The following is a 42,325-nucleotide window of genomic DNA, read 5'->3' as shown; positions in this document are numbered from 1 at the left end:
ATTCGCGGGCCCCGCCGCCGATCGCCCGTCCCGAACGCCCGACCGGCGGCGTCAGCGGATAGTCCGGATCGGGGTTCTTGCGCACCAGGTAGAATTCGATCTCGGGCGCCACCACGGGCTTCAGCCCACGCTTGTCATAGGCATCCAGCACGCGCTTCAGCACGTTGCGCGGCGTGAACTCGACCGAGCGGCCGTCCTGGTGGACGAGATCGCAGATGACGGCGGCCGTCGGGTCTTCTTCCCACGGCACCACGGTCAGGGTCGACAGATCCGGCATCAGCTTCAGATCGCCATCGTCTTCCGGATAGTGGAAACCGTTGCCATCCTCGGGATAGCCGCCCGAAATCGTCGTCATGAACACCGCCGAAGGCAGCGCCAGCGAGGTGTTGGAGGTGAATTTCTTGGACGGCATCATCTTGCCGCGGGCGACGCCGGCCTGGTCTGGTGTGATGCATTCTATGTCTTCGATGCCGCGCCATTCCAGCCAGTCGCTGACTTCCTTCCAGTTCTTCACGCCGCGTTGGTTTTTCACGAAGGCAGGCGTGCGGACGCGTCCTCCGCGGCTCGACGGACGGACTTCCTTTTTTGCAGGCGGCATCATTCACCAGATTGGGTTGCGGATTTCGGAGTATAGCCGGGGCGGGTGATGGAAGGGAAGGGGAGGCCACCTGATAGGTTGTGCCAGCAACCGGACGGACTTCGGCTAGAAGGATTTGCCGGGCAGCGCGTTCGTATCCAGCCATCGATTCAAAGCGCCGGCATAGAGCCTGCGCCATCCGGTCTGCGGTGCGGTCAGAAACCAGGATTGACGCAAATCCCAACTGTCGCTGCACAAATCTCTGAGCCGGGTGTTGATGATGCCTTTGCCGGACAGCGGATAGACGGAGAATTCCGAAAAGAAGATGACGCCGTTGAGGTCGTAGAAATCGCAACGCATGTGATCGAACGGCGCTGTCAGTTTCTCCGCGATTTCAAGCATGCGCGGGAAGGATGCAGGCAGGTCAATCTTCACCCATTGGGGGCCGCTTCCTGGCGGCGGCGGCGCATAGTTACCGTCACGGTCGAAATGACATTTTTGTTCGTTGCCTTGCTCGTCCCGTCGTGCGGCATAGACATAGGCGGTCGTCCCGCTAGAAACGTGGAACTTGTATTCCAGGCGGATCGGCTCACCGTTCTCGATCAGCATCTCTTCCACAAGGATGCGCCTGGTGGCGTCCCTGTAGCCCCATTCGCCGAATTTCCTGCCATAGCGGCGGCGCATCCAGCGAGCGGTACGCCGTCGCAGCCTGGCTCTGTCCACAAGGCCATTGCGGATCATCATGTTCCAGCGGCAGCCGTGGTTGGCTTTCACCACGACATTGCCGGCAAACAGCTCTGCCGGAATCTTTGTGGCGTCGCCCCCAGACCACAGGACCTCGGCTGTCCTGAGTTCTGGACAAGTGGACAAAGCGTAGGTTTTCGAAGCGAGCTTGTCGCAAGCCGTCGTGAAAAACGGATTGTGGTCGAAAAGCTTTCGCCACAAGAACTTGTCCGCATAGGAAGCGGGTCTCGCCGGATCCGGCAACACGCCGCTATGGTCGAATGTGCGTTTGCAAATCATGGGATGGCGCACCAGGCACCATGCCCGCACCAGGGCGAGGATCACTCGATCGCTCGTTCCCAGAGCCGGCACGATCAGCCCAACTGCCGGGTGGAAGATGAACCGCCTCGTCGGGCGACGAACACATCTCTCGTCATGTTTCGCGAAATGCTCGTGCGGCCAATGACCTCAAGCCGGGGGTCAAGTGTGCGTTCCGCATTTTCAGCCCAAAGCCTGCCTAGCGAAACTGGCTCCCACAAAACGATCTGCACAGTGTCGGGCGCGGTATCGGCGATACGAGACACGACGGCTGCCTTGGGCGAAACCATGCTCGCGACATAGACAACCTGAGCGTCGCCGTAATCATAATCGTACCCGTCGCAAAGCTCGGCCCGCATGCGCATATAGCCGAGCTTGGCCGCGAGCCTGTTTGCCGTTTCGACGGCTTGGGGAACGATGTCGAGGCCGATGATCTCAGGGACCTCTGTCTGGTCGTGAATACGGAACATGGTGAACGGTCGCCCGCCGCAGCCGACCATGACGGCGCGGCGGCAATTATCGAAATCGACATGATCGAAGACTTCGTCGAGGCGGTTATAGGCATCCTTTGATGACAGCACGCCTATGCTTGTTTTCCCTGCCGCGATCCGTCCGAACGATGCCGGACCATCCAGATCCTGATCCAGCATCTGCCTGATCTCGGCCGTGTCCTGCGCCTGCACCATCTTTCCGAATGCGGCGGTAAGCGCCGGTCGGTACGAGAAGAGTTCCGGGTGGGCGTCAAGCAATCCTTCGCCGGCATCGTGTCCCATGGCGATGCCGAGATCTCGGATGGCATTGATGAGCTCGGTCGGATTATGACCTTGCAAGGACCCCAGAATCCGCTCCAGCCTATCCTTCCAGACGCTCGGTTCCGTCATATTGCCCAACCCATAACCCTTGCCTTAGCTAGCAGCGCCCGGCGACAACGTCTACATCACGACATTCACGCAAACGGGCAGTCGACCATGCAGCCTCGCAAACATCTGACAACCATCGGCTTCGATGCCGACGATACGCTGTGGCAGAACGAGCAGTTCTTCCGCCTGACCGAGAAGCGCTTTGCGGCATTGCTCGCCGATCATGGCGAGGTCGAGCACATCTCGGCGCGGCTGCTCGAAGCCGAAAAGCGCAACCTTGCCGTTTACGGCTTCGGTATCAAGGGGTTCACCCTCTCAATGATCGAGACGGCGATCGAGGTGACCGAGGGCCATGTGCCGGCCGCGACCATCGCCGAAATCCTTGCTGCCGGCCGCGACATGCTCGGCCACCCTGTCGAGGCGCTGCCGCATGCGCGCGAGACCGTGGAAAGGCTCGCCGGCGCCTATCATCTGGTGCTGATCACTAAGGGCGATCTGTTCGACCAGGAGCGCAAGCTGGCGGCCTCCGGCCTTGGCGACCTGTTCGACGCCGTCGAGATCGTCAGCGACAAGAGCGCCGCCACCTATGCCCGGATATTCAGTCGCCATGGCGGTAGCCCGCTCAACAGCATGATGGTCGGCAATTCGCTGAAGTCCGACGTTGTGCCGGCCATCGAGGCCGGCAGCTGGGGCGTCCACGTGCCGCACGAACTGACCTGGGTGCTGGAGCACGTCGAGCCGCCGGTCGAAGCACCGCGCTTTCGGCAGGTTGTTGATCTGGGCGAACTGCCGGCTTTGATCGAAAGCATCGACAGGAAAGGTTGACCGCCTTACCTCGTTTCAGACAGTGAGCCGCGGAGTGCGATCAGCCGCGCCCGAGACCGATCAGCCGGTCGATCACCGGCTGCAGCCTTTCGGTGGTGATCGGCTTGGTCACCACCACATCGACCACGCTGGACAGGCCGAGGCTTTCAGGTGTGCCGGTCTTGGTTGAAAGCAGGATCACCGAGGGAAGCGACCGGCCCGACGCTCGCCGCAAGGCATCGATGGCCGACATCAGCGCGTCGCAATCCTTGTTGTCGGCGCCGCCATCGAGAACGACGGCGCCCGGAATGAGGGTGCGCAGTGTCTTGGTCGCCATTTCGAGTGACTCGGAGATCGGCTTCAGTCCGGACTTCTCGACGATCTTCGACACCACCACCCGGTTGATCGGCGATTTTCCGACGACCAGCACGTGGGAGAAATCCGTTGATATCTCGGAGTTCGCATCCCTGCTTGTCGACTTCAGATGTTTGGCGGTGTCGGTCTCGCGATTTACAGGGCACATGGGCGGGGCGGGCACTCGGCGCTGCTTCAATGCAGGGTTGAAATACGAGAGCCAATTGGCGCGAGATCGCGCGCCATGTCAAGCTGAAATGGCGGAGCCGGGAAATATAGCCAGAAATATTAAACCGCGAAACCAAGGTCTGGTTACAAACTGTAGTTAAGTTAGCGCTCAAAAGCGAAAGTCACCCGCGCTGAAAACGCGCGAGTGACGTTGAAATCAGCCAGTGCATGACCGTGTCAGAAGATTCCATAAGCACAAAGCTTCCGTAAGGGAAGATCATCCGTGGCTTTGCTGGGTGACGATCACCGGGATCAGCAGGTCACCCCAATTGCCGTCGCCGCCATGGTGCCGGGCCGAGCGCACCAGTTCCACCGAGACGCCCGCCTCGACCGCCTTCATCACCGATTGATTGAGCCTGTGCAGGTCGTTGGCCAGCATGCGGATGGTCGCCTGCTGGTCGACGCTCATGGTGGTGGACTGCTCTTCTGCACGTTCCTTGACGCGGCTTATCGATGCCATTTTTCTTCTCCTGTGTCCCTTGCCCTGTTGGGCGTTTCCTCTGGTTGTTTGCTGTTATTCCGCTGCCGGCTTGAACTGGGCATGCTCGGTCGATTCATGCATGGCGGTTGTCGATGACTGGCCGCCGCTGATTGCCATCGAGACGGCGTCGAAATAGCCGGTGCCGACCTCGCGCTGGTGCTTGGTCGCGGTGTAGCCATGCACTTCGGCCGCGAACTCGGCTTCCTGCAGCTCGGAATAGGCCGCCATCTGCCGCGCCTTGTAGCCGCGGGCCAGTTCGAACATGCCGAAATTGAGCTGGTGAAAACCAGCCAGCGTGATGAACTGGAACTTGTAGCCCATGGCGCCGAGCTCGCGCTGGAACTTGGCGATCGTCGCGTCGTCGAGGTTCTTCTTCCAGTTGAACGACGGCGAGCAATTATAGGCGAGCAGCTTGCCAGGGTGATGCCTGCGCACGCCCTCGGCGAACTTCTTGGCCTGCCCCAGATCGGGCTTGGAGGTCTCGCACCAGATCAGGTCGGCATGCGGCGCATAGGCAATGGCGCGCGCGATGCACGGTTCGATGCCGTTCCTGACCTGGTAGAAGCCTTCGACCGTGCGGCCGGCATCGTAGTCGACGAACGGCTGGTCGCGCTCGTCAATGTCGGAGGTCAAAAGCTTTGCCGCTTCCGCGTCGGTGCGCGCCACGACCAGCGTCGGCGTGCCCATCACGTCGGCCGCAAGGCGCGCCGCATTGAGGTTGCGGATATGCGCCGCGGTCGGGATCAGCACCTTGCCGCCGAGATGGCCGCACTTCTTTTCCGAGGCCAGCTGATCCTCATAGTGGACGCCGGCAGCGCCCGCCTCGATGAACGCCTTCATGATCTCGAAGGCGTTGAGCGGTCCGCCGAAGCCGGCTTCGGCATCGGCGACGATCGGCGCGAACCAGGTATCGACCGACAGGCCGTTGCCTTCCGAGGTCTCGATCTGGTCGGCGCGCTGCAGCGTGCGGTTGATGCGCTTGACCAGTTCCGGCGCCGCATTGGCGGGGTAAAGCGACTGGTCCGGATACATGGCCGACGCGGTGTTGGCGTCGGCGGCGACCTGCCAGCCTGAGAGATAGATTGCTTTCAGCCCGGCGCGCACCTGCTGCATCGCCTGGTTGCCCGACATGGCGCCGAGCGCGTTGACGAAGTCCTCCTCGTGGATGAGCTTCCACAGCCGGTTGGCGCCCATTTCGGCAAGGCTCTGGCGGATCTGGACCGAGCCGCGCAGCCGTTTCACATCGTCCGGCGAGTAAGGCCGTTCGATGCCGTCGAAGCGGCCTTCGGGTGCGGATGGGACAAGGTTGTAAAAATCAGTCATTAGTCACTCCAGATCAATAGGTGCCAGTGTCTTCAACGCCGCGCCATCGGAGACTGTGCGCTGTCGGTGTGTGACATCATTTACATTGCGGCGCGAAGAGAGCCCAGAGAAACCGCCATATCTCGCAGAAAATAAGAGAAAACCTGTGTTGTGTTTGACTGACAAGCGCTGTAAATTTGTCACGATTGTAAAAACAGATGTGCCTACATCTCGCGCAAGCGGTGTAAAATTCCTGTCAAGGACAGCCGATGGTCGACCAGAAGATTTTCGCCGGGCCGCGCATCCGCCGCATCCGTCTCGCCAAGGGTCTGACCCAGACGGCGATGGCCGAAGGCCTCGGCATCTCGCCCTCCTATCTCAACCTTATCGAGCGCAACCAGCGGCCACTGACGGTGCAGCTGATCCTGAAGCTGGCCTCGGTCTACAAGGTCGACCCGCATGAGCTACAGGGTGAGGCGAGGGGGTCGATCTCGGCCTTGAAGGAAGTGTTCGGCGACCCGCTGCTTTCAGGCGAATTGCCGGGCGACCAGGAACTGATCGAGCTCGCCGAAGCCGCCCCCAACGCGTCGGCGGCGATGATAAAGCTGTTTCGCGCCTATCGCGAGCAGGCCGAGCGGCTGTCCGACCTCAACGAGCTGCTGGCGCGCGAGGGCCGGGCCACCGCACTCTCCGGCGCACGGCTGCCGATCGACGAGGTGCACGAGATTTTCGAACGCCGGCCGAATCATTTTGCAGCACTCGAGGAAGAGGCCGAGGCCTTCACCTCGGTGCTCGACCCGGGCGATGATCTGTTCGGCGCGCTGAAAGCTTGGCTGAAACGCGAATACGGTATCGTCGTCAAGGTGTTGCCGGTCGCCACCATGCCGAATTGGCGCCGCCGCTATGACCGCCATTCGCAGCGCCTGTTCCTGTCCGAACGGTTGTCGCCTTTCGACCAGTTGCGCGAGGTCGCCATGGAGGCCTGCCTTATCCGCATGACCGTCGCAGTCGCCGGCGAAATTCAGGCGCTGAAGCTCGGCACCGATGAAGCCCGCCGGCTCGCCCGCTTCGAACTCGGCCGCTACGCCGCCCATGCCTTGATGATGCCTTACCAGGGCTTTCATGCCGCCGCCGTTCGGGCCCGTTATGACATCGATGTGCTGCGCTCGCGCTTCGGCGTTTCCTTCGAGCAGGCGGCCAACCGTCTGATCACGCTGCAGCGTTCGGGTGCCTCCGGCGTGCCGTTCTTCATGCTCGAGGTCGACAATGCGGGAAACCGCTTCCGTAAGGCGGGCGGCCAGGGCTTTCCACAGAGCCGCTTTGGCGGCGGCTGCCCGAAATTGCCTGTCCATGCCGCCTTCGCACTGCCCGGCCAGATTCTGGTCGAGGCGGTAGAAATGCCTGACGGCGCCGAGTTCCTTTGCATCGCCCGCACGCTCGAGGGGCCGCAAGGCTCGTTCTCGGAGCGCCCGCGCCGCACGGCGCTGCTTCTGGGCTGCGATATCGGCTTTCGCGACGAGATCGTCTATGGTGCGGGGCTGCCAGGGTCGGCAAAGACCGGACAGGGCGCCGCCACGGCGATCGGCCCGGCTTGCCGGCTGTGCGAACGCATCGGCTGTCTCGCCCGCGCCGAGCCGCCGGTGACCCGCCCGCTCGGCCTCGACGAGATGGTGACGGGCTTGAGCGCCTTCGACTTTCAGTGATGCTTGTCGAGGTTTGTTGGTCCTCGAAGAGGCGCCTGCACATTAGCGACGAGAAATACAGATCCTGTCCAGCCGAGGCGATCGAAATATTGATTAAGCATCGGCGCTGCGGTATCGAAAGGTGAGGCAGCCAAGGGGGATGGCTTATGGACAGGAAAGCTTTGTGGCTTGGCGTGGCGCTTGCCTTTTCGGCAGGGCCTGCTCTGGCAGAAAAATCCTCTGAATTCTTCAAGGATTATCAACAGTATAGTGATGACGGCAAGGCCTTCCTGGACAAGATCGATCCGAAGACCGGCGCGGTCGACCTTCCCGAAGGCATTCATCTCGATCTCAAGGACAAGTTCTACTTCCTGGACAAGAAGGATGCGACATCCGTTCTGACCGAGGCCTGGGGCAACCCGCCTGATACCGCCTCTGAAGCGATCGGCATGATTTTCCCGGCCAAGTATGAGCCGATCGCCGGCAACGGTTGGGGCATCGAGCTGCGCTATGAAAAGATTGGCCATGTCGATGACGGCGACGCCGCCTCCATCGACTACGCCGAATTGCTGAGCAGCATGCAGGCGGACACTTTGTCGGCCAACGATCAGCGGGTGAAGGACGGTTATCAGCCGATCAAGCTGATTGGCTGGGCTTCGCCCCCTGTCTATGATTTCGTCCACAAGCGGCTGCACTGGGCAAAGGAGTTGCAGTTCGGCGACGATGCCGTCCATACGCTCAACTACGATGTCCGTTTTCTCGGCCGGGAAGGCGTCTTCGTGATGAGCTACATCGCCACGGTGGAGCAATTGCCGGAGATCAAGCAGAGCCTGGATGAAGTGCTCGGCGTTGCCGACTTCAACACCGGCAAGAAATACACCGACTTCCTGCCCGGCACCGACACCGTGGCTGCGGTCGGCATTGGCGGCCTCATCGCCGGCAAACTGGCGGCCAAGGCAGGGCTCATTGCGGTCGCGCTGGTCGCGCTGAAGAAGTTCGGCATTCTCCTGTTGGTTCCGCTGGCCGGTCTCTGGCGCTTTATCCGGGGTAACAAGAGCACGTCGTAGGCGCCATCGACTTTTTCGACTGAATGCCGCCGGCTGGCAGGCTGTGCGCCAAAGGGAATGCCGGGCTGGATCACGTCCGGCCGTAGCCTTTGCGCTAGGCGAATGCGGCACGTCTGTCGTCCATTGTTCATCATGCCATTCCGAGATAGCCGACAGTCGCAGCCCATGACCGACACCGCATCAATGCCGATAACTGTTTCGCCGACCGTGTCGCCGCGCGAGGAGCGCATCGGCTTCCTGCTGGTGTTCCTGTCGGCGCTGATGTGGAGCTTTGGCGGCACCATTGCCCGCTTTATCGACACCGCCGACAGCTGGACGGTGGTGTTCTGGCGCTCGCTGTGGGCGGCTGCGTTCCTGATTTGCTTCATGGCCTGGCGCGACGGCTGGCGCGGCGTGCCGCGGCTGTTTCGCGACATGGGTCTGCCCGGCCTTGCCGTGGCCGTGTGCTTCGCCACCGCCTCGACGTGCTTCGTTGTCGCCCTCGCCTACACCACCGTCGCCAATATCCTGTTGATGCAGGCCGGTGTGCCGCTGCTGGCGGCTTTGCTTGCCTGGGTGCTGTTTCGCGAGCGCGTCGCCGTCGCGACCTGGGTGGCGATCGCCGCCGTCATCGCCGGCGTCGCTATCATGGTGTCGGAATCGCTCGACGGCGCCGTATCGCCGATCGGCGACGGGCTGGCGCTGTTGATTGCGGTCATGTTCTCCATCGCCACCGTCATCACCCGTCGCTTCGCCCATGTCCGCATGACACCGGCGACCTGCCTCGGCACGATGCTGGCAGCGGCGTTTGCCGCGTCGCAAGCCACGCAGTTCGCGGTTTCCGGCCACGACATGGCTTTCCTGTTTGCCTTCGGCGTCATCAATCTCGGCCTTGGCCTTGCTTTCTTCGCCACCGGCGCCCGGTTGGTCCCGGCGACGATCGCGGCACTGCTCGGCACTTTCGAGCCGATCCTTGGCCCGATATGGGTCTGGCTCGTCCATGCCGAGGTGCCCTCGGTGCGCACCATCATCGGCGGCGCAGTGGTGGTTGCCGCGCTGCTTGTCCATATCGGGCTCGAATTCAAGCGACAGGCACGGCCGGCGCGGCCCGGCGTCACCGGTCTGCCGTCCCCCAATTGACCTGCCTTTGCGCAATTGACGACGCCGCGCGCCCAAAGCGCGAGATGGGCCATTGACAATGTTGCTACCGCACGGGCAGGCTGGAGACACGGCAACAACAAGACAGGCTTATCTTGCCAAGTGTCCCCGCCGGTCGGACCAAGACCGGATCACAGCGTCGTATCCCTGCCCGCGCCACGGCGACAGCCTCTGACGGTGTCGGCGCGCCCGCCAGGCGGGTACACAGAGCCATCATCCGCCGTTCGTCGAACCGCCCGCAGGGCGCCGGCGGCTGGCGCTTGTGGCTGCCCGGAAAGCTCAATACTCTGAAGCAAATGCCCAATCGCGCTGGAACAGCGACGAATTGGCGAAGGAACACTCATCAAAGGAGAACAGCATGATCCGCAAAGCGCTCTGGCTTTCGGCAACCTCGGCATTTCTGACGCTTTTCACCGTCGGTGGCCATGCCGAGGACCGCGTCGTCAATGTCTTCAACTGGTCGGACTATATCGACAGCTCGATCATCGACGACTTCACCAAGGAAACCGGCATCAAGGTGGTCTATGACACCTTCGATTCCAACGAGATCCTCGAGACCAAGCTGCTTGCCGGCGGCAGCGGCTATGACGTCGTCGTGCCCAGTGGCAATTTCCTGGCGCGTCAGATTCAGGCCGGTGTGTTCCAGAAGCTCGACAAGTCGAAGCTGCCGAACATCTCCAATATGTGGGACACCGTTCTGGAACGGACCGCCAAATACGATCCCGGCAACGAATACTCGATCAACTACATGTGGGGCACCGTCGGCATCGGCTACAACATCAAGAAGGTGCAGGCCGCACTCGGCACCGACAAGATCGACAGCTGGGATGTGTTCTTCAATCCCGACAGCCTGGCCAAGCTGAAGGACTGCGGCGTCTATGTGCTGGACTCGCCGGCCGACATCATCCCGGCGGCACTGAAATATCTCGGCCTCGACCCCAACAGCACCTCGCCCGACGACATCGCCAAGGCCGAGGAAACCTTGCTGAAGGTGCGGCCCTACATCCGCAAATTCCACTCGTCGGAATACATCAACGCGCTCGCCAATGGCGATATCTGCCTGGCGGTCGGCTGGTCGGGTGACGTCTTCCAGGCGCGCAACCGGGCCGTGGAGGCCAAGCAGGGCGTCGAGATCGGCTATTCCGTGCCCAAGGAAGGCGCGCAGATGTGGTTCGACCAGATGGCGATCCCTGCCGATGCGCCGCATGTCGCCGAGGCGCTCGAATTCCTCAACTACCTGATGAAGCCGGAAGTGATCGCCAAGTCGTCCAACTATGTGCTGTACGCCAACGGCAACAAGGCTTCGCAGCAGTTCGTCGACAAGGCGCTGCTGGATGATCCGGCGGTCTATCCGGACGCCGAGACCTTGAAAAAACTCTATACGGTCCAGCCCTACGATCCCAAGACGCAGCGTCTGATCACGCGCAGCTGGACCAAGATCGTCACCGGCCAGTAAGCAATGCGACATGGCCCCGGCAGTCACCTGCCGGGGCCATTCTTCTGGGGCGAGAAGCAAAAAAACAGGACGGAGTGGGACATGAAATCGCTTGGCAGCATCCGCAGGGATTTCGCGCCATGGAACGACCCGAACGCCAAGCCATACATTCAATTTGAGAACGTCACCAAGAAGTTCGGTGACTTCACCGCCGTCAACAATCTGTCGCTGACCATTTTCGAGCGCGAGTTCTTCGCCCTGCTCGGCGCGTCCGGCTGCGGAAAGTCGACGCTGCTGCGGATGCTCGCTGGCTTCGAAGAGCCGACCGCCGGCCGCATCCTTCTCGACGGTCAGGATTTACGCGGCATCCCGCCCTATCGCCGTCCGGTCAACATGATGTTCCAGTCCTATGCGCTGTTCCCGCATATGACGGTGGAAAAGAACATCGCCTTCGGCCTCAAGCAGGAAGGCATGCCGGCGCCGGACATCGAAAAACGCGTTGCCGAGATGTTGAAGCTGGTCAAGCTCGAGCAGTTCGCCAAGCGTAAGCCGCACCAGCTCTCCGGCGGCCAGCGCCAGCGCGTCGCCCTCGCCCGCTCGGTTGCCAAGCGGCCGAAAGTGCTGCTGCTCGATGAACCGCTTGGTGCGCTCGACAAGAAGCTGCGCGAGGAAACGCAGTTCGAGCTGATGGACCTGCAGCAAAATCTTGGCCTGACCTTCGTCGTCGTCACCCACGACCAGGAAGAAGCAATGACAATGGCCGACCGCATCGCCATCATCGACAAGGGCGAGGTCATGCAAGTGGCGACGCCGGCGGAAGTGTACGAGGCCCCGACGTCACGCTTCGTCGCCCACTTCGTCGGCAATGTGAACATGTTTGAAGGCAAGGTCGCCGAGCGGGCGGCAAACACCACGCGCATCACCGGCGCGACAGGCGCCCAGATCGTCGTCGAAAACAGCACCGATTCAAAGGCCGGTTCCGACATCGTCTTCGCCATCAGGCCGGAGAAGATCAAGGTAACGTCGAAGAAGCCGGCGGACGCCGTCAATGCGCTGGAGGGCGAAGTCTACGACGTCGCCTATCTCGGCGACATGACCGTCTACCACATCAGGCTGGATGACGGGCAGATGATCAGGGCAAGCGCGCTCAACGCGGCGCGCGTCACCGAGGATCCGCTGACCTGGAACGACCGCGCCTGGGTTTCCTTCCGGCCGGACGCCGGCGTCGTGCTGACACGGTAGGGGCGGCCATGTCCAACATCGCCATCACCGACTCCGGTCCGTCGACCGCGGCCAAACCATTGCTGACACGGCTCGGTGCCGGCTTTGTCAGCCGGCTCGTCATCATCGTCCCCTATCTCTGGCTGCTGTTCTTCTTCTTCATCCCGTTCATCATCGTCTTCAAGATTTCGCTGTCGCAGTCGGCAATCGCCATGCCGCCCTACACGCCGGTGCTCGACTTCACGGACGGCATTTCCGGTTTCTTCGCCGGCTTCCGCGATCTCAACTTCGACAATTATGTCTGGCTGACGCAGGACGCGCTTTACTTCAAAGCCTATGTCACCAGCGTCATTATCGCTGCAGTCTCGACGATCCTGACCTTGCTCGTCGGCTTCCCCATTGCCTACGGTATGGCGCGCGCGCCGGCGACGATCCGCCCGACCTTGCTGATGCTGGTGATCCTGCCGTTCTGGACCTCGTTCCTGATCCGCGTCTACGCCTGGATCGGCATCCTCAAGCCCGAAGGGTTGCTCAACCAGCTGCTGCTGTCGCTGCACGTCATCAATCAGCCGCTGATCATCCTCAACACCTACACGGCGATCTTCATCGGCATCGTCTATTCCTACCTGCCATTCATGGTGCTGCCGCTCTATTCGTCGCTGGAAAAGATGGATTATTCGCTGATCGAGGCGGCTAAGGACCTCGGCTGTCCGCCGACCGCCGCCTTCTGGAAGATCACCTTCCCGCTGTCGCTGCCCGGCGTCATCGCCGGCTGCCTGTTGGTGTTCATCCCGGCTGTCGGCGAGTTCGTTATTCCAGACCTGCTCGGCGGCTCGCAGACGCTGATGATCGGCAAGACCTTGTGGAACGAGTTTTTCGCCAACCGTGACTGGCCGGTGTCGTCGGCCGTCGCCGTCATCCTGCTGCTGCTCTTGATCGTACCGATCATGCTCTTCCAGCAGGCTCAGGCACGCGCCCAGGAGCAGGACAAATGAACCCCACCTGGAGCCGCTTCAACGTCACCTCGGTCGTGCTGGGCTTTGCCTTCCTCTATCTGCCGATCGTGCTGCTCGTCGTCTTCTCCTTCAACGAATCGAAACTGGTCACCGTCTGGGGCGGCTTCTCGACCAAATGGTATGTCTCGCTGTTCCACAATCAGGGGCTGATGGACGCCACTTGGGTCACCGCGCGCGTCGGTGTCATCTCCGCCACGGTGGCGACCGTGCTCGGCACGCTGGCGGCCCTGACCTTGACCCGCTACACCCGCTTCCGGGGCCGCATCCTGTTTTCCGGCATGGTGTTCGCGCCGCTGGTCATGCCGGAAGTCATCACCGGTCTGTCGTTGCTGTTGTTGTTCGTTGCCGTCGGTCTCGACCGTGGTTTCTTCACCGTCACGCTTGCCCACATCACTTTGACCATGTGCTTCGTCGCCGTTGTCGTGCAGTCGCGCCTGGTCTCGTTCGACCGGTCGCTGGAGGAGGCCGCGATGGATCTCGGCGCAACACCTGTGAAGACCTTCTTCCAGATCACGCTGCCGGTCATCATGCCGGCCATCGTCTCCGGCTGGATGCTGGCCTTTACGCTGTCGCTCGACGATCTGGTCATCGCCAGTTTCACCTCTGGCCCCGGCGCCACCACGCTGCCGATGAAGATCTACAGCCAGGTGCGTCTCGGCGTAACGCCGGAGATCAATGCCGCCTGCACCATCCTGATCGCGGTTGTGGCGGTCGGTGTCATCATCGCCTCGGTCGCCAACAAGCGGCGTGAGGTGCAGCGTCAGCTCGACGAACAGGCCGCGCAGCGCGGCTGAGTGGACGAAAGCAGCTGGGATAGGCCGGCTCTCTTTCAAGGACGGCTAATCGCGTGGGGCGGTGCCAGACCCCCACTCCGTCTCGGCTTCGCCGAGCCACCTCTACACGTCCGTGGGGGAGAGGAAATGCCAATCGTTGAGGTCGCTGCCTTGAAAAGCTTGGCCTTTCCTCATCCCCTATGAACATGGGGGAGAGGTGGCTCGGCGAAGCCGAGACGGAGCGGGGGCTGGCGATGCCATATGCGATCAGCCCGCTCTCGAGGGCTCGTCTATTCGCCCGAAACGCAGACCGGCCTCACCTGAATATCGACACCGCTTAGCCTATTCGCCTGAGATGCCGCGGCTGATCGGCGAAATGAACGGTGTGCTCCAGGTGCCGCCGACGAAAAAGGACGACTGGTTGGGCCCCTGCTGGCCATTGGCGGGCGCTGCCGCCGGATCGGCCTGGGTGATACCGCCCGACAGCGCCAGCCCGCGTCCGCCATAGGACGCGATGCCGGATAGCCAGATCTTGTATTTCGCCGAATTGGCCTCGGCCTTGTCCAGCCGCGCCACGCCCTTCGAGATGGTGGCCTTGAGCTCGGCGCCGTCGATCGGCAGCGTCCCGTCCGAGACATCGTCGAGCGCGAAGAAGCCGCCCTGTTCGGTGTGCTTCAGAAACGCCGGCAAATTGAGCCCGCTCAGTGCGCCTGGCCCGAACGTCGCCGAGACCGAGCCGTCAGCGTTCTCGAAGATCGAGTCCCAGGATTTGCCCGGCCCTTTGAGAATGACCGAGACCGTACCGGTGCTGGCCGGCACCAATCGCGTCATGCCGGCAGCCGTGCCGAAAGCGGCGCCGTCAATGTCGGAGGCGAGCAGCCGGATCTCGACCTGCGAACCCTCGGGCTTGCGGTCGAAGCGCAGGCTGCTCTGAACGTTGCCGCCAAAGGCCGACGCATCGGAGATATCGAAGACGGCAAGCCCGTTCTTGACCTGCGCGGTGGCGGCGACGTCAGCAAGCTGGATCGCGCCGGCCGAGGCATGCGCCGCCGATAGCCTCAGATCGAGATTGACGCGGTCGGCAAAGCTGGTGTCGATTTCCCCGGGGCCGGTTTCGCCGGTGGGCGCCAGCGGCGTGAAGGCGGAGAACAGCGACCTGAGGTCGAGCGTATCGAAGGCGAGCGTGCCGGAAATCACCGGCAAGGCGTCGCCGAACGAGAAGTCCAGAGCCCCCATTCCCGGGTTGTTGTCGAGCGCGACCGCCGTGTTTTCGAACTTGATGCGGCCGGCCGTCGCCGTGATCTTGCTCGAAATCGACACCGAGCCGATTGCGGCGCCCGGTGCAAATCCGGCCTGCGACCATTCCAGCACGCGCCGCAGCGACGGTGCGGCGAATTTCACCTGGCCGTCGAAATAGGCGTTTTGCGACATGCCGGCCGTGCCGTCGAATGAGAAGCTGGCAGGGGCCGCCTTGAACGAAAAGGTGATTGGCGCAGCACCGCCGGCAAACAACACCAGCGGCTTGGGCGAGGACGCATCGACGGTGACGCTTTCGCCGCGCCAGATGCCGGTCGCCGACAAGGTCGCATTGCTGTTCATCGCCGCCCAGTTCGCCTGGCCGCTGACGCTGGTCAGCAATTCGACGTCCTTGCCGCCGATGGAGGCGACCATGCGGCCATCCCTGAACTCCACGGTGCCGAACGGATCGGTCGGCAGCTTGCTCAGATCAGGCTTCGCCGGATCGGCGCCGACCACGCCGCGCGCGGTGTCGATGGAGCGCGTGATGCGCCCTCCGGTCGGCATGGCGGGCAGAAACATGCCGTTTGCGGTGCGCTGAACCCGGATCGTCGGCCGCACCAGCCGCGCCGTCGAAAACACCACATCGCCCTGCAGCGCCGCCATGGCTGAAAGGTCGACCTCGACCCGCTCGGCTTCGATCACCGGCGGCGCGTCGGTCTCGGTCCACTGCGACAGCGTGACGTCGCTCAATATGGCGCGGAAGTTCGGCCACACCTCGATGCGCGGCGAACCGTCAATGGTGACCCTGAAACCGCTCCATGCGCTCATCTCCCAGGCGATGCGGTCGCGCACGATCCGGGTCGAGGCAATCAGCGGCAGAGCGGCGACGACCAGCGCGATGACGAGCACGGCAACACCGATCGCCCATATTCCGCGCCGGATCAAAGGTGATGGCATATCGCCCCGTATGCTTTCATTCCGCCAAAAATCGCCACGACGGGTGTAACCCAGCGCTGACGCATTTCAAGTCTTTATGGCCCGGCGATGGCAATTGCGCACATGTGGCCGAGTTTAGCTGAACAAAATCTTGCTCTGCCGCATGGCGATAGGCATAAGCGATGCAGCTTCAGCCTGCTACGAGGCGCGGCGTTTTTGGGACAGCGGCGCCTGTAAAGCTGGGGCTAATGCATGCCGCCCGGAAGTGTGCAGCGGTTCCGGGACAACGACATGCATTACAAAAGCATATCAGTCTTGCGACGCGACCGGCTTCAAGGAGGATCGATCATGGCTGCCGAAGCACCGCTCTGGACCCCGACGCAAGACCGGATCGATGCAGCGCCGCTGACCGCCTTCATGAAGGCGGCGGCAGCCAAAACCGGCACATCCTTCGCCTCCTACGCCGAGCTGCACCGCTGGTCGGTCGAGGATCGCCAAGGCTTCTGGAGCCTGCTGTGGGACTTTTGCGGCATTGTCGGCGACAAGGGCGAGACCGTGCTCGTCGATGGCGACAAGATGCCCGGCGCATCGTTCTTCCCCGATGCGACGCTCAACTTCGCCGAGAACCTGCTGAAAAAGACCGGATCGAGTGACGCGATCGTCTTTCGCGGTGAGGACAAGATCGAGCGGCGACTGTCGTGGAACGAACTGCACCAGCTGACCTCGCGCTTTCAGCAGCTTTTCCTGTCGCTCAAGGTGAAAAAGGGCGACCGCATCGCGGCGATGATGCCCAACATGCCGGAAACCGTCGCCGCCATGCTGGCGGCCGCCTCGATTGGCGCGGTCTGGTCGTCCTGTTCCCCCGATTTCGGCGAACAGGGCGCGCTCGACCGTTTCGGCCAGATCGAGCCTGTCGTCTTCATCGCGCCGGACGGCTACTGGTACAATGGCAAGGCGATCGAAGTCGCCGACAAGATCGCTGCCGTTGCCACGAAGCTCGAAACCGTCGGCAAGGTGCTGATCGTCGACTATCTCGGTACGTCGCGCGATATCGCAGGGATTATCGATAAGGCCGTGGCGCTGGAAGAGGCGCTGTCGCCTTTTGCGGCAAAGTCCGTCACGTTCGAGCGCCTGCCGTTTGCGCATCCGCTCTACATCCTGTTTTCGTCGGGAACGACCGGCATTCCCAAATGCATCGTCCATTCGGCCGGTGGCACGCTGATCCAGCATGTCAAGGAACACCGGCTGCATGCCGGCCTCGTCGAAGGCGACCGCTTCTTCTACTTCACCACCTGCGGCTGGATGATGTGGAACTGGCTGGTGTCGGGCCTGGCGTCAGGCGCGACGCTGCTGCTCTATGACGGCTCGCCCTTCTACCCCGACGGCAATGTCCTGTTCAGCTTCGCCGATGCCGAGAAGATGACCTTCTTCGGCACCTCGGCCAAATTCATCGATTCCGTGCGCAAGGCCGGCCTCAAGCCGATCCGCAGCCATGATCTGTCGACCGTGCGGGCGATCTCCTCCACAGGCTCGCCGCTGTCGCCAGAGGACTTTCGCTTTGTCTATGACGGGATCAAGGAGGACGTGCACCTTGCCTCGGTCTCCGGCGGCACCGACATCGTCTCCTGTTTCGTTCTCGGCATCCCGACGCAAGCTGTCTGGACCGGCGAGATCCAGGGCCCCGGCCTCGGCCTTGCCGTCGATGTCTGGGATGATGACGGCCAACCGGTTCGCGAGGAGAAAGGCGAACTGGTCTGCACAAAAGCGTTTCCGTCGATGCCGATCGGGTTCTGGAACGACCCTGACGGCAAGAAATACCAGGCGGCCTATTTCGAGCGCTTCGACAATGTCTGGTGCCATGGCGACTTCGCCGAATGGACGGCGCATGGCGGAATGATCATCCATGGCCGCTCCGACGCGACGCTCAATCCGGGCGGGGTGCGCATCGGCACGGCGGAGATCTACAACCAGGTCGAGCAGATGCCGGAAATCCTCGAAGCGCTGTGCATCGGCCAGGATTTCGACAATGACGTACGCGTCGTGCTGTTCGTGCGGCTGGCCGCCGGCGTGACGCTGGACGAGGCTCTGGAAAAGCGCATCCGGGCGAAGATCCGCACCGGCGCCAGCCCGCGCCACGTGCCGGCAAAAATCGTTGCCGTCTCAGACATTCCGCGCACCAAATCCGGCAAGATCACCGAGCTTGCGGTGCGCGACGTGGTCCACGGCCGCGCCATCAAGAACAAGGAGGCGCTGGCCAATCCGGAGGCGCTGGAGCTGTTCAGGAACTTGCCGCAGCTGGCGGAGTGACCGCCGTCGGCATGGTTAACGAGATATGTCGGTCGAATTTACCTAGATTTCACGAGTGGTACACATTCGTAAATTTTTTGGGCGGCCGGTAAGGAGTTGTTAAGGCCCGGCGTCGATAGTCGCACGTAACTTGAGGGAGAAATCCCGTTCCTCGTCCCCTGAGGATCAGATTCGCTCAAGCCCCGTTGTGACAGCAAATCCATTTAAGGCGTCCTGTTGGACGCCTTTTCTTTATGCCTGTTCCGGGTTGGGCGGCTCTATTCCGCCAGCACACGCGTTGAAGGGAAGGCGACCTCGACCAGCGTTCCTTCGCCGGGTGTCGAGGTGATGGTGAAGCGGGCGCGGTTGGCCTCCACCATCGCCTTGGTCAGCGGCAGGCCGAGGCCTGTGCCGTCACCGCGTCCGCGCTTCAGCGCGTTGATCTGCTTGAACGGCTTCAGCGCCTGCTCGATTTCGGCATGGCTCATGCCGATGCCGGTGTCACGCACCCGCATGACGACGTCGCCGGAGGTTTCATAGGCTGTCGACACGATCACCTGGCCGCCGGCCTGCGTATAGCGGATGGCGTTGGACAGGATATTGAGCGCGATCTGGCGCACGCTTCTGAGGTCGGCGACCACTTCCGGCAGCCGCGAAGCAAAGCTGGAGCGGATGATGACGCGCTCGCGATTGGCCTGCGGCTGCATCATCGCCACCGTCTCGCCCAGTGTATCGTTGAGCGACACCGCCTCGTAGTCCATCTCCTGCTGGCCGGCCTCGATCTTCGAGATGTCCAGCAGGTCGTTGACGAGGTCGAGCACATGATTGCCCGAGCGGTTGATGTCGCGCAGATAGTCGCGGTAGCGGTCATTGGCGACCGGGCCGAACTTCTCATCCACCATCAGCTCGGAGAAGCCGATAATGGCGTTGAGCGGCGTGCGGATTTCGTGGCTGATGCGCGCGAGAAAATCGGTCTTCTGCGAGGAGGCGCGCTCAGCCACCGCGCGCGCCTGGGTCAGGTCCTCCTCGGCGCGCTTCCACTGCGTGATGTCGCGCACCACGGCGCAGAAGCCGCTGTCGTTGGGCAGCCTGCCTATGGTCATGAACAGCGGGATGAAGCGCCCTTGCGCCTCCCGCCCGATCACCTCGCGGCCATCATTCATGACGCTCGCCACGCCGGGCTCGGACAGGCCGTTGAGATAGTCGCGCGCCGCGCGCTGGCTTTCGATGGCAAACAGCGAAGCGAACGGCTTGCCGATCACCTCGTCGCTGTCGAAGCCGAACAGCGCCTCGGCCGGCCGGCTGATCGAGCGGATATCGCCGTCGCGGCCGATCAGCACGACGCCATCGGTCGCGGTGTCGATGATGGTTCGCATTTCGGCAATGCGCGATTTGAGCTCGGAAACGTCGGGCTGCGTCTGTTCTTCAGCTGCGACATGCGCAGCCACCGGCGCTTCATCGTCGCCGGTGCGCCGCACCACCAGCATCAGCGCCTTGCCGGCGCGCCACGGCACCGAACGCAGGATGGCTTCAATCGGAAATTCTTGGCCCTCGCGCGTCTTCAGCCTGAGAGCGTGGTCGCTTTCATCTGCCGCTTCAGAATAGGGATCGGCAAACAAGGCGTCGAGGCCGCCAGCATCGCTCAAATCCTCGAGCGTGTGATAGCCGGTGAGGCCGAGGAATTCCTCATTGGCGTAGTGAAGCTCGTCACCGGAATGGATGAGCAGCGGCACCGGCAATTTACCGAGCAGCGAGGTGTCCGGCGCCTTGTGTTCATCTCCGGCCGAAAATGCCGAGGGCACGAACCCTTCAAGCTTGAGCGGCGGCACTTTCAGGCGCGGCGGTTCTGCCGGCGCTGTGTCCGCATCGCCGGCCCTGTCCCCGCCTTGCACGGCCGAACCGGTCGCCTCGTCGGCCGGGGCCCAATCCTCATTGTCCTCGGCATCGCGGAAATCGGCGGCAGTCATGCTGTCGTCTTCGCCGGCATCGGCCGGCTGTGGCGCGGCGGTCTCGACGATCTCTTGTGCGCTGGTTTCATTCGGCTCGGAAGCCGGCGCCGATTTGCTGTTGGAAGACGTCGCTTCGGTGCTTTCTCCGCTGACGGAGCCTGGTTCGGGATCGGCATAGTCGAGCAGCGAGCGCGAGACTATTGGCGCCTTCACGCCTGCTTCGCTGTCCGCAATGACGTCGCCCGGCTGCGCGCCGTCGAGCCGCGCCAGATCCTTTTCGTCCTCGGCATCGCTTTCCGGCGGTTCGGTCTCGGCCGTTGGGCTTTCGGGTGCGGTTGCCGAGGGCTCAACTGTCGCAGCCGGGACGATCTCGTCCGGGCTCAAGGCCTCCGGTTGCTGGGCTGGCGCGGCCGTTTCAGCCTGGTCCACCTCGACATGATCCGGCTTGGGCTGATCTGCCTTGGCGTGGTCCGGCCCGGCCTGGGCCGGCGCCACCTGATCTGGCTTGGCAGGTTCGGCCGGCGTGCTGGTCTCCGGCTGCTCCGGCGGGGGATTGTCCTTCTTCAGCCGCTCGCCGATCTCTCGGAAAGCGCTGCGTTCCAGCGTCGACAGGCCCTTATCATTGGCGGGCTGCCGATGCTCGGCCAGCCGGATGACCTTGTCGGCGAAACGCCGTTCCTGCTTCGGCACGATGGTCAGCGCCGGCACTTCGCCCTCGAACGGATCGGCCGCCTTGGGAGCTTCCGCCACAGTCTCTTCCGTCGCTGGCTCAACTGCTGCCGGTGGCACGCCATTGGGAACCAGCGCCATGCCGATCGCTTCCGGATCGACCACCGCGTCGCTGGCGCGGGCGACGCCGAACCCGCGGAACCCCTCGAAGGCGCGGCTGCGGCCATAGACGGGGAGTGCCGCCAGATCGACCGGTATCTTGAGGTCGGAGCCGGCAACCGGCCACAGCACCGAGCGGCCCGACCAGGTATCGCGCCGTTCGAGCAGGCCGGCGATCTCGCCAGAGGCATCGAGGCCGAAAATTGTCGCAACATCCTTGAAGCGGCGGCCGATCACGTCGGCGGCGGGCTTGCCGACGATGTCGGCGAACTCTGGCGACAGCGCGCTGAACTTGCCGTCGGCGTCGGTGCGCCAGACGAAACGCAGCGGCGGCGCCGAGCGGTCGATCTCGCGGGCGGAGGGTGGCGCAGCCGGTGAGGTTACATTGGGGGGCAGGGTGGGCGAGGTGGCAGCGCTGTCCGGCAGCGCATTCTCGGCCGACACAGCCGATTCCGGCTCGGCTTGTGCCGGGCTGTCCGGCTCGCTCGCCTGCGGCTCTTCACCGGCATGGAAGTACCAATGATCATGTTGCACAGGCGCGCTGTCGTTCGCCGCCTGCGAGCGGCCGGTCTGCCCGCGATCGTCTGCCTTTGTATCGGTTGACGCCGAAGTGTCATGCTCAGTCGCTCTCGGAGCGGCCTCGGCGACGTCTGGCACGACCGCGAGCGGTGCGCCCTGACTCCCGCTTGCTGCGGGTTGGTCGGCTACTGCATCCGCCGTTACTGCGTCCTCTGGGGCGGCTTGCGTCGGGCCCGCATCGTGCCGCGCGGCAGCGGGTTCGGCATCCAGCTCACCGACGGGATTTTCCTCCCGGAGGTGATCCTCGTCGATGACCACCAGCAGATGCCTGGACTCGGTCAGACGGGCAAATCCCGCCGGATAGGACGTCGCGCCGCCGGGAACCAGCCGCTTGACGATGCGGTCGTCCTGGCTCGCCACGTCGGCGACGAGCGCCGCCAGCGTCTCAGGCCGGATGGCGAGCGCGGCAAAGCCATCCGAAGCCGCCTCGACGGTGCCGGCGGCGTCGACAAAGGCGATGAAATGGCCGTCTTCGTTAAAGCCGCTGATGGCGCGGGCCGCAATGTCGGCAGCACTGCGCGAGCCGGTCTGCGCTGCCGGCAGCGCCAGTATGATAGCGCTTTCGCCGTCCGGCATGGTCACCGCACTGGCCAGGAAGCCGACGGCGCGGCTGGTCATGCCGGTCGCCAGACGCACCGTGATGGCGCGGTCGCTGCCGATCTTCGGGAAGCCGGCGGTCGCCATGATCTGCCGCCTGGCGATCAGCGGCAGCTGTGCCGAGGCGCCGATGATGGCTTCGATATCGGGGTAGCCGAACACCGCCGCGCCCGGCCCGTTGGCCCAGATCACCTGTTCGAGATCAGCCGATAGAATCGCGATCGCGTCGCCGGCGGCAAAGCGCCGGCGGACCGCGTCGAGCACGGCGACATCGAGGAAAGAGTAGTTCTCGGAAGGCATGCGCTTGGCGGACCCTTTCGGTGAAACCTCTTGGCGAACCTACAAGGCGGGCAATTTGCAGTTAACGCTTTGTTAATAAAAGCCCGCGCGGCGAAGGTCCACAAGCCGTGGCGGAAAGCAGATGGAATCTCTGGCCTCTTGGTTAACGGCCCTTGGGTATTGCCCGGGGTAACGTCACGGAAGAAATTTATGGTGCACTGCAACAAAGATATTGCATCGCACAAAAAAACCGCTATATTGCCATCATACATGAACGAGACGGCTTTTTGTCAAAGCCGCTACCCCCGAAAGGACGGAAAATGACCAAGGCCAAAACCGCTGAGACCATCGAAAACGTTGAATTCCCGAGCTTCGACGCCTCCAAGGCGACCGACCAGATCCGCGCTTTCGCCGAAAAGGGCGTTGAGCAGTCGAAGGAAGCCTATTCCAAGCTGAAGACCGGCGCCGAAGAGACCCAGAAAGTTCTGGAGTCGACCTTCGAGACCGCCAAGACCGTTTCCAGCGACCTGTCGCTCAAGACCATCGCTGCTCTGCGCGCCAATGCCGAAGCTGGCTTCTCGCATCTCGAAGCCCTGATCGGCGCCAAGTCGCTGTCGGAAGTCGTCGAGCTGCAGACCGCCTTCCTGCGCAAGCGCGTCGAGTCGACCGTCGAGCAGGCCAAGGAATTCCAGGCCGTTGCTTCAAAGGCCGCCGAAGAGGTCTCCAAGCCGGTCAAGACCGCTTTCGAGAAGGCCCTGAAGGACATCAAGGCCGCCTAATAATTACGCACAACTCTACCATGCATCAAAACGTCGCATTTTGTCAGACAAATAGATGTGCGATAGAGTTGTTCAGTGAATACCCGGCGAGTGGAACCTCCTCCCTCTGCTCCCCGGGGTGACCAGCCAGCACCTCCTCCCGCTGGCTCGTAACAGGAAAAGGCCGGCACCTCCTCCCGCCGGCCTTTTCTTTTGCCTGCTGAAAAGCGGTGCCCGCTCGAGGAACCGGGCTTTGCCTTATCAAAGGCCTTGAATTAGACTCTGATAGACCGTATTGGACGCATCGCCGAACGACAGAGCGGATCTCGGAGAATGAATTTTTCACCACGATCTGGCTCAGGCGAACGTGCCGTTGTAGCTCAGATGGTTAGAGCGCCGGATTGTGGATCCGGAGGTCGCTGGTTCGATCCCAGCCAACGGTACCACCGGCTTTCTCACTAAGTAATTGAATTTATTATAGAATTTTCCGCCGACAGTGATAGGCCTTGCGACGATTTTCCATTTCGTGTTACCTATTGTGTTACCTATTGTGATACAAATGGTGTTTTAGAAACGTGGGAAGACGACGCGAAGAGCATGATCCTGACCGCTTCCTACAACTGAGGGGCGATCATTTCCATTACTACCGCCGGGTGCCCAGAGAGGCCAGGGATCTCGACGAGCGTGGCGTATTCGTGCGCCATGCCCTCGACACCACCGACCGCATAAAGGCGCGTACCGCCAGAGATCTCCACGAGGCTGCCGACAATGCGTTGTGGGCTTCGTTGATGTTGGGTGAAAATCCACAGGCGGCGCGTGTCCGATACCGCCAAGCCATCAAGCGAGCCGAGTCGCTGGGGTTCATCTATCGGCCACTCGCCGAGATCTTGGTTGCCGACCCGCTCGATACGATCCTGCAGCGGGTCGAGAGCACAATAGGGGAGCCTGCCAAATCGCCATCAATCGACGCGGTCGGCGGCGCGGTCGCCCGCCCTGACGATAAGATATCGGAAGCGCTGAAGCTGTATTTCAACGAGATTGCTCGCGACGAAATCCGCACCAAAAGCCCTGACCAAAGGAAGCGCTGGAAGGCAAAGCGCGAAATGAGCGTCGATGTCTTCATTGGTCTGATCGCGGATAAGCCAATGAGCGGGATCACACGCGACGACGCGCGAGTAGTGCACAAATATTGGCTGGACCGAATTGCACCCGAAAAAGGGAGAGCGGACCGTTCGGCATCGACAGGCAACCGAAACATGGGCAACCTTCGAACCCTCTACGCCGACTACTTTCGTCATCTCGGATTCCCCGAACAGAAGAATCCGTTCGCCGATCTGTCATTCACCGACAGGTCGAAGCGCAGTCGGCCGCCGTTCCCGACCGACTGGATTCGCGACAAGATATTTGCGCCTGGCGCGCTTGCAGCACTCAATGAGGAGGCGCGAGGAATCGTGCTTGCCTTCGCTGAGACAGGAGCCCGGCCGAGCGAACTCGCGAACCTGCATGCCGGTGTCATTCATGTTGATCATGAGGTGCCGCATATTTCTGTCGAGCCGCGCGACGATCCCGACGATCCACGAGAGATCAAGACCGCCTCGTCGGTACGCAAGGTGCCGCTGGTCGGCGTGGCGCTTGAGGTGTTCAAAAAGCATCCTAGGGGCTTCCCGCGGTACAAGGATCGCGAGGCGTCGCTATCAGCCCTGCTCAACAAGCACTTCAAGAGCTACAATTTGTTCCCGACTGACAATCACACCGTCTATTCACTGCGCCATTCATTCGAAGACCGGATGAAGAACGGTAGGCTGGACGAGGAGCTTCGGCGCATGCTGATGGGGCACACGATCGACCGCCCGAAATACGGCGAGGGCGGTGACATGAAGATGTGGCAAGAGGAACTTATGAAGATCGTGTTGCCGTTCGATCCTGGGATCGTATGACACGCTGGCGCACTGCGGCGAGGCGTTCTTCCTTCGCTCGATGATCCTGCAGGGCACGTTCCAAGTGGTCGTATAGCGGGAGCCATGCCTCACCATGGTCGCCTCGCGCCACGATGATCTCGGCGACGCGGTCGAGCGCTCGCTCAATCCGCTGTGCTGTGACTGGTCGAGGCGTGGGCGAGTATCGCCTCACGGCTTCGCCTTTCCGCAAGGCCATGAATGCAGCATGCCTTAAGCGTAGGCGGACTTTCCTGTTGCAGTGAAGGCCTGCCTTCGGCTCGGGCTGTAATCTGCGGCTGCGACCTGAAAATGGGAAACACTGTCTGCCCGTCGGGGGTTGGTAGCGGGAGAGCGCTACCGCCTTTCCCCACACTCATCGGGCGATCAGTTCAGACTTCGCTGCTTTGGGTGAGCGAGGCCAGTCCGTCTAAACTAGGAGTCCTGGGTAGGAAATGTCCTGTCATGGCAGTGCATGGTGCCCCGATCAGGCAAGCTCGAACCGCCACGCTAAATGACGGCAATGGGGCCGTGAACCGACTGACACCTTTCGGGCTGAAATCATTAGTAAGCGGACGTTCGCCCGCCAACTTCATTGTAGCCGTCCCGCTATCTCCCGACGCTGCCCCAACCTTCCTAGTCTAGAGGATGGCGAGGTCACTAAGCGGCTCTCGGATCGATGTTCTGGTTCATGCGGAAGATGTTGTCGGGGTCGTAGCGCAGCTTTACCCGTTGAAGACGTCCGTAAGCCTCAGCGCCAAACGCATCGCGGACGAGGTCGGCGCCTTCGCCATGGCCTGGGAAGTTGAGATAGAGCCGGCCGGTCGAGTGTCGCTGCACGTGCTGCCAGAAGGTGCGCACCCAGCCGATGTTCGCGTCGTCGTCCGAAGCACTCGACCAGATCGCGTCCAGGCTCAGCATGTAGGGCATGGACCGGTCGCCGAAGGCGGTCGCGTCCTCCGCCACGCGCTGCACGTGGCCGCCGAATTTCCAGATCGAGGCGAAGGTCATCTCGGATGGACGTTTCGCCATCTGCCGCGCGATGTCGGCGATGACGCCGTCGTCGAGGCGGGAGAGATAGGTCGACTTCCAGTAGCTGCGGTCGCGCCCCTTCGGAAACAGCGCGTCGTACAGTGACTGAATAGTGCGGTAGGGCATCCGGCCGCTGAAATCGACCAGCGGTTCACCAAAACTGCGGAGCGGTGCAACGATCCGTTCGCCTTCGTCCGCCGGCCCGTCATACACATGTGCAAGCGACACCACGCGCCGGCCGCGCGCGTGCTCGGGGAGAGAGGGGTCGTCAGGCAGCGTCGAGAATTCGGCGAGCCCGCTCAGCCGGTCCGGCGCTGTTCCCATAAAGTCGCGCCAGCGCATGATTACTTCTTCAGCGCGTTCCTCGGGATAGGCGGGGCCGCAGAACATCAGCTCAGCTTCGATCGGGTGCAGCTTGAACTCGAAGCTCACCACAACACCGAAATTGCCGCCGCCGCCGCGGAGCGCCCAGAAAAGATCGCGGTTCTCCGCCTCGTCGGCGCGAATGAGCCTTCCCTCGGCGGCAACGACATCGGCCGCGAGGAGATTGTCGACGCACAGGCCATGAGTGCCGCGCAGCCATCCGATGCCGCCGGACAATGTCAGGCCCGCAACGCCGGTTGCGGAAATGAGGCCCCCCGGCGTGGCACGGCCGAAAGGCGTCGTCGCGGCGTCGACATCCGCCCAGGTCGCACCGCCACCGACGATGGCGCGCTCCAGGCCGGGCGCGACGCGCACGGCGTTCATCAGCGACATGTCGATCATCAATCCGCCGTCGCAAACCGCATAACCCGCGACATTGTGGCCGCCAGAACGAATGGCGATGGCGAGTCCGTGCTCGCGCGCGAAATTCACCGAGACGATGACATCGGCGGCGTTTTGGCAGCGGGCGATGAGCGCCGGGCGCCGGTCGATCATGCCATTCCAGACGACCCGGGTGGCATCGTAAGCCTCGCTCGCCGGATCCAACACCTCGCCGCGCATGCTGGAGCGAAGGTCGTCGATGCTGGCGGGCGAAAGCGAAGCCGTGGTCCTCTGGTCCATCGTATCATCCTCCGTTTCCAGGACACTAGCGCGGAACGTGGACGCCCGCTAAAGTCGAAAAGGTAAGGAAACGGTCATTTCTGCCATGGTTGAACAGGTGGCTCCAACCAACGTGGCGATTCTCGCCGTCCCGGAGGTCACGGCTTCGGCACTCTACGGGATGGTCGACCTGTTTTCCTCGCCGGGACGGGACTTTCGTTTCATCACGCAGGGCATGGCTGGGGATCAGCGGATGCGTCCCTACGTCGTCGCGCGCGACGCTGGCCGGTTTCGCGCGGCGAACAGCGTCTGGGTACATCCCGACCACACGCTCGCCGACTGTCCGCGTCCTGATATCGTCTGCATTCCCGATTTCTTCGTTAATCCGGGCGAGAGCGTCGCCGGGCAGTATGAACCTGAAGCGCGCTGGCTGAAGCGCCTGCATGAGGAAGGCGCGCTGCTGGCGAGCGCCTGTTCCGGCGCGGTTCTGCTGGGCGAAGCCGGGCTCCTCGCGAACCGCGAGGCGACTATCCACTGGGGCTATGTCGACACGCTGACGAACAATTATCCCGGCGTAAAGGTGAAGATGGAGCGGTCGCTGGTGCTGAGCGGCGAAGCGCAGCGCATCGTCATGGCCGGTGGCGGATCGAGTTGGCAGGATCTGGCGCTCTATTTGATCGCGCGCTTCGTTGGTCTTCGTGAGGCGATCGAGGTGGCCAGGGTCTACATGCTGCAATGGCACGACCTCGGCCAGCAGCCTTTCGCGACTCTGGCGCGCTCGCGGCAGACCAGCGACGCAGTGATCAAGCAAAGTCAGCAATGGGCGGAATCGAATTTCCGCAAGCCGGCGCCCGTCGCCGTAATGGCGCGCCTGTCAGGCCTGCCCGAACGCTCCTTCGCGCGTCGCTTCGCCAAGGCGACGGGCATGAAGGCATTGGACTATGTTCACGCGCTGCGGCTCGAAGAAGCCAAGTGGCTGCTGGAAACGAGCGACGAGGCCGTCGAGGCGATCGCCAATGAAGTCGGCTACGAGGACACGAGCTTCTTCGGACGCCTGTTCCGTCGCAAGGTCGGTATTACACCGATGCAATACCGCTTGCGCTTCGGGTCGCTGCGCCGGGCGGTCCAACCTCGTTGGCACAAAAATGACCGTTCGGGATAATCAGCCAGGCAGGACGTTGGTTTAATCCAGGGTGAATGTCCGCTTCTGGGTAGTCGGCAAACATCTCTGAACGACCGGCATTGGGCGCAATGCTGACCGGCAGATTGGGGGCCGACAGCGGACTGTCGGCTTTTTGGCGTCCGAAGAACAATAACGGACGTTCAGCCTCGGTGGGCCCAAGTCTGAAGGTAACCCGAAAGCGACGTTCTCATTGGGGCCGATGAACGAACAGATTAGGTGGGAAATCGGTCATTGGCTCACCCAACTTAGATGCTTGGCAAGCCGGTTTCTGAGTCCAGCCTGATAGACTTTTGAAATCGGCGTCATACAATTCGATTTTCTGCTTTCAATGAAAGCAACACGAAATGTCCGAAGTACGCGCCCAGCGCCGTCTTGCCGCCATAATGGCTGCCGACGTGGTGGGCTACAGTCGACTTTTGGACATGGACGAGCAAGGAACGTTGGCCGCGTTAAGGGGACGGCGGAAGGAGATCCTCGAACCACTGGTCCGCGACCGCCAAGGCCGTGTCGTAAAAGTGATGGGTGATGGCGTTCTTGTCGAGTTCGCAAGTGCGGTGAACGCCGTGTCATGCGCCGTCGAACTCCAGAGGCGGATGGCGGCCGCGAACGAAGGTTTGGCTATCGACAGGCAAATCAACCTGCATATCGGCATCAATCTGGGCGATGTCGTTGTCGAGGACGGCGATCTGTTCGGCGACGGCGTCGTTGTCGCCGTGCGGCTTCAGGCAATGGCCGGGGCAGGAGAGATCTGTGTCTCCGGCAGCGTTTATGAACAAGTCAAGCGGAAGCTTGATTGCGGCTTCGACGAACTTGGTCCGTAAGCGATAAAGAACGTCGCCGAACCGGTGTCCGTCTACCGGATTCGGTTGTCGGCCGCGTCGGAAGATGGCGGGCCGGCGGAGAAAGCGCCGCTCCCGCTTCCCGCCAAGCCCTCCATCGCCGTCCTTCCCTTTACGAACATGAGCAACGATCCGGAGCAGGAGGCTTTTGTCGACGGCCTCACCGAGGACCTGATCACGGACCTCTCGAGGACGAGCGAGCTGTTCGTCATCGCCAGCAACTCGGCATTTGCATACAAGGGAAGGCACGTGGATGTGCGTCGCATCGCGCGCGAACTGGGAGTGCGCCATCTCCTTGAAGGTAGTGCACGGCGGGCAGCCGGGCGGGTGCGTATCAACGCTCAACTGATCGACGCGATCGCGGGCGACCACCTTTGGGCCGAAAGATTCGACCGGAGCCTTGAAGACATATTCGCCGTTCAGGACGAGGTGACCGGCAAGATTGTTGAGGCCCTGGTGGGCCGCCTGATCGCCGCGCCAGTGCGCTACAGACCGAGCAATTTAGAGGCCTATGATCTTTGTGTGCGTGCGCGTGCCCTGGGCCTGCAAACGGCGCTCACCGCGAAAGAAGCCATTTTCCTGCTGATCCGGGCAATCGCGCTCGATCCGGAATATGCGGAGGCGCACCGGTGGCTGGCACTCAACCTCTGGCTGGGCTGGGAGTTTTGGGACGAACCGATGAATCCCAACCGGGCGAGGGCACTTGCAGAAGCACAGCAGGCGGTCGAACTCGACCCAAACGACGCCGGGAACCGATGGGTATTGGGCGTCATACTGGGCCATGAGGGTCGCTGGGCGGAATCGGATGCCGAATTCGACGCTGCCCACAAGCTGGATCCCAATCACGCCGACGCTTGGGCGATGCAGGCTGAACTGACGACAGAAAAGGGCCGGCCTGCCGAGGCCATAGAGCAGGTGCGCAGGGCACTCCGGCTCAACCCTCACCCGCCCGGTTGGTATTACTGGATGCTTGGCCAGGCCCAATATGCCATCGGCGACTACGAATCCGCGGTTCAAACGCTGCGCAGGCCTGAAACTTATCGCGCGACTTCACGACGCCTGCTTGCGGCAAGCCTTGCGCAACTTGGCCGATTGGAGGAAGCGCGCTGGGAAGCAAAAATGTTCATGATAAGCAATCCGCACTTCACAATCCGGCATTGGTCGGCTTCGCAGCCTTTCCCGGCCGAAGACGTGCGGCGGCATGTCGTGGAGGGCTACCGCCTGGCGGGGCTTCCAGAATGACTCGCGTTGGCTATTCCTCCGGCCTGCTGTCGACAGGCGCCTCAAGGCTGCCGCAGCAGCAAACATTGGTCTTCTGCTGGAACGAAATTGGCCATATCATGCGTTTGTTCCGATCGCTGTGTGCTTGACATGGCCAGTGGAGACTTTCGGCACCGGATAGCACGACGCGAGGACCTCGCCACCATGATTGCACTCATGGATGCGGCGATCTCCGAACTCCAGAAACCGTTTCTCAACGATGATCAGATCCGATCCAGCCGCGCAATCATGGGGCTGGACACGCAGCTTGTCGATGATGGCACCTATTTCGTCGTGGAGCACGATGGTGTCCTGGCAGGTTGCGGAGGCTGGAGCCGGCGCGCGACCATGTATGGTGGTGATCAGTCGCCTGGGCGCAACGCGGCACTGCTTGACCCCACCAAGGACGCGGCGCGTGTCAGAGCCATGTATACGCATCCGGACTTTGTCCGATGCGGCGTTGGTCGACTGATCCTTTCCCTTTGTGAAAACGCAGCCAAGGCCGAGGGCTTTGCTCGTGTCGAGTTGGCAGCCACCGTGGCAGGTGAGCCACTGTATCGAGCCTGCGGCTATCGCCCCGCCGAGACATTCTTCGACGACCGTGGCGGCGCTCCGGTGCCGATCCTGATGATGAGTAAGACGCTCTGAGCTAGGGGCAATCGCCGCTGCTGGCGGGCGCTCGCATACACGACGGGAGGACGCTGGAGATGGGACCAGCCATCTGAGCGACCGCAGTGTTCCAAAGTTCGCCTGAACTTCTGCTCCCGGTCGAGTCGGACCTTCGTGGCGGTGTTCGCGAGTCTCCGGAGATGGCGCAACCGCGACCTGAGAGTGGTCGCCTGCGACCGTCAGCTTTGATGCGCATTGCAGCCCGGCAGCATTAGGCCGAAAGCTGACTGACGGTTTGAAGAATCGGAAGGTCAGAAGCGGACGTTGAGGCGCCCCGCGTGAATCGACGTGAACTGACCTGGTGCGGGCATTGGTCCAGTTGCGGCAAATTCAGCGACGCAACGAGCTTTGGCCATCAACTACTGGACGATGAAAATGCGTGTGGTCAGTGATCAGAGGGCCATTCGGGAATGTCTCCTAGCTGCTTGGTCACATCGAGGGTTTCCAGGCGCCGTCAGGACACAGAAGGAAGCCGAAAACAACTGAGCGCAAACTGAACCGCAATTGAGACACAACTGAAACACATCGACGCGCCGCGCGACATGCACGCGAAACGTTTTGGGGGGATGGTCGAGCCTCACCAGAAACCCCGGAGCGTAGCCGATGACACCCGACCAGATTCGACTTGTCCAGGATAGTTTCCACGAGGTCCTCCCGATACGCGTGGCCGCCGCCGCTCTGTTCTATGAGCGCCTGTTCGGGATCGACTCGGACCTTCGCGGCCTGTTTCTGGCGAGCGACATGCCTAGGCAAGGTGCAAAGCTGATGGCGAGCCTGGGGTTCGTCGTGCACGGACTGAACCATGCCAACACCATCCTCCCAACAGTGCGCGAACTCGCCAAGCGTCACGTCACCTACGGCGTCAAGGAGCATCATTACCCGATTCTCGGGCAAGCGCTCATCGACACGTTGGCGGCCGGCCGCGGCGCAGCCTTCACACCGGCGGTCCGGGAGGCCTGGGAGGCAGCCTATGCGTTGCTGGCAAGTGTGATGATCGCCGCTGCCCGAGAGGATCAGCTCGCAGCGTGAGGCATCCGATGCCGGGACATATATTCGCGCTTTGAAACCTGACGCGCCGGTGGCATAGCCCAGCGGCCGGGGTCGACGGTGGCTGTCAATTCCCTAGGTAGCGTAGGCAGTTTAACGGACCCATTCCCTCGAATTCGACCATAATTCGACGGAGGCTCAAACGCTCACTCCCCTGGTCTTATCGCAATCTCCTCCCATCGACGGCGCGAATGGTCGCGTCGCCAGGATGGAGACAAAAATGACCACTATCGATCACGCAAACTATTCCGCCTCGAGAGACAGGCTCGGCGCTATCGGCTTCGCCAAATCCGCGATCCGCCTGGCCTTTCTTGCACTAAAGGTGCGCAGCCAGCGAGCCGCGCTCCATGAGATGCCCGACTACCTGCTCAAGGACATCGGCATCCGCCGCTCTGAGATCAATCACGTCACGTCCATGCGATTTACAATTGCTAACAGCGCTCAAAGCGGTCGCTTGAACGCGAAATGATGCCGATCTGCATTGACCCGGGCCTGCTGAACAGGCTCGGCCCAACGGGCGCGAGAGGTTGTCCCGAAGTCGAGCCAGGCCTTCAACACAAGAATTACTCAACCCCGCAATCCCTGGCGATCCATCGCCGGGGATTTTTTGTGTTTTGAACAAGGCCTGCACTTCTCGCACAAAGTCCGTTTCGCCGCGTGGGAACGGATGGATCAAAGCAAATTCCACGAACGCAACCACACTCGTTCAAACGCTGCATCATCATAAGGGAGCGGTCCGGCAAACTCGCCGCACTATTCACTTGGAGAGAAGACGATGCAACACACAACCAAAGTCTCAAGACCACCATTGAACGGCGTCGACACGCCGAACCTTCTTGCAACGATCAACTTTGTCGCCGGCCAGCCGGAACTGGCCAAATTCCAGTTCCGCGCCCACAACGAGTGGGTCGAAGGCACTCACAGCAAGAGCGTCATGCTCGGCTTCCACGGCGCAGGCCAGGAACAGAAGCATGCCAAAGCCTATTACGCCGACAGCGACCACCCGGCCGTGCTGTGTGGCGCCGATCAGGGCCCCACCCCGGTCGAATGGCTGCTGCATGCGCTGGCGAGCTGCCTGATGTCGGGCGTCGCCAACATCGCCGCGGCGCGCGGCATCAAGCTGACCAAGGTGCGCTGCTCGGTCGATGGCGACATCGATCTGCGCGGTATCCTCGGGATTTCCGACGAGGTCCGAAACGGTTTTCAGAACATCACGGTGGCGTTCGAAATCGAGGGCGATGCGCCGTCCGAGAAACTCCAGCAACTGGTCGAGCAGGCACGGGCACGGTCCGCGGTCTTCGACGTGCTGACGAACGGTGTTTCCGTTTCGGTCGGTGTCAAAACCATCCAGTGATCCACCCGGAAAGACGGTTCGGACGGGTGTCTGAACCGTCGTCCTCCAAAACTGATGGAAACAATATGGAACAGGCTGACGTTGTCATCGTCGGCGCTGGCCAGGCGGGCATCGCCTTGAGCCATTGCCTTCGAAAACGCGGGATCTCGCATGTCGTTCTGGAGCGCGGGCGCATTGGCGAACGGTGGCGGTCCTCGACATGGCGTTCGCTCCGCCTTTTGACGCCCAATTGGCTGAACGCGCTGCCAGGCTCCCCCTATTGTGGCTCCGAACCCGACGGCTACATGAGCCGCGACGCGTTTGTGGAAACCCTGGTTGGCTATGCCCATCAATCGCAAGCGCCGGTGCGCCCGCACGTCGATGTCTTGTCGTGCGAACAGGATGGGCAAGGCTTTAGGCTGCGGACGACCGCAGGCGACTGGTCGGCGAAAGTCGTCGTTGTGGCCACCGGCCATTGTGACGTGCCAAGCATGCCCTTCCCGCCGCATACCGGCGCGGACCAACCGGTCAGCATCCATGCTTCGCAGTACCAAAGTCCCAACCAGCTTGCGTCGGGCGGCGTGCTGGTTGTCGGCGCATCGTCGTCGGGCGTCCAGATAGCCGACGAGCTACGACGCAGTGGCAGACGCGTAATCCTGTCCGTAGGGAAGCACACGCGTTTGCCGCGCATCTGGCGAGACAAGGATATCTTCTGGTGGCTTTACCATATGGGATTCATGTCCCAGCGGCTGGACGATTTGACGGATCCCGACAGCGCCAGACGACAGCCTTCACTTCAACTTGCCGGTCGGGCGGATCGCTCCAATGTCGATCTGGCGACCCTTCAGGGCATCGGAGTCGAACTCACCGGGCGGTTGAATGGCATCTCGAACGGGACAATTGGCTTTGCCGATGATCTCAAAGATAGCGTCACGGCGGCGGACGCCAAGCAGGAGCGGCTCCTTCGCCAGGTCGACCAGTTCGCGGGTCACAAATCCATGGCCTGCGCCCCCGCCCCGATCGAGGTGCCGACGAGCTGCCTCAAGCGCTTGTCGTTCGCGGACGGCATCATCGGCACCATTATATGGGCGACCGGCTACAGCCGCTCGTTTCCATGGCTGAAACTGCCGGCCTTCACCGCCGATGGCGAACTGGCCCACAAGGACGGGATAACAATCATCGCCGGCCTTTACGCGCTTGGCTTCCGCTTTCTGCGCAAGCGCGATTCCAATTTCATTGGAGGCGTTGGGCCGGACGCGCAAGCGATCGCCGACCATGTCTCACACTATCTCGGTCAGAGCGGCCTCAAGGCAGCATAAGGACATACCGATGCTTTCCAACGTCGTCCCCGCACATTCTCACTACGACGCTATCATCGTCGGCGCGCGCTGCGCCGGAGCCTCGACGGCAATGCTGCTCTCCCGGGCAGGATTGCGGGTGCTGGCAGTCGACCGCCAGTCCTATGGATCTGACACGCTGTCTACACACGCACTGATGCGACCAGCCGTCATCCAGCTCTCGCGCTGGGGCCTGCTCCAACCGTTGATTGAAAGCGGCGCGCCAGTGATCGGGTCTACCACTTTTCACTATGGCGAGCAGGAGGTCACGGTGCCCATACGGGCCGAGCCAAATATGCCGGGCCTGATCGCTCCACGCCGCACGGTACTTGACCGCATGCTGATCGACGCGGCACGCGCGGCGGGCGCGACGGTTCTGCATGACACTGCGGTCCATGATCTCGTGTTCGACTCACATGGCCGTGTACGCGGCGTCACGTTCAGGGATGCCGCCGGCCAAACTCGCGAGATAAGGGCCGATATCGTGGTTGGAGCAGACGGGCTCGGCTCGTTTATCGCTCGCAAGGTCGAGGCACGGACGCTGGTGCAGGGGCGGTGCTCGGTGGCACATGTCTTCGCCTACGCCCCCGCGCCGGCGTTCTCGGGATACCACTGGTATTTCGGCCGGAACCTATCCGGCGGCGTGATCCCGACGAATGACGGGCTTGCCTGTATCGTCGCATCCGTTCCGACCGAGCGGTTTGACGCGGAGTTCCGTTTCGATCTTTCCGCCGCACAGCTTGCCCTGGCAGCGCTGGCACCCGGCTTGGGATCGCCGGTCCTCGGCAATGGTGGCAAACGTCTGAAGGCCTTCCGCGGCACACCAGGCCGATTGCGGCAGGCATACGGCCCTGGCTGGATGCTGGTCGGCGATGCCGGCTTCTTCCGCGATCCGCTGACCTCGCATGGTATGTCCGACGCCCTGCGTGATGCCGAAGGGGCCGCGACTGCAATCCTTTCAAATCGCGAGTCCGCATTGTGGGAGTTCCAGGAAATACGCGACAGCCTCGCACTGCCCATCCTTGAGACCACGGACGCCATCGGTGCCTTCGACTGGTCCCTCGAAGAGCTACCTGAACGCCACAGGCGCTTCAGCGAGGCGATGAAATCCGAGGTCGCTGTGCTCTTGGCCCGGGCGGCGCGCGATCGCGAGGTCCCGCCTCTCCCGCAAGGACTACGGGCCTCGCAGGCAGAGGCAATCTGACACGCAAACCAAGGAGCAAGGCAATGCAAACAATCAAACCATCCGGATGGTCCGGAGTCCGGTTCGGACAACCGGAAGTCGGGGCCAGTGCAGAGCGAAGGCGCGTCACTCGGGCTAGCGACATCATTGCGTTCAGCGACATGACCGGCGACAGAAACCCACTCCACTACGATGATGTCCTATCCGCCCGCACCGTATTCGGCCGTCTCATAGTTCAGGGCGGTGTCACTTCCGGTCTTCTCAATGCTCTGGTCGCCGAGGACTTACCGGGACCCGGCAGCGTCTTTCTTGGCGTCGAGTGGAAGTTCCTCAAGGCCGTCGGTATCGGCGAGGAGATCGTCGCACGCGCGCAGGTGCTTAGCGTGCGGGAAGACAAGCCGATCTGCACGCTGTCAACCACCGTCGCAAACTCGGCAGGCGAGATTTGCCTGTCCGGCACGGCAACGACCTACACTGTGCCGCTCAATTAGCCGCCATAGGCTGCCGGGCGGCTTCGCATTTCCATGCTCTCCCACACGCTGTCTCCAACGGGCGGACCGCATGTTCGAGGAACTTAGCGGAATGGTCCGCTGCAAACCAAGGAGCCAATTTATGAACATCTCATTCGGTATCTATGCAACCCCACCATCCACGCTGTGGAAGGACATCCGCAAGGGTCCGCCGCTCGAGGCAGTCCGGGAGCACCTCGACCGGGTGGTTAACTTCAGACGCCTTTGCGAGATCGCTCGCAGGGCTGAGATCCGGTGACGGAGTCCGGGTCGAATGCGATGGCGGGCGTGAAGACACGCCCGCCATCGGTTTGGGTGTTGCGAACCCAAATGCTTCGTCGCTAATGTAAGGCGGACCATACGGTTAGGATAACCGGATTGAGCTCGGCTTTCGAAGTAAGGGTCTTTGGCGACCTCACGGTTCGCCGTGACGGCGAGCCTGTGGCCCTGACGCAATCGCGCAAGACGCGGGCGTTACTCGCCTATCTGGCCGTGCAGCAAAAGCAGCAGCGCCGCGAGTGGCTTTGCGAGATGTTCTGGGACGTCCCTGATGATCCTCGGGGCGCGCTGCGTTGGAGCCTTTCGAAGCTGCGCCAGATCCTAAACGCCGACGGCGAGACCCGGCTTGCGGCCGATCGCAACGTGGTCCAACTGAAGCCGGGATCAATCTGGCTCGATTACGATCTGATCAGGGGCCTGTCGGCCGATGCGGTTGGTTCGCTGCCCACCGAGCGTCTGGAAGCAATCGTCGCGGCTTTCGCCGGAACGTTCTTGTCGGATCTCAATCTGCCTCGCTGCCAGGCGTTCGAAGCCTGGCGTGTGTACTGCTCGAACGAGACCGAGATTCTGCGCCTGAAGGCGCTACGCGCCCTGATCGATCGCCTTGGCGACGAGCCTGAGCGGGCGCTTCCCCACCTGCACACGTTGCAGTCACTTCTTCCGGACGATGATCTAGCAGACGAGATCGCCCGCATTAACGAGCAGGCCCGTATTGCCGTCACCGCTCGCCCGATCGCAACTGGCACGACCACCGGACCTGGCAGCCGGCCGTCAAAGGAACCTCTGGTGCCGGAGCCTGCGCGCGATCTCACACTGTCGCCTTCGACGAAGGTTTCGTCAGACAAGCAGCAGATACGCTACGTCAACTCCCGTGATGGGACCCGGATCGCCTATGCCATCAGTGGGTCCGGGCCGCCAATCGTGCGCGCCTCCCACTGGATGTCCCATCTGGATTTCGATTGGGAGAGCCCGGTTTGGGGACATTGGATCGATGCCCTGTCCAGCGGCTTCACGCTCGTGCGCTATGACGGGCGCCTGAACGGCCTTTCCGACACAGTTTGCGAGGATGTTTCTTTCGATACCTTCGTCGACGATCTCGAATGCGTCGTAGAGGCTGTGGGCCTCGACCGTTTCGTCCTCCTTGGAATATCGCAAGGCTGTGCTTTCTCGGTCGAATACGCCATTCGCCATCCCGAGAAGGTCGCGGGCCTCTTGATTTGGGGGGGATATGTTCGTGGATGGCGAGCGCGTGGGAATGGAGCGGAGATAGTCAGGCGCGAAGCGATCGCCGAGTTGATGCGCAAGGGTTGGGGTCAGGACGACCCGCTGTTCCGCCAAATGTTCACCAACCTGTTCGTACCGGGCGCCAATCGCGTGCAGATGGATTGGTTCAACGAGTTGCAGCGCCGGACACTCACGCCCGAAAATGCGTTGCGGTTGAGCTTTGCCTTTGCCGACGTTGACATATCGCGATCGCTTGAGCGGCTGCAAGTGCCAGCGCTTGTCATGCATGCCAACGGCGACCGGGTCGCGCCCCTCTCAGAAGGCCTGGAGCTCGCCAGAACGATCCCCGGCGCCCGGTTCGTCGAACTGGACAGCGCCAATCATATCCTGCTTGCCGAGGAACCCGCGTTCCGCACCTTTGTCGTTGAGGCGTCGGCATTTGCAAACGAAGTGCTTCAGGCGCAAACGGTCGTTGCGGTCGACCCGAGGACCCGGCGACAGGCAACGATCCTGTGCGCCGATTTCCAATACGCCGAACCGGTGATGGAGAGCCTGCCTCCCGACCTCGCGCTGGAGCGGGTCGATCCTTTCCTCACGCAGGCCACCGCACTCGTGCGCGACAACGGAGGAACGGTTCTGGCGATTTCTGAGAACGAGCTGGTCGCGTCGTTCGGCGCGCCCGAGCCGCTCGAAGGACATGCAGCGCTTGCCTGCCGGACCGCACTCGCGTTGCGCGAGCTCGCGCTGCGCCACGGCGATTGGATGACCGGCGTTCGTGCTGCCCTGGACACAGGCATCGTGATCGTCGGCCCGGCACGTGACCGGGCTTTGGAGGTGCGCGGCGGGCCGGTGTCCGTGGCCCATACGCTGAGCCAGGCGTTGGGGCGCGATCTCGTGGTGGCAACCGCCAGGACCCGGGCATCGGCTGGCGGCTTCGTCAGCATGGAAGCGCTGGCAGCGCCACTTCTGTCGGAATACCCGAAGAACCAGCGGCTCTTTGAAGTGAGCGAGATCAGGCGGGGCCGCTCGCGCTGGCAGTTGCGCGCCGAAACGCAGCTGTCGCCTTTCGTCGGCCGCGAGATGCAGCTGCAGATTCTGAACAAGGCCTGGCATGACGTATTCGACGGCGAAGGTCAGACGGTTTTCGTGGTCGGCGATCCCGGTCACGGCAAGTCGCGTGTCACGCATGAATTCGTTGGCGCCATCCCTCACGATGACGCTGAGAATCTGGAGGTCGGCGCACTCGAAACGGACCTGCGCAGCGGCTTCGTCGTAATTCGGAAGCTGCTGCAAACCCTGTTCGGCGTGGGCGACACCGAAGCGCCGCCGATCGCAATCGAAAAGATACTGGCCGCGCAAAGCGCGCAAGGCTTCGATGAGCGGCTCCTCGATCCGATCATGGCAGTCATGGAGCTGCCCGTTCAGGATCCGAACTGGGCTATCATTTCTGGCCAGGAGCGATCCCGGCGCATGCAGGAAGCAGCGGTTGGGCTTCTGCTCTTCCTTGGCCGCAGGAAGCCCGTCGTTCTCCTGGTCGAGGACCTTCATTGGATAGACGCCGAGAGTGAGGGGGTCCTGGTGCGGCTGGCGCAGGCACTGCCCACTGTCCGCTGCCTGCTTATCCTGACCTGTCGGCCCGAATACGATCGCGGTGCCTTCGCCGCTGCAGGACCTTCCGAAATCCGCCTGCCGGCCTTCAATACGGCCGAAGCAGCAGCATTTCTTGACTACCTGGTTGGCAGGGACCCTGAGCTCGAGCGGCTCCGCGGCGCGGTCTCGGATGCGTGCAAGGGCAATGCATTGTTCCTGGAAGAGACCGTCCACGCCCTCGCCGAGACCGGCAAGCTGGAAGGGGAGCCGGGCCGCTACCGGCCTTCTGGCGAGGTCGACGAGATCGTCGTTTCGGCGAGTATCCAGACGATCGTCGACGCTCGCTTCGAACGTCTCGACAAGGACGCGAAGCGGGTGGCCGAGGTCGCCTCGATCTTCGGCGGAGAGATTCCGGTGCCCTTGCTACGAAGGATGGCGGCGCTGTCGAGCCTGCGCTTCGATGCCGCCCTCCAGAATTTGAAGAAGGCCGATCTCCTGGTGGAGCTTCAGGTTTTTCCCGAGGCTTTCGTCCGCTTCAAGCACGTCCTCATCCGAACTGCTGTGTCAGGACGTATCGTATCGTCGGCGCTCATCGAGCTCCACAGAACTGCGCTTGCCGAACTGAAGGCCCATTACGCGGACCGGCTTGAGGAGCACAGCGAACGCCTGGCCAGACACGCGCAACAGGCTCAACTCTGGGACGAAGCCGTCGGCTATCTTCTGATCTCGGCTCGCAAGGCGATCAGGCGGTCGGCGCACGTCAGTGCACTTGAGCAGCTGGACCTTGGGGTCAGGCTGCTGAGGAGCAACGATGTCGCCGACGCCGATGAGCAAGAGATCGAGTTCCAGCTCGCGAGGGGCGTGGCCCTCATGGCGGCCCGTGGTTGGGGTGCGACCGAAGTGCTCGCCGCATTCGAGCGTGCCGAGGAACTTTGCGGCAAGATCGGCGACCAGGCGCGTCTGTTCACCGCGCTGCGCGGGAGAGCCCAATACTACATGCTTAGCGGTAAGCCGGCAGCGGCGCAGGAACTCGCCTGCCGATGGGCTGGCATGGTTAAGGACGACAGCGATCCCGGTCTCGCGATCGAAACCGAGCACATGTTCTGGACCAACAATTTCTTCCTTGGGGAGACGGCGGCGGCCCATGGCCATGCGGAACGCGCCATCGGCCTCTACGACCCCGACCGCGATCATTATCTGACGTACAAATACTCCGGTCATGACCCGGGCGTCTGCTGCCGCTGCTTCGCGGGATTGTCAGCCTGGCTGGCCGGCGAGCCGGATAAGGCAAGGCTAAGATGCGAAGACGCAATCGGACTCGCCGGACGTTTCGAGCATCCGCTGAGCATGGCACTTGCGTATTGGGGGACCAGCTACCTCCATATGTTCGCGGGTGAGCCTGCGGCCGCGCTTCGGGCGGCGGAAAGCGAGCTGCAGATAGCAGAGAAGTTCCAGTTGCCGCTCCTTATCGGCCAAGCCGCGTTCCAGGTTGGATGGGGGCAATTCCGGCTCGGGGAACGGGAGGCTGGCCTGCGCGGCATGGAGGAAGCTATATCTGCCATTCGCCGGACCGGCGCTGAAATGGGGCTGCCCTATCTGATAGGCCTTTACGCCGAAGCGCTGGGCGACAGCGGCAGGCTGGACAGCGCTCGCAAGTCGGTTGAAGCTGCCCTCGAACTCGGCCGCTACAACGGAACCTATTTCCAGCTCGCCGAAGTACTTAGGATCGAAGCCTGTATCCGCGAAAGGAGCGGTGGCGGCCCTGACGAGATCGAGAAGATGCTCCACGAAGCTGCGAACGTCGCTACCTTGCAGCGTTCCGCGATTGGCCAACTGCGTATCGCTGTGGAACTCGCTCGCTGTCTTCGAAGCCGTGGAGATGTCGAGAAAGCGCGTGAACTTATCGCGCCTCACGGCGAGCTGGTCGGCAAGCTCGACGATAGCCCGGATGCGCACGCGGCGCGTGAGTTGTTCTAGCGAGCGTGGCTATATCCAATGGTAGAGAAAATCACTCCCGCGCTTGCTCATTCTTCCCTGAAGTCCTGCAGCGAAGCAATGGCGCAAGTCTTCCTCGCCGCGCAGATGCTTCACACGACCGATCAGGCCCGGCTTGACCCAAACCGTAGCCGGCCGCTTCATGCCCTTCGGCGCCGTTGATGGCCGCACACGAACCTTCCGCATCGTGGGCGAGGAGAGGCCAACCCGTCTCAAGCTTCCATATCGCATGGTTCACCGATTGCCATCGCGCTGATTGGCACAGGAGTTGGCGAGATTGTCCAGTTAGGGCACCGCCAACTTGAGATAGTGTCCATTTCTTAGTTTGACCTCGGGGTATGGAGTGCGACCGAGTTGCAGGCAGCACCTCGCGCAGTCCGTACGGGTTGTGTGCGTCAAGTTCTGCAAAAAGGGGCGGCCATGTCGCTGGTCATGCGGCTTGGCGCAGAGCGAGCTTCT

31 protein-coding genes, 1 tRNA gene and 1 pseudogene are annotated in these 42,325 nt (G+C 62.0%); 24 read left to right on the top strand and 9 right to left on the bottom strand.

Annotated features, from left to right (window positions below; translation table 11 throughout):
- The 3 genes and pseudogenes from FJV77_RS30340 to FJV77_RS30330 form a co-directional block, all read right to left on the bottom strand.
- Positions 1-601, bottom strand: a pseudogene (locus FJV77_RS30340) (glutamine synthetase); the annotation flags it as partial.
- A 102-nt stretch (positions 602-703) separates the two neighbouring features.
- Positions 704-1,600 carry an ATP-grasp fold amidoligase family protein gene (locus FJV77_RS30335; RefSeq protein ID WP_246691433.1) on the bottom strand — a complete coding sequence of 299 codons (897 nt, stop codon included), beginning with the start codon at positions 1,598-1,600 and terminating at the stop codon, positions 704-706.
- Between the two features lie 74 nt (positions 1,601-1,674).
- The gene (locus tag FJV77_RS30330) at positions 1,675-2,499 is read right to left on the bottom strand and encodes a class I SAM-dependent methyltransferase (protein ID WP_142870046.1); all 825 of its coding nucleotides are present in this window, start codon (positions 2,497-2,499) and stop codon (positions 1,675-1,677) included.
- Between the two features lie 87 nt (positions 2,500-2,586).
- On the opposite strand from FJV77_RS30330, the gene FJV77_RS30325 reads away from it, so the two are divergent.
- Complete coding sequence (locus FJV77_RS30325) at positions 2,587-3,303, top strand: HAD family hydrolase (protein ID WP_142870045.1); 717 nt, start codon at positions 2,587-2,589, stop codon at positions 3,301-3,303.
- Between the two features lie 40 nt (positions 3,304-3,343).
- On the opposite strand, the gene FJV77_RS30320 is transcribed toward FJV77_RS30325, so the two are convergent.
- The 3 genes from FJV77_RS30320 to aceA form a co-directional block, all read right to left on the bottom strand.
- Positions 3,344-3,805: a response regulator gene (locus FJV77_RS30320; protein ID WP_142870044.1), complete on the bottom strand. Its 462-nt coding sequence runs from the start codon at positions 3,803-3,805 to the stop codon at positions 3,344-3,346.
- A 276-nt stretch (positions 3,806-4,081) separates the two neighbouring features.
- Positions 4,082-4,324 (bottom strand): hypothetical protein, encoded by a 243-nt coding sequence (locus FJV77_RS30315; protein ID WP_006202762.1) that lies wholly within the window; start codon positions 4,322-4,324, stop codon positions 4,082-4,084.
- 54 nt (positions 4,325-4,378) lie between these two features.
- On the bottom strand, positions 4,379-5,668 hold the full coding sequence (gene aceA / locus FJV77_RS30310; RefSeq protein ID WP_142870043.1) for an isocitrate lyase: 1,290 nt from the start codon (positions 5,666-5,668) through the stop codon (positions 4,379-4,381).
- A gap of 248 nt (positions 5,669-5,916) precedes the next feature.
- On the opposite strand from aceA, the gene FJV77_RS30305 reads away from it, so the two are divergent.
- The 7 genes from FJV77_RS30305 (at position 5,917) to FJV77_RS30275 (ending at position 13,999) form a co-directional block, all read left to right on the top strand.
- Complete coding sequence (locus tag FJV77_RS30305) at positions 5,917-7,350, top strand: short-chain fatty acyl-CoA regulator family protein (protein ID WP_142870042.1); 1,434 nt, start codon at positions 5,917-5,919, stop codon at positions 7,348-7,350.
- 146 nt (positions 7,351-7,496) lie between these two features.
- Entirely contained in the window at positions 7,497-8,396 is a 900-nt protein-coding gene (locus FJV77_RS30300) for a DUF2167 domain-containing protein (protein ID WP_142870041.1), read from the top strand.
- 165 nt (positions 8,397-8,561) lie between these two features.
- Positions 8,562-9,515, top strand: coding sequence for a DMT family transporter (locus FJV77_RS30295; RefSeq protein ID WP_142870040.1), 954 nt, complete (start codon positions 8,562-8,564; stop codon positions 9,513-9,515).
- 376 nt (positions 9,516-9,891) lie between these two features.
- Positions 9,892-10,989, top strand: a complete 1,098-nt coding sequence (locus FJV77_RS30290; RefSeq protein WP_142870039.1) for a polyamine ABC transporter substrate-binding protein — start codon at positions 9,892-9,894, stop codon at positions 10,987-10,989.
- An 81-nt stretch (positions 10,990-11,070) separates the two neighbouring features.
- Positions 11,071-12,210 carry an ABC transporter ATP-binding protein gene (locus FJV77_RS30285; protein WP_142870038.1) on the top strand — a complete coding sequence of 380 codons (1,140 nt, stop codon included), beginning with the start codon at positions 11,071-11,073 and terminating at the stop codon, positions 12,208-12,210.
- An 8-nt stretch (positions 12,211-12,218) separates the two neighbouring features.
- The gene (locus FJV77_RS30280; RefSeq protein WP_142870037.1) at positions 12,219-13,184 is read left to right on the top strand and encodes an ABC transporter permease subunit; all 966 of its coding nucleotides are present in this window, start codon (positions 12,219-12,221) and stop codon (positions 13,182-13,184) included.
- Positions 13,181-13,999, top strand: a complete 819-nt coding sequence (locus FJV77_RS30275) for an ABC transporter permease subunit (RefSeq protein ID WP_142870036.1) — start codon at positions 13,181-13,183, stop codon at positions 13,997-13,999. Before FJV77_RS30280 ends, FJV77_RS30275 begins: the two co-directional genes overlap by 4 nt.
- Positions 14,000-14,320: 321 nt before the next feature.
- On the opposite strand, the gene FJV77_RS30270 is transcribed toward FJV77_RS30275, so the two are convergent.
- Positions 14,321-16,174, bottom strand: coding sequence for an AsmA family protein (locus FJV77_RS30270; protein ID WP_142870035.1), 1,854 nt, complete (start codon positions 16,172-16,174; stop codon positions 14,321-14,323).
- Between the two features lie 327 nt (positions 16,175-16,501).
- On the opposite strand from FJV77_RS30270, the gene FJV77_RS30265 reads away from it, so the two are divergent.
- The gene (locus tag FJV77_RS30265) at positions 16,502-18,460 is read left to right on the top strand and encodes an acetoacetate--CoA ligase (RefSeq protein WP_142870034.1); all 1,959 of its coding nucleotides are present in this window, start codon (positions 16,502-16,504) and stop codon (positions 18,458-18,460) included.
- Between the two features lie 257 nt (positions 18,461-18,717).
- Here the strand turns inward: FJV77_RS30265 and FJV77_RS30260 are convergent, their stop codons facing one another.
- Entirely contained in the window at positions 18,718-22,692 is a 3,975-nt protein-coding gene (locus FJV77_RS30260) for a PAS domain S-box protein (RefSeq protein ID WP_142870033.1), read from the bottom strand.
- A gap of 299 nt (positions 22,693-22,991) precedes the next feature.
- Between FJV77_RS30260 and FJV77_RS30255 the strand changes: the two genes are divergently transcribed.
- The 3 genes from FJV77_RS30255 to FJV77_RS30245 all read left to right on the top strand — a co-directional run bounded on the left by FJV77_RS30255 (position 22,992) and on the right by FJV77_RS30245 (position 25,366).
- Positions 22,992-23,450, top strand: a complete 459-nt coding sequence (locus FJV77_RS30255; protein ID WP_142870032.1) for a phasin — start codon at positions 22,992-22,994, stop codon at positions 23,448-23,450.
- A 348-nt stretch (positions 23,451-23,798) separates the two neighbouring features.
- A tRNA-His gene (locus tag FJV77_RS30250) sits at positions 23,799-23,875 on the top strand.
- A 129-nt stretch (positions 23,876-24,004) separates the two neighbouring features.
- The gene (locus FJV77_RS30245) at positions 24,005-25,366 is read left to right on the top strand and encodes an integrase (RefSeq protein WP_142870031.1); all 1,362 of its coding nucleotides are present in this window, start codon (positions 24,005-24,007) and stop codon (positions 25,364-25,366) included.
- 657 nt (positions 25,367-26,023) lie between these two features.
- On the opposite strand, the gene FJV77_RS30240 is transcribed toward FJV77_RS30245, so the two are convergent.
- Entirely contained in the window at positions 26,024-27,439 is a 1,416-nt protein-coding gene (locus FJV77_RS30240; RefSeq protein WP_142870030.1) for an FAD-binding oxidoreductase, read from the bottom strand.
- 85 nt (positions 27,440-27,524) lie between these two features.
- On the opposite strand from FJV77_RS30240, the gene FJV77_RS30235 reads away from it, so the two are divergent.
- The 12 genes from FJV77_RS30235 (at position 27,525) to FJV77_RS33170 (ending at position 42,190) form a co-directional block, all read left to right on the top strand.
- Positions 27,525-28,580 (top strand): helix-turn-helix domain-containing protein, encoded by a 1,056-nt coding sequence (locus FJV77_RS30235; protein WP_142870029.1) that lies wholly within the window; start codon positions 27,525-27,527, stop codon positions 28,578-28,580.
- Positions 28,581-28,945: 365 nt separating this feature from the next.
- Positions 28,946-29,422, top strand: coding sequence for an adenylate/guanylate cyclase domain-containing protein (locus tag FJV77_RS33175; protein ID WP_246691431.1), 477 nt, complete (start codon positions 28,946-28,948; stop codon positions 29,420-29,422).
- Between the two features lie 24 nt (positions 29,423-29,446).
- Positions 29,447-30,682 (top strand): tetratricopeptide repeat protein, encoded by a 1,236-nt coding sequence (locus FJV77_RS30230; RefSeq protein ID WP_246691430.1) that lies wholly within the window; start codon positions 29,447-29,449, stop codon positions 30,680-30,682.
- Positions 30,683-30,865: 183 nt separating this feature from the next.
- The gene (locus FJV77_RS30225; RefSeq protein WP_246691429.1) at positions 30,866-31,348 is read left to right on the top strand and encodes a GNAT family N-acetyltransferase; all 483 of its coding nucleotides are present in this window, start codon (positions 30,866-30,868) and stop codon (positions 31,346-31,348) included.
- A 624-nt stretch (positions 31,349-31,972) separates the two neighbouring features.
- Positions 31,973-32,398 (top strand): globin family protein, encoded by a 426-nt coding sequence (locus tag FJV77_RS30220; protein ID WP_142870027.1) that lies wholly within the window; start codon positions 31,973-31,975, stop codon positions 32,396-32,398.
- Positions 32,399-32,636: 238 nt separating this feature from the next.
- Positions 32,637-32,885, top strand: coding sequence for a DUF1127 domain-containing protein (locus FJV77_RS30215; protein ID WP_185970478.1), 249 nt, complete (start codon positions 32,637-32,639; stop codon positions 32,883-32,885).
- A gap of 306 nt (positions 32,886-33,191) precedes the next feature.
- Positions 33,192-33,770, top strand: a complete 579-nt coding sequence (locus FJV77_RS30210; protein WP_142870025.1) for an OsmC family protein — start codon at positions 33,192-33,194, stop codon at positions 33,768-33,770.
- Complete coding sequence (locus FJV77_RS30205; RefSeq protein WP_210246366.1) at positions 33,767-35,068, top strand: NAD(P)/FAD-dependent oxidoreductase; 1,302 nt, start codon at positions 33,767-33,769, stop codon at positions 35,066-35,068. Before FJV77_RS30210 ends, FJV77_RS30205 begins: the two co-directional genes overlap by 4 nt.
- A 10-nt stretch (positions 35,069-35,078) precedes the next feature.
- Positions 35,079-36,290: an NAD(P)/FAD-dependent oxidoreductase gene (locus FJV77_RS30200; RefSeq protein WP_142870024.1), complete on the top strand. Its 1,212-nt coding sequence runs from the start codon at positions 35,079-35,081 to the stop codon at positions 36,288-36,290.
- Positions 36,291-36,313: 23 nt separating this feature from the next.
- The gene (locus FJV77_RS30195) at positions 36,314-36,760 is read left to right on the top strand and encodes a MaoC family dehydratase (protein WP_142870023.1); all 447 of its coding nucleotides are present in this window, start codon (positions 36,314-36,316) and stop codon (positions 36,758-36,760) included.
- Positions 36,761-37,156: 396 nt separating this feature from the next.
- Positions 37,157-41,848 (top strand): alpha/beta fold hydrolase, encoded by a 4,692-nt coding sequence (locus tag FJV77_RS30190; protein WP_142870022.1) that lies wholly within the window; start codon positions 37,157-37,159, stop codon positions 41,846-41,848.
- A 240-nt stretch (positions 41,849-42,088) separates the two neighbouring features.
- A complete protein-coding gene (locus tag FJV77_RS33170; protein WP_348643850.1) occupies positions 42,089-42,190 on the top strand; it encodes a hypothetical protein in 102 nt (33 codons plus the stop codon).
- The last annotated feature ends 135 nt before the right edge of the window (positions 42,191-42,325 follow it).

The sequence above is a fragment of the Mesorhizobium sp. WSM4306 genome (assembly GCF_007003975.1).
Classification (GTDB): Bacteria; Pseudomonadota; Alphaproteobacteria; order Rhizobiales; family Rhizobiaceae; genus Mesorhizobium.
Note: the sequence above shows the minus strand (reverse complement) of the source record. Positions and strands in the feature narration are given on the sequence as shown.

Coding starts and splice junctions, on each gene's coding strand:
- FJV77_RS30335 (WP_246691433.1), bottom strand. CDS start 1,600: ATGATTTGCAAACGCACATTCGACCATAGCGGCGTGTTGCCGGATCCG.
- FJV77_RS30330 (WP_142870046.1), bottom strand. CDS start 2,499: ATGACGGAACCGAGCGTCTGGAAGGATAGGCTGGAGCGGATTCTGGGG.
- FJV77_RS30325 (WP_142870045.1), top strand. CDS start 2,587: ATGCAGCCTCGCAAACATCTGACAACCATCGGCTTCGATGCCGACGAT.
- FJV77_RS30320 (WP_142870044.1), bottom strand. CDS start 3,805: ATGTGCCCTGTAAATCGCGAGACCGACACCGCCAAACATCTGAAGTCG.
- FJV77_RS30315 (WP_006202762.1), bottom strand. CDS start 4,324: ATGGCATCGATAAGCCGCGTCAAGGAACGTGCAGAAGAGCAGTCCACC.
- aceA (WP_142870043.1), bottom strand. CDS start 5,668: ATGACTGATTTTTACAACCTTGTCCCATCCGCACCCGAAGGCCGCTTC.
- FJV77_RS30305 (WP_142870042.1), top strand. CDS start 5,917: ATGGTCGACCAGAAGATTTTCGCCGGGCCGCGCATCCGCCGCATCCGT.
- FJV77_RS30300 (WP_142870041.1), top strand. CDS start 7,497: ATGGACAGGAAAGCTTTGTGGCTTGGCGTGGCGCTTGCCTTTTCGGCA.
- FJV77_RS30295 (WP_142870040.1), top strand. CDS start 8,562: ATGACCGACACCGCATCAATGCCGATAACTGTTTCGCCGACCGTGTCG.
- FJV77_RS30290 (WP_142870039.1), top strand. CDS start 9,892: ATGATCCGCAAAGCGCTCTGGCTTTCGGCAACCTCGGCATTTCTGACG.
- FJV77_RS30285 (WP_142870038.1), top strand. CDS start 11,071: ATGAAATCGCTTGGCAGCATCCGCAGGGATTTCGCGCCATGGAACGAC.
- FJV77_RS30280 (WP_142870037.1), top strand. CDS start 12,219: ATGTCCAACATCGCCATCACCGACTCCGGTCCGTCGACCGCGGCCAAA.
- FJV77_RS30275 (WP_142870036.1), top strand. CDS start 13,181: ATGAACCCCACCTGGAGCCGCTTCAACGTCACCTCGGTCGTGCTGGGC.
- FJV77_RS30270 (WP_142870035.1), bottom strand. CDS start 16,174: ATGCCATCACCTTTGATCCGGCGCGGAATATGGGCGATCGGTGTTGCC.
- FJV77_RS30265 (WP_142870034.1), top strand. CDS start 16,502: ATGGCTGCCGAAGCACCGCTCTGGACCCCGACGCAAGACCGGATCGAT.
- FJV77_RS30260 (WP_142870033.1), bottom strand. CDS start 22,692: ATGCCTTCCGAGAACTACTCTTTCCTCGATGTCGCCGTGCTCGACGCG.
- FJV77_RS30255 (WP_142870032.1), top strand. CDS start 22,992: ATGACCAAGGCCAAAACCGCTGAGACCATCGAAAACGTTGAATTCCCG.
- FJV77_RS30240 (WP_142870030.1), bottom strand. CDS start 27,439: ATGGACCAGAGGACCACGGCTTCGCTTTCGCCCGCCAGCATCGACGAC.
- FJV77_RS30235 (WP_142870029.1), top strand. CDS start 27,525: ATGGTTGAACAGGTGGCTCCAACCAACGTGGCGATTCTCGCCGTCCCG.
- FJV77_RS33175 (WP_246691431.1), top strand. CDS start 28,946: ATGTCCGAAGTACGCGCCCAGCGCCGTCTTGCCGCCATAATGGCTGCC.
- FJV77_RS30225 (WP_246691429.1), top strand. CDS start 30,866: ATGATTGCACTCATGGATGCGGCGATCTCCGAACTCCAGAAACCGTTT.
- FJV77_RS30220 (WP_142870027.1), top strand. CDS start 31,973: ATGACACCCGACCAGATTCGACTTGTCCAGGATAGTTTCCACGAGGTC.
- FJV77_RS30215 (WP_185970478.1), top strand. CDS start 32,637: ATGACCACTATCGATCACGCAAACTATTCCGCCTCGAGAGACAGGCTC.
- FJV77_RS30210 (WP_142870025.1), top strand. CDS start 33,192: ATGCAACACACAACCAAAGTCTCAAGACCACCATTGAACGGCGTCGAC.
- FJV77_RS30200 (WP_142870024.1), top strand. CDS start 35,079: ATGCTTTCCAACGTCGTCCCCGCACATTCTCACTACGACGCTATCATC.
- FJV77_RS30195 (WP_142870023.1), top strand. CDS start 36,314: ATGCAAACAATCAAACCATCCGGATGGTCCGGAGTCCGGTTCGGACAA.